Consider the following 54,101-nt stretch of genomic DNA (forward strand, 5'->3'; position numbering starts at 1 on the left):
CATTCCCATCGAGCGGATGGTGTGGATCGGGCGCATCGCCGTGCTGGTGCTGCCCCCGCTGGCGTACCTCGTGTCGTACCGCATCTGCCGCCGCCTGCAGCGGGCGGACCTCGACGTGCTCGCCCAGGGGGTGACGACCGGGATCATCGAACGCCGTCCAGAGGGGTACTACGTCGAAATCGTGCAACCGCTGTCGCCCGGGGACGGGGATCGTTCCCTGCACCATCCCCAGTACCGGGGCACCCCGGTGCCGCACTTGCCAGGGGATCTCGAGACCGAGCAGGAGGAACCGGCGAGCCGCCGGCGCTGATCGGCCGGTCGCCGGTGCAGCGGGCAGGTGATTGTGTGGTGTACGCCGACAATCCCCGTCCTGCGTATCGCAAGCCTCTCGTCAGGTAGGGCGCGGCCGCGCCGGGGGAAACTTGTTGCTGGAGCGCACCCCGAGACGCCGGGAGGACGGCCGATGGCGCGACGAACACGAGCGTGGGCGATCTTGGTGACGGTGGAAGCACCGATGCCCGGCCAGTCGCTCAACACGCTGGGTTCCAACACCGAGTTCCAGAACCTTTCCCTGCTCAACGTCTACGCGGCACGTGCGGCGGGCGACCACTACTACCTGCGCGCCATCGGTTTCACTCACGAGATCCTCGCAGGCACGATGTTCCCGCTCACGGTGACGTTCGAGCACGCGGGAAGCGTGACGGTGCCGGTGATGGTCCAGGGCAACCAGCCGGGCGGTACCCCCGCCACACTCGACTGCCTCGGTGAACAGTGATGGGTTCGAAGAACGTCACGCGACGCCGCCGCGGGCCAGTCCTGCTGGCCGCGGGGCTGATCGTGGTCATCGGCGTCGTCGGCGCGGTCCTCGCCGGGGCGCCGGGGATCGCGGCCGGAGGCGGCCTGGCCGCCTTGTGCGGGACGGTGATATTCCTCGTCGAGCTGTGCGGCACGCAGGGTTTCCGGCTGCGGATGGCGCGGTTGCCCCTGGGCGGAGGCTGGCGGCTGCCCGGCGGACGGTGACAACCTTGCGGTTGGCAACACTTGCTCCGTGCATCAAATCCTGCCTCGTCGTCATCGCTCTGTCGAACGCGTGGAAACGCCTCGCTTCCGGGTACTCGAAACCTGACCGCACAACGGGTGGAAGGAGCGGGGCATGGCGGACAAGAGGGCGGGCGAGGTCGCGAGTGGCCTGGCGGAGCAGGTGGGTGAGCTCGTGCGGGAGGAGGTGCGGATCGCGGCTCGGGAGCTGAAGCAGAAGGCCACACAGGCGGGAGGCGGAGCCACGCTCGTCGCCTTGGCGATGACCCTGGCGCTCTACGCCGGTGGTGCTGCCGTCGGCGGCGCAGTGCTGCTGCTGTCGAAGGTCATGCCCGCGTGGCTCGCCGCCCTGGCGACGAGCGCTCTGCTGGCCGGTGCCGCTGGGGTCGCCGGGGTGCTGGGCGCCGAGCAGGTACGGCGCACGTTGCCCCTGCTACCCGAGCGTGCCGCCGAAGACCTGGCCGCCGCGGCCGAAGCCGCCAGGACCGCGTAGGGATCGCGTTCGGTGAGGCCGCCGGAGAAGGGAGGATCGCAAGGCGTTCGTCAGACAGGTCGCGCCGGCCGACACCGGCCACCGCGCGCCGAGGCGCGGCGGTGAATCGCCGGCGTCCGGGCATCCGGTGCCCTCAGCTCACCACGTCGTGCCGGTGAGACGTGCGGGCTGGTGCCGAGGCAGGTAAGTACCTCGCGGACGGTTTCGCTGGGGCCGATGAAGCGGCGGCGCCACCTCGGCGAACACGATCCGGATCGCGATCGGACGGGACGGCAGCCGGTCCAGCGGGAGGTGGCGGCAGATGTCGCGCAGGATCAGCTTCGGCTTGAGCTCGTAGCACCCGTCGTCGCGGAACCTGAGGAACCCGGCCTCGCCCCGCCGCCTCAACCGTCCTGAAAGGACACTCGCGGACACGCCCGGCAAACCCTGGCTGAAGTCGGCTGAGCCACGGGGCAGTGCTGCTCGTACCGCACGGTCACCGCGGTGCCGAGGTGACCCGGCGGAGCCGGTGGTGGGCGAGCCGGTGCAGCATCTCGGCGAGTGCCTCCGGCACGATCTGGCCTTCGAGGTCGCGCCGCGCGGTCCGCACCGCGGCTTCGACGTCCTCCTTCGCCACGAATCCCGCGAACTCGCTCGCGAGCCGCTCGGTCACGGCCATCACGAAGTGCTCTCCACGGACGTTGTCGACCGGCATTGCCTGACGATCGTCACCCGGCGGTAGTAGTCACGGGTACCGGCGGTGATGGTGTGGTCGAAGAAGTCACCGTTTCGGGGCTCAGCCTGACCGCTGGTGTCGTGGGCGCCGGGGGAGACGTGGGGGTGAGATCCTCGGGTTCCTTTTCGGTGGTCACGCCACAGCCCACCAGAGTGAGCGCGCACCCGAGCGCGAGGATCGCGATCGATCGTCTCATTCGCGCGCCTCCGGCAGTTCGACCACGAAGCGTGCGCCCCCGCCCGGCCGGTCTTCCACCCATACCGTGCCTCCTTCCCGTTGCACGTGCTCGGCGACGATGGCGAGGCCGAGGCCGCTGCCGGTCTCGACGCCGCGGCGTCCCGCGTACCCGCCGCGGGCGAACCGTTCGAAAATCCGCTCCCGCAGTTCCTCGGGTACGCCAGGGCCGGCGTCGTCGATCTCCAGCCGGACGCGGTCGTCCCGGCAGCACACCGCCAGGCGAACCGGCCCGCCCGCGTAGCGTTCGGCGTTGTCGAGGAGGTTCGCCACCACTCGGTCGAGCCGCCGCCGGTCGGCCGACACCAGCAGCATGGGCTCACTCACCTCGACCGGCAGATCCGTGCCGTGGCGCGCGGCGATGACGTTGCGCACCAGGCCGGGCACGTCGACCAGCTCCTGGGACCGCCGATCGCCGTGCTGGTCGGCGCGGGAGATCTCGAGCAGGTCGAGCACCATGTGGTGGAACCGGCGCACCTCGGCGAGCAGCAGGTCCAGCGCCTGGCGGGCGACGGGAGGAAGGTCGCCGCCGCGCCGTTCGAGGACCTCCGCGGCGTTGACCATCGTCGTCAGCGGGGAGCGCAGTTCGTGGCTGACGTCGCCGGCGAACCGCGCGTCCTGGCGGACCCGCCGCTCCAGTGCTTCGGCGGTGGTGTTGAACGTGGTCGCCAGCGGGGCGAGGTCCGGATCGGACTGGGCGGGCAGGCGTGCGGACAGATCGCCGCCGGCGACCCGGGAGGCGGCTTCGGTGAGGGCGATCAACGGGCGCAGCGCGCGCCGGCTGGTCCACCAGCCCACCGCGGATGCCAGCGCGGCGCAGGTGAGGGTGCCGCCGATGAGCAGGCTGCTGAGGAACCGGAACGTGCGGTCGAGCTCGGTCAAGGGGAACAGTTCGATGTAGCAGCCGCGAGGGGTGACGATCGGCAGGGTCACCGCGAGCGTGGGGATGCCCCCGGCCAGGATGCGCTGCCGCGCCGGGCGGCCCTGCATGGCACGCTGCAGGAACTCGGGCGGTAGCGCGGACGGGTCGATGCGGCGGCCGCTGGTGATCCATCCCCGGGGCTGGTACAGCAGGATCGTGGAGTCGGGACCGGTGCTGAGGCCCGTGAGGAGGTCGTCGAGACTGCCGTAGTCGGTGCGGATCGCGTCGTTGACGAGCCGGACGTTGGCTTCGGCCTGGCGGGTCGCCCCTTCCACCCGCTGGGACAGCATGTAGCCGCTGGTCAGCTTCCACGTCGCGAACGCCAGCGCGCTGACCAGGACGAGCAGGCCGAGCCCGAACGCCGCGGCCACGCGCCACCGCAGGGAGATGCGGGCGAGGGCTGTCACGGTCCCGCCGCGATCTTGTAGCCCGCCCCGCGGACGGTCAGCACGAGTTCGGGGCGGTCGGGATCGGGTTCGATCTTGCGGCGCAGCCTGCGGATGTGCACGTCGAGCAGGCGGGTGTCGCCGAAGTAGTCGTAGCCCCAGATCCGGTGCAGCAGCTGCTCCCGCGTCACCACGTTCCCCTGCGCCGCCGCGAGCTCCACGAGCAGCCGGAACTCCGTCTGGGTGAGGTGCAGCGCGGTGCCGGCGCGGAGGACCTCGTTCTTCTGCGGCCGTATCTCCAGCTCGCCCACCTGCAGCGTCTCGCCGCGACCGGAACCGCGGCGGCGCAGCAGCGCGCGTACGCGGGCCGCGAGCTCCCGTGCGATCAGCGGTTTGGTGACGTAGTCGTCGGCACCGGCTTCGAGACCACCGATGACGTCTTCGGTGTCGGTGCGGGCGGTCACCACGATGATCGGCAGATCCCCCCGGACGCGCAACGTCCGGCACACGGCCAGACCGTCCATGCCCGGCAACATCAGGTCCAGCAGGACGACGTCCGCGGCCTCCGCTTCGAGGTGGGCCAGCGCCTCTTCACCCGACGCGACCCTGGTGAAGTCGAACCCCTCGTCGACCAGCGCCAGGCCGAGCGCCTGGCTGATCAGCTCGTCGTCCTCCACGAGCAGCACCCGGATCTCCATGGCCCAAGCCTAGGAGCGACGCGGGTTTCTCGTGTGCGGAAGCCGCGGCGAAGCCGGCGATCGCAAGGTGTTCGTCAGGTGATCGTCACCGGGGCGGGGAGACCATGGAGTATGTCTCTGCGTACGCACTTCTTGCCGGTCAGCGAGGTGTACGAGGCCGGGCAGGTGCCGTTTCCGGGCCCGGGGACGATCATCGCCGGATTCGACGGTTCGCCGGGCGCGGCACGGGCGCTGCGGTGGGCCGCCGCCGAGGCGGAACGCCGGAAGGCGGCTCTGCTGCTCGTGCACGTCTTCGACTGGCCGTGGTCGGGGTGGACGCCGTTCCCGGCTCCTGCCATCGCCTTCTCGACCGATGTCGGCCTGGTTCGCGAGAGCCTCGAACTCGAACTCGTCACGGCGGCGGTGGCGGCGCAGGACGCGCATCCCGGTGTCCGCATCGGCACGGCGGTCCTGGACGGTGCTCCCGGTCCCGTGCTGGCCGCGCTGGCGGAGAGACTCGAGGCGGCCATGGTCGTCCTCGGCGCTCCGACGAGCGGGATCGTTTCGCGGGTGCTCCGGGGGACGGTCGCGGACGCCGTCGTGAAGCAGTGCCCCAGGCCGGTGACGGTGGTGGGCGGCGGTGGCCGTCCTGTCCGCTGATGCGGCGTTTGCTCGTCCTCGGCGGTGGCCGGGACCGGCTCCGCCCCTCCCGCGGCGTTTCCTGCCCGGTGGTGTTACTGACGGATCTGCCGAGGTACCACCTCACGTGAGGGAACCTGCCGAAGGGAAAGCCCATGCTCGTGAGCGTTGTGCTGGCGGTGGCCGCGGCGGCGGCGAACGCGACGGCCTCCGTCCTGCAGCGCATGGCCGCCCGCCGCGAGCCGGAAGGCGGGCGGCTGTCGATCCGCATCCTCTGGGACCTGGCCCGTCAGCCGGCGTGGCTGGGCGGCATCACCTCGATACTGGTGGGCTTCGCGCTCCAGGTCGCGGCACTGGCGACCGGGCCGATCCTGCTGATCCAGCCGCTGCTCATCGTGGAGCTGGCGTTCACGCTGGTGCTGTCCGGCTTGGTGTTCAAGTCGCCCTTGCACGGGCGGGAATGGGTCGCCATCGGGGGGATGAGCGCGGGGGTGGCGCTGCTGCTGGTCGGCCTGGCGCCTTCGGGTGGCAGCCCGTACGCCGCTTCCGGTGCACGGTGGATGTGGGGGTGCGTGGGCACCGGTCTCTTGGTGGCGCTGCTGCTGGCCTCCGGACACCGGGCGCGCGCCGACGGGCGCGCCGCGCTGCTGGGGGTGGCCGTGGGCACCTGGTTCGGCTTCACCGCGGCACTGGTGTCGGGGCTGACTGCCGCGTTCGCCGTGGGGCAGGGGTTTCAGGCCTGGCAGACGTACGCGCTCGTCGTGGCGGGACCTGCCGGTTTTTTCCTGCTCCAGAACGCGTTGCGCGCCGGGCGGCTGGTGGCCTCACAGCCGGGCCTCACGCTGTCCAACCCGCTGGTCTCGGTGGCGTGGGGAATCGTGGTGTTCGGCGAAGAGGTCCGCAGCGGGGCCTGGGTCGTCGCCGACCTAGCCGGTGCCGTGCTCGTCGCCGCGTGCACCGTGCTGCTGGCCCGGTCGCCACTGCTGCAGGACTCCGGAGACGAGGGTTCGCGGCGGCGGCCGGAGACGTCGATGGCGAAGCGGTGATCGCCAGGCCGCGGTGTCGAGCCAGCCCGGTTGCTGCCAGTTGACGAGCTTGCCGTCGACGAGGATGGTCGGCGTGCCGAAGTTGCCGCCCTGCCACAGGAAACGGTCGCTTTCCGCCGTCTGCAGGTTGCGGTACCAGTCACTGCGCTCAACGGGCCGCCATCGCGGGATGCAGGGTCGCGAGGATGGCTTGGTGGGTGATCCAGCCGGTGAGGTTGCCGGTTTCCTTGTCCAGTACGGGCAAACCGGTGCCGGAGGCCTGGGTGAGGGCGTCGAGGGCGTCGGTGAGGTTCGACTCCTCCGTGACCAGGGGTGGCAGTTCCGCGAGGCTGCCCACCGTCTCGTCGCGTTCGTCGGTGAGGGATTCGGCGACAGCGCGCGCGGTGACACAGCCGCAGTACTGGCCGTCCTTCCCCACGACGGGGAGGATTCCGTGGCCCGACAGGGCCAGTGCGCGAGCGGCGGGCCGTAGCTCGGTGTCCGCGCTGAGTGGCTGTGGCAGTGGTTCGAGCACTTCGGTCACCGTCGTCCCGGCGAGCCGGCGCGTTTCGGGCTTCTTGTCGATGGTCACGCCGCGCCGGCGCAGCTTGAGGGTGTAGATCGTGTCCTCGCCGAGCAGCGCCTTGCTGGTGAGGGTGGCGACCACGATGGCGGTCATCAGGGGCAGGATGATCGTGTACTGCCCGGTGAGCTCGAACAGGATGATCACTGCGGTGATCGGCGCGCGGGCGGCGCCGGCGAAGGCCGCGCCCATGCCGATCAGCCCGTAGACGCCGGGGGAGGCGGTCATGCTCGGCAGCCACGCGTGCACGGCGATGCCGAAGGCCGTGCCGCCCATCGCGCCGACGAACAGCGAGGGCGCGAACACCCCGCCGGAGCCGCCGATGCCGATGGTGAGGCTCGTCGCGACGATCTTGCCGACGAGCAGGAGCAGCAGGAAACCGAAGACGTACTTGCCCTCGACCGCGTTCTGCAGCACGGGATAACCGACCCCGTACATCTCGGGCAGCAGCAGGAGCAGTCCACCCAGGACGATGCCGCCGACAGCGGGCCGCAGCCATTCCGGCCCTCGCCACAGCCAGTCGCAGGCGTCCTCGATCCAGTACAGGACCTTGGTGAACAGCACTCCGCAGGCGCCGACGACGACGCCGAGCACGACGAACAGCAGATACTCGATCGGGTTGCGCAGGGTGAACGGCGGCAGCGTGAGGAACGCGACGTCGCCGAACACGGCCCGGCCCACCACGCTCGCGGTGACGCTGGAGAGGACCACCGCGCCGAAGGACTCGACCGCGAAGTTGCGCAGGATGAGTTCCATCGCGAAGAACGGGCCCGCCATGGGCGCGTTGAACGTCGCCGCGATGCCGCCGGCGGCCCCGCAGGCGACCAGGACCCGCAGGCGCCCTTCCGGCAACCTGAACCAGCGGCCGAACGTCGAGCCCAGTGCCGAGCCGATCTGCACGATCGGCCCCTCCCGGCCGACCGAGCCGCCCGCGCCGATCGTCAGGGCCGAGGCGAGCGCCTTCACCACGGTGACCTGTGCGGGGATGCGTCCGCCGCGCTCGGCGACGGCATACATCACCTCCGGCACGCCGTGGCCGCGAGCTTCGGGCGCGAACTTGTGGACCAGCGGTCCGTAGATCAGTCCGGCGAGGACCGGCACGATCAGCAGGAACCAGGGGCCCAGGGAAGGGAACCAGGGGTGGGGATCGCCTCCGGCGGCGGAGTAGTCGGCGTGGCCCGAGAACAGGTGGGTGAACGTCGTGATGAGCCAGCGGAACACCACCGCGCCCAGCCCCGCACCAGCACCGATGGCCACCGCCAGCACCGCGAGGCCCGTCGAGCTCTCCCGCAGCCACACGCCGACCGGCTGGCGTGCCGGCACCGAGACGGGCCCTTGTTCTCCGCGTATCCTGAGCGACATGTTTGCAGTATGCAACACTTGTCTGGACTATACGTAGCGGGTGTGAGGTAAAACAGTGACCTGTCCGCCCGCCGTACCACCGCCGTTCAGTGGCGCTGGTGGCCGGCCAGTCGCAGTGCCAGCAGCGCGAGCAGGAAGACGACGATCAGGGCGAGGGGAATCAGCAGGTGGTTCATCGTTTCGCTCCACGTCGTCGTGGCCGGTTCGTCCGCTCTCCGGAGCATAACGCCGGTCGTCTCAGGCCAGGAGGAACTAGCGCGGCCACAGGGAGGGGGCCGCGACCAGGATGGTGATGGGCGGGAGCCGATTGTGGATGGTTTCACGTTCGTCGAGCGCCGGTCCCGGAGCGGGTGTGCCGACCGGACTTCCCGGCGTGACGACGAGGGGCCGCCCGGACCTCAGCCGGGTGCCGGAGGACCGCCGTGCTCGGGCGGTAGCCGTGGGAGCAGGTGTGCGGTGAGGTCGCGGATGGTGAGGCCGGTGCGGGTCGCCGGAACGAGCAGCGCCACCCGGCCAAGCGACCAGGTCGGCAGGCGGACCCGGCTGATCGAATCGAAGTACAGGTCCTCAGCGGTGCGTACGCGCTCCAGGAGGTCGGGCGCTTCCGGTATCCGCCAGCCGGTGTACATCAGGATCGTGGCCGGGTCGGCCGCGGGACGGCCGAGCGGCAACGTCGCGATGTGCAGTCCGAGGTGGTGGACGAAGTTCTCCTCCGGACCGAACACCAGTGTGCGCACGGTCGAGTGCAAACCGTCGGCGCCGATGACCAGGTCGAAGCGGCGCGGGGGGTGCGTGCCCGAAGGTGACCTCGACTCCGCCGGGATCCTGGTGCAGCGCGCGGATCGAGTCGCCGAACAGGAACTCGGCGCCTTCCCGTGCGGCATCACCGAGGATCGCGGCGAGATCGCCTCGGGGGAGTTCGACCTCGTCGCCACGAGGCCGGCCCAGCCGCAACGGGCCGATCCGGCGTCCGGAGGCGGTGACGAACGCGAAACCGGTCGGGTGAGTCGCGGCCTCGCGCAACCGCGGCAGGATCCCCATCCGGGCGGCGATCCGCGCGGCGCCACCCCGGACGTCGACAGGACTACCACTGGATCGCAGTTCTCCGGCGCGTTCGACGAGCGTGGGGTCGAACCCGTAACGCGCCAGTCCCGGCTGAGGCCCGGCGCGCTTCACAGCTGCGGCAGGCGCTGGGGCTTGCCGATGAGCGGGGCGAGCGGGTCGCCGTGGTCGCGGACCCGGTCGAGGACGGTGCGGACGGTCCAGCGGTCCGGGCGCAGGCCCGGGTCGTCGAGCTCGTCCCAGCTGATCGGGACCGAGACCGGTGCGCCCGCCGCTGGGCGCGGGCTGAACGGCGCGACCAGGGTCTTGTTGATGGCGTTCTGCGTGTAGTCGAGCCGGGCGCGCCCACCGCGTTCGTCCTTGTACCAGCGCCAGCTCACCAGGTCCGGCAGCACGCGGCCGACGACGCGGGAAAGCGTCTCGACCCACGTGCGGGTGTCGTCGAAGGTGTAGCCGGGACCGAGGGGCACCCAGATCTGGATGCCGCGCCTGCCGGTGACCTTGGGCATCCCCGCCAGATCCAGGTGGTCCAGGGCCGTGCGGTAGAGCCGGGCGAGGTCGAGCACGTCGTCGAACCCGGTGGCCGTTCCCGGGTCGATGTCGATGAGGGCCCAGGTGGGTTCGTGCACGTCGGGCAGCCGCGAGGTCCACGGGTGCAGCTCGATCCCGCCGAAGTTGGCCATCCACACCAGTGCGGGCAGGCTGTCGAGCACGGCGTAGCACTGGGTCTCCCCGGGATCGGCTTCCGTGTTGTGCCAGCGGGTGAACCAGTCCGGGGCGTGGGCGGGTACCTCCTTGTGCCAGAAGCCCGGCCGGTTCACCCCGTCGGGGTAGCGGTGCGCGTTGACCGGCCGCCCGGTGAGGTAGGGCAGCATGAGGGGGGCGATCCGGGCGAAGTAGCGGATGAGGTCGCGCTTGGTGACCGGCGGTTCGGTGTCCGTGCCGGGGAACAGCACCTTGTCCAGGTGGGTGAGTTTGAGCTTCCGGCCCGCGACGGTCCAGGTGCCGTCGCCGCTCAGTTCGTCGAGTGCGGTGAGTTCGTCGTCGGTCGGCCCCCGCACGGGCACCTCGGCTTGGTCGGCGGGCAGGCCGCTGCGCCACATCGCGTCGGGAGCCGACGCCACTTCGTCGTTCGTGCGGCCGGTTTTGACCGAGCGCGGCAGGTCTTCGGGGTTCCAGCCGGGCTGGGCGTGGTCGTCGTGCTTGTGGATCAGCAGCCACTGTTCCTTGTCCCGGCCGCGACTTCTCGTGCGGATCAGGGCGAACCGCCCGGCCAGCTTTTCGCCTCGCAGGTCGAAGTGCAGTTCGCCGTTCTCGATCGCCCGCGCCGGGTCGGCGCCGTCGGCGGGCTGCCAGGTGCCCCGGGTCCCAGACGATCACGTCGCCGCCGCCGTACTGGCCCCGCGGGATCACGCCCTCGAACTCGGCGTACCCCAGCGGATGGTCCTCCACGTGAACCGCGAGCTGCCGCGCCCCGGGATCCAGCGTCGGGCCCTTCGGCACCGCCCAGCTCGCCAGGACGCCGTCCACCTCGAGGCGGAAGTCGTAGTGCAACCGGCGGGCGCGGTGGCGCTGCACGACGAACCGGTGGCTCCGGCGTCCTGGACTCACCATCGAGGAGTACCCGAGGTGCGGGGCCGGTAATCCGATTTGCCCGCGATTCCCGTGTCCATTGAGGACACAGCGGCCGCGGCACTGCCGCACCGGTCGTCAGCGGTAGAGCACGCGGTGGGCCTGGCTGATCACCTGCCGGTAGAGCGCGCCACCGAGACCGGCGCGGGCGAGCGCGGCGCGAGCGGCGCCGGCGAGGAAGAGCCGGTCGATGGGGGTGTCGGCGCGGCCGAGTCCTGGTACGGGGCGGAAGATCAGCTGTTGGTGGGGTGCGGCGCTGCCGCCGTTGAGGGCGCCTTCGACGAGATTGTGGAGGTCCCGCGGTCCGTCCACGCGGCGTCCTCGCATGCGGCTGGTGAAGCTGGGGGCGTGGCGGTGGATGACGGCTTCCATCCGGTCGGCGAAGCGGCGTAGCTCGTCGGCGGACCAGTCGTGGTGGCGGGGCACGTGGGTGTAGGCCCAGGCCGATTCCGTGCCGGCGGGGGAGCGGGTGGGGTCGGCGGTGGTCATCTGCCCGGCGATGAGGAACGGGTGCCCGGGCACGGTGCCGCCGCCGAGGTCGGCGCTGTAGTGGCCGAGCCCGGCGACGTCGCGGTCGAGGTGCAGGGTCCCGGCCGACGCCGCTTCGGGGTTGCGCCACGGGATCGGGTCGGACAGTGCCCAGTCGACCTTGACCGTCGCGTGGTCCCAGTGGAAGCGGCGCACATCGCGCACGAACCGGGGAGGCAGGTGGTCCGGCCCGACCAGGTGCAGGTACAGCGCCGGTGCCGGAACGGCGGCCAGCACCGCCCGGCGCGCCCGGACGAGCCCGCCCTCGGTGTCGGCCACGCCGAGCACGCGCCCGTCGGCGACGACGACCCGGTCCACCTCGCGGCCGCACTCCACGCGTCCGCCGCAGTCGGCCAGGCGTCGCACGAGGGCGTCGGTGATCACTCCGGCGCCGCCTTCGGGCACGGGAAACCCGGTCTCCTGGCCGATCATGCACAGCAGACAGCCGAACACGGCACTGCCCGCGTGGCCGGGTCCGAGGTCGGCGTGGAAGGCGTTGCCCGCGAACAGGAGTTTCGCACCCTCGCCGGAAAACCGCTCGTTGCCGAGTGCCCGCGCTGGCATCACGCTCATGCGGGCGAAGTGCAGCAGTTCCGCGATACCCCGGTGCCGCAGGAGCTTCGCCCCGGCCCGGACGGGCGGGAAGGGGGTGAACAGGGCGTCGAGCAAGTCGTCGCGCAGGCGCGACCAGCCGTCGAACTCCGCGCGCCACGCGTCGTCGTCACCGGGTGCGAAGGCGGCCAGCGAGGCGGCGGTGCGGTCGAGGTCGCGGGAGAGCAGGGCGACGCGGTCGTCGGGCAGGACGTGGGCCAGCACCTCGGGGGCGTGGCGCCAGCGCAGGCCGTAGTGTTCGAGGCCGAGCCCGGCGATGATCGGCGAGACGGCGGCCATCGGGTAGCAGGCGCTGCACACGTCGGTGCGGAAGCCGGGTTCGACCAGTTCCTCACGTTGCGGATGGCGGTGCACTGTGGATCGTTGGCGAAGCCCACCACCGTTCGCCGGTCCGGAGGATTCGCGGGCCGAGCTCCCTCACGGCTCCGGAGGCCGGAGCCGGACACCGCCGCGGGCCACGTGCATGGTGAGTGTCGTCATGACGAACAGGCAGCAGAGGAACAGCAACAGAAAACTCCCCGTGACCACCCCTGCCGCCAGGAACAGCAGGCCCACCACGGCGCTCGCCGCTCTCACCCAGGGCCGGTTCATCCTTCTCGGCAACACCCCCGCGCCCAGCTCCCGCGACAGCGCCGGGGCCTCACGCCTGAGTTCGCTTTCCAGCAACGCCAGTCGCCATAGTACATCCGGCTCGAGCATGGGCTTCTTCTTCCCGCTCCACAGGGGACTTAACTGACGAACAGCTGACGAAAGGGCCCCGTCGGACGCCGGCGGGGATCCGGCTCGCCAGGCGGTAACGGGCGAGGCGGTGCAGCATTTCGGTGAGCGCGGCCGGAACGATCTGCCCGTCGAGGTCGCGGCAGGCCTCCCGAACGGTCGCGGCGACGTCCGCACGGCGGAGTACTCCGGCGAATTCGTCCGCGAGGTGATCGGTCACCTCCCGCACCGAGTCGTCGGCGCGCACCTTGTCCATCGCAGCTCCTCCTTGTACTGCCTGCCCAGAATTTGTGGCGAGGCGAGGCTTTCCGTGCCGGTCGCAACCGAGTCGTCAAACGGCGCCGCCGCTCGCGCCTGCCCACGCGAACGCGATCACGGCATCGGTGACGGCGAGGCGCCGCCACCGTTCGCTCACCAGTGCGGCCACCACTGCGCTCCCGCCGTGAGCGACGTCTGCCAGCCATGCCCGGCGGGCAAGCGAAGACCGGGGAAGCCGGAGGACGAGAGCCGACTGCGCGAGGTGCCGGGCCGCGAGCAGCGCGGCCACCTTCCGGGTGGCGGCGGAACCGGAATCCGAACGCGCGCATCCCGCGAGCGTCAGGCCCCAGGCGGCCCGGGCGAGTGCGACGTTGCGCTGGGTGAGGCGGGGAAGGTGCATGGCTGTGCTGTTTCCGCCCGCGGCGGACGCTAACCGGCGAGTGCCGGATCGCAAGATGTTCGCCAGGTAGGAACGGCCGGCGGCCGGGCGCCGAGGCGCCGCTACCGAACGAGTCGCTGGACACCCTCGGCTCGAACACCGAGTTCGGCACGCTGTCACTGCTCAACGTCTACGTCGAAAGACCAGCGTCAGGCCGTTACGAGGTGGGGCAGGACGCCAAGGTCGTCCCACCGCAAACAGTTGCGTGATGCAAATGTTTGATCATGCGGAAGCCGGGTAAGCGGGAGCCATGTCCGTTCGGTTGGAGGATTACGCCCTCATCGGTGACACCGAGACCGCGGCGTTGGTGAGCCGGTGGGGATCGATCGACTGGCTGTGCCTGCCCCGCTTCGACTCGGCGGCCTGCTTCGCGGCGCTGCTGGGGGACGAGAGCAACGGCCGGTGGAGCATCGCGCCGGTGGGGGAGGGCTGGAGTGCCCGCCGTGCCTACCGGGCCGACAGCCTGGTGCTGGAAACGGAGTTCTCCCGCGGCGGTGACGTGGTACGGGTGGTCGACTGCATGCCGGTGCGGCGTGAGCGTCCCGCGCTGGTACGGCGGGTGGAGGGGGTGAGCGGCCGCGTCCGGATGCGGTCGCAGCTGCGGCCCCGTTACGACTACGGCCGGATCGTTCCCTGGTTCCGAGGCCACGGCAGGCGGTTGGAGGCCGTGGCGGGGCCGGACCAGCTGACGGTGGACTCGGATCTGGAGCTGCGGGTGTCGCAGGACGACGCGGCGGTGGCCGAGTTCGAGCTCGGCGCCGGTGAGGCGGTGGACTTCGCGCTGTCGTGGCGGACCCCGCGTGAACCGGCCCCGCGTGAGCTGGACGTGGACCACCTGGTGCGTGACACCGACCAGTGGTGGCGCGACTGGGTGAGCCGGTGCCGTTACCGGGGTAACTACCGGGATGCGGTGGTGCGGTCGCTGATCACCCTCAAGGCGCTGACCTACGCGCCGACCGGTGGAATCGTGGCCGCGCCCACCACGTCGCTGCCGGAATGGCCGGGTGGGGTGCGCAACTGGGACTACCGGTACTGCTGGCTGCGGGACGCGACGTTCACGCTGCTCGCACTCCTGGACGCCGGTTACGAGCAGGAGGCCGTCGAGTGGCGCGAATGGTTGCTGCGTGCGGTGGCCGGGCGCCCGGAGCAGATGCAGATCATGTACGGCATCGACGGGCAGCGGCGGCTGCCGGAGCTGGAGCTGGGCTGGCTGCCCGGGTACGCCGGTTCGCGGCCGGTGCGCACGGGTAACGCGGCGGCGGGGCAGGTGCAGCTGGACGTCTACGGCGAGTTGATGGATGCCCTGCACCAGGCGCGGGCGCACGGTATCGCGCCGGACGAGGACGCGTGGCAGCTGCAGCGGCAGTTCATGGACTTCCTGGAGGGGCACTGGCGAGACCCGGACAACGGGATGTGGGAGATGCGCGGGCCGCGGCGCCAGTTCACCCATTCGAAAGTGATGGCGTGGGCGGCGGCGGACCGGGCGGTGCGGGCGGTGACCGACTTCGGTCTGGACGGGCCCGCGGACCGGTGGCGCCGGTTGCGGCAGGACGTCTTCGACGACGTGTGCGCGCACGGGTTCGACCCGGGCCGGAACACTTTCGTCCAGCACTACGGCGGATCTTCGCTGGACGCGGCACTGCTGGTCGTCCCCGACGTCGGCTTCCTGCCGGCGAGCGACGAACGCATGCGTGGCACGGTCGCCGCGGTGGAGAAGGAGCTGGCGACCGGGCCGCTGGTGCGGCGGTACTCGATGGACGAGCACACCGAGCAGGTGGACAACCTGCCGCACGGAGAGGGCGCCTTCGTCGCGTGCAGTTTCTGGCTCGCGGACAACTACATCCTGCAGGGCGAACGCGACAAGGGCCGGGCGCTGTTCGAGCGGTTGCTCGGCCTGTGCAACGACGTCGGGCTGCTGTCGGAGGAGTACGCGTTCGACGAGCGGCGCATGCTCGGCAACTTTCCCCAGGCCCTGTCCCACATTCCCCTGGTCAACACGGCGTTCACGCTGGCCAGTGCGCACGGCCCGGCGCAGCGGCGGGCGGCGACCGGCCGCCAGGGCACCGAGGAGGAGGCGTGATGCTTGCGTTGACCGTCATTCCGGGAAAGTCCGGGTCGCCGGCCGTGACCGACGTGCCCGACCCCCAGCCGGCTCCGGGGCACCTGCTGGCCGACGGGCGGGCGCCCGAGCGTGGGATCAAAGAGCTCGCTCACGGACAGGCATAAACGGTGGCGGAGCTAATCGGCTCCTGGAGCTCGCTGGGCTGGGTGTGCGCGAAGGCTGCCCTGCTGGCGTTGACCGCGCTCGCCGGGCTCCGGCTCGCGCCCCGCCGTGCGCTGGCCGAGATGCGCATCTTCGACTTCGTGGTGGCGGTGGCGGTGGGCTCGATCGTGGGCCGCACGGCCACCGCTTCCGGTACTTCGTTTCTGGTCGGACTGGTCGCGTTGGTGACCCTCCTCGCGGTGCACGTGGTGCTGGCGCGCCTGCGGTTTCTCCCGAGGGTGGCGCGTGCGCTCGACCACCCGGTGCGGGTACTGGTCCGCGACGGCGAGGTCGACCGCGAGCAGCTGCGCCGGTGCTTGCTCACCGAGGACGACCTGCGTGGCGCGCTGCGCCAGCGCGGCGTCACGTCACTGGCTGAAGTGCGTTTTGTCCTTTACGAGTCGCAGGGCGGCATCACGGTCGTGCGGGAGGGGGACGGCGGAGAGCTGCTCGGCGGCACGCCGGCAGATCGCAAGCTGTTCGACAGGTGACCGGACCGGGTGAGGGGGAATGCTGGAGGCGCAAGGGAAACCGAGACGGGAGGTGCCGAGTGGACTGCCACAGCCAGGTACTGCCGGGGCTGACCCTGAGCAGTCGGGAGGAGGGCGGCAGGCGGGTCGTGACGGTCGGCGGGGAACTCGACCTGTGCACGGCTCCGCAGCTGTCCCAGGCCCTCCAGGCCCAGCTCGACGAAGCGGCCCGCACGGTGGTGGTCGACCTCGGCGAGGTCTCGTTCCTCGGCGCGGCCGGACTCGCGGCACTGGCCCGCGCCCAAGCGGACGCCCAGCGCCGGGGCATCGGCTTCCGGGTGCTCGCCGAGGCGTCGCCGGTCCGGCGCTACCTCGCGCTGGCGGGGCTGAACGACACGTGAGCACTGTCCACAAGGGAATGACGGTGCCCGTCGGCAGCGAACCGGATCATCGGCCCGGGGCGATCCGGTAACCCGCGCCGCGGACGGTGAGCACGACCTCCGGCCGGTCCGGGTCGGGTTCGATCTTGCGGCGCAACCGCCGGACGTGCACGTCCAGCAGCCGGGTGTCGCCGAAGTAGTCGTAGCCCCAGATCCGGTGCAGGAGTTCCTCGCGGGTCACCACATCGCCCTGCGCGGTGGCGAGTGCGACGAGGAGCCGGAACTCGGTCCGGGTGAGGTGGACCGGGATGCCGGCACGGAGCACTTCGTTCTTCTGCGGGCGGATCTCCAGCTCGCCCGCGTGCAGCACGTCGCCTCGCCCGGGCCCGCGCCGGCGCAGCAGCGCCCTGATCCGGGCGGCGAGTTCCCGTGCGATCACGGGTTTGGTGACGTAGTCGTCGGCACCGGCCTCCAGCCCCGCGATCACATCCTCGCTGGCCGTGCGGGCGGTGACGACGATGATCGGCAGATCCCCCTGGGCACGCAGGGTTTCGCAGACAGCGAGCCCGTCCATCCCGGGCAGCATCAGATCGAGCAGCACGAGGTCGGTGGGAGCCGACCGCAGATGGCCGAGTGCGTCCTCGCCCGAAGCGACGCGGTGCACGTCGAAACCCTCGTCGCCCAGTGCCGGCACGAGCGCCTGGCCGATCAGGTCGTCGTCCTCCACGAGAAGAACGTGCACTGCCATGACCACCAACCTCTGGACGGCACGGGCGCGACCGCGAGCGGCCCCCGCCGGAGACCGCTCGCGGTTCCGGTGCGGCTACTGGCCGACCTTGATGCCGGGTTCGCCGCGTTCGAACTGGATCGTCTGCTGGGGCACCCGGCCGGGCACGTTCGGCTCGGCGCGCTTGCCCATCGGCAGCACGACCCGTTCGTAGGCCGCCTCCAGAACCATCGCCGTGGCCGTGTACCAGGCCAGCACCGCCGATGCCAGCAGGAAGTAGGCGGCGATCGTCTCCAGCGTGCCGTACCCGCCGATGAGTGCGATGGCGAACAGCGTCGAGCCCGCCGCCAGGGCCAGCAGGACCAGCATCACGGCGGCGTTTTCGGCCGCCGCGGCGAGCACACCGGTCCAGGTGACCGCCGCCAGCCCGATGAACCAGAAGCCGAAGGCGGTGGCGGCCGCGGGGCTTGCCGACGGACCGGGCAGCCCGCCCAGGCCCACGAACAGCTGGTAGATGCCGTAGGCGAGCCAGAACGCACCCCAGGTGCCGTGGATACCGGTGGCGAGCGCGTCCCGCGCCCGGTAGGACCACATTCCGGCGAGGAACTGGGCGATCCCACCGAAGGTGAACGCGAAGGGCGCGAGGATCAGCGGGGTGGTGGTGCTGTCGCCGTACCAGCCGGCCAGGTTCGCGGCCACCATGAAGGTGGACACCGCGAACCCGAACAGGCCCAGGATCGAGGGGGCGGCCACCGGTGTGAGGTTGATGTGGGTGTGTTCGCGCCAGAACGAGAACTCCGCTCCGTCCCCGCCACGGCGCTGACCGTCGGGGACGGTCACATTCCGGGTCATTGTCGTCCTCCGTTTCTACATCGCTTCCTTGATACCGCGTTCGATGAGCCAGGAGTTGACCGGCCAGGCGGTGCAGAAGCCGATGATCATGCCGATCTGCATGCCCAGCCAGTAGACCGGGTGATCGGGGTGCAGGTGGTGTGGTGCCGGGAAGAACACGAACGACATCAGGGCCATCCAGCCGAACAGGCCGACCTCGAAGGCGGTCAGTGAGAGGAAGTCCGCCTTCGCGGCCTGCACGAGTCCTTTCCGGACACCGAGTCCGCGCATCGGCGCGATCGCGAAGTACTGGAACACGATGCCGAGCGCGAGGGCGAGCAGATAGTCACCGATGTAGGCGGCGTAGACGGACTCTCCCGCGAGGGACAGGCCGAGCCCGAACACGGCGAACTCGGCGATGATGTCCCCCAGCGTGCAGCCCGCGCCACAGTGCGAGACGCCGGTGGCGGTGACGGCGTACCCGGGTTTCCCGGGCGCGTCGCCGTGCTCGTGCTGCCAGCGGTGGCTCTTCGGCCGTCCCCACTTGCGGTAGGCGGCGACGGCTGCCGGTAGCCCCGCCCGTAGATGTCGACCAGGATCCAAGCGGTGCACGCGAAGGCCACGCCGAGCGCGCACCAGGCGACGATCGTCAGCCACTGGGGTGGCATGTGGTCACTCCCCGCGGTCGGTGAGCGAATCCCGGATCCGGTCCGCCAGCCCCGCCGCCGGGCCCATCGTCTTCTGCACGCCCGGGGAGGAAGGCGTGCCCGGATGGGGCCGGGTGGGGGCCTTCTCCTTGGCCTCCATCATGCGGGTGCCCACCTCGTCGAGCTGCCGGGAGCTGACCGCGGCGCGGACCTCCGGCCACACCTCGTCCTGCTCGTACGCGATGTGCTTGCGGCCTTCGCGCAGCAGGCGCCGCACCATCTCGTCGAAGTCCGACTGGTCCGGCTCGGCCTTGTCCAGCGCGTCGAGCAGATACTTGGCGGCGGCTTCCTGGTCCACGGCCGTGGCCGCGAGCCGGTCGCCCTCGGGCACCTCGGCGCGCACGAGCGGCCAGAAGTACTGCTCCTCGATCGATTCGTGCCGGGACTCGGCGATCACGATCTCGGTGACGAGTTGTTTGCGGGCCCGCAGCAGCCCGGGGTCGGCGCCCTGCGCGGCCGTCGGCGCCGCTTCGAGGCGGTCGAGCATCGCGAGCACCTTCTCGTGGTCGGTCCGCAGCAGGTCTATCGCGTCCATCGTGCTCTCCTTCCGCTCACGTCCGGCCGTCACATACCCGTGGCGAAAACCCTTCACACCGCCGGAGCAGACATTTTGCCCTGGGCAAACATTGCAAAAGCGCAAGGTTTTTCGGGAGGTGGCCCGGGTATGCGGCCAGGGAGAGGCAGCGGAGACGAGGACGGGAGAGCGATGAAGGTCGCCGACTACGTGCTGGACCGGATCCGGCAGTGGGGTGTGCACCGCGTGTACGCCTACCCGGGGGACGGCATCAACGGAATGCTGGGTGGTTTCGAGCGGGCGAAGGGGGACCCGGAGTTCATCCAGCCGCGGCACGAGGAGATGGCCGCGTTCATGGCCTGCGCCCACGCCAAGTTCACCGGCGAGGTGGGCTGCTGCATGGCGACCTCGGGCCCGGGCGCGGTGCACCTGCTCAACGGGCTCTACGACGCGAAGCTCGACCACCAGCCGGTGGTGGCGATCGTGGGCCAGCAGAAGCGGATCTCCCAGGGCGCGCACTACCAGCAGGAGATCTTCCTGGAGCACCTGTTCGCCGACGTGTCGGAGTTCGTGCAGGTGTGCATGCATCCGGCACAGGTGCGGCACGTGATCGACCGGGCGTTCAAGACGGCACTGACCATGCGCGGGGTCGCGACGGTGATCATCCCGGAGGACATCCAGGAGGAGAAGGCGCAGCCGGCGCCGCCGAAGGAGCACGGCGCGGTGTTCTCCAGCGTCGGCTGGAGCAGGCCCCGGATGCTGCCCGACGAGAACGAGCTGCGGGTCGCCGCGGACGTGCTCAACCAGGGCCGGAAGGTGGCGATCCTGGTGGGGCAGGGCGCCGCCCACGCGGCCGACGAGGTCGTCGAGGCCGCGGAGAAGCTCGGCGCGGGGGTGGCGAAGGCGCTGCTGGGCCGCGAGGTGCTGCCCGACGACCTGCCGTTCGTCACCGGCCCCATCGGGCTGCTGGGTTCCAAGGCCAGCGACGAGATGATGACGAACTGCGACACCCTGTTCATGATCGGCACCAGCTTTCCCTACAGCGAGTGGCTGCCGGACGAGGGCACCGCGCGCGGGGTGGAGATCGACATCGACGGCCGGATGATCGGCATCCGCTACCCGATGGACGCCCACCTGGTCGGGGACGCCAAGGAGACCCTCAAGGCACTGCTTCCGCTGCTGGAACAGAAGACCGACCGGTCGTGGCGGGAGAAGATCGAGGAGAACGTGCGGACCTGGGACCGCATCCTCGCCGACCGGGCGGGCCAGCACTTCGGCGGCCTGGTCAACCCGCAGGCGGTCGCGCACGAGCTGTCGCCGAGGCTGCCGGACGGCTGCATCCTGACCGCGGACTCCGGTTCCGGCACGAACTGGTGGGCGCGGCACCTGAAGCTGCGCAAGGGGATGCGGGCGTCGCTGTCGGGCACGCTGGCGACGATGGGGCCTGGCACCCCCTACGCGATCGCGGCCAAGTTCGCCTACCCGGACCGGCCGGTCATCGCGTTCATCGGTGACGGCGCGTTCCAGATGAACGGCATGAACGAGATGATCACCGTCCGCCGCTACGCCGACCGGCTGGGCGGCCCGCCGCTGGTGTTCTGCGTGTTCAACAACCAGGACCTCAACCAGGTCACCTGGGAGCAGCGCGCGATGGGCGGGGAGCCGAAGTTCCCGGGCTCGCAGGACATCCCGGACGTGCCGTACGCCGAGTACGCGAAGCTGCTGGGGTTGCGTGGCGTCTACTGCGACGACGCGGACGGCGTGGGGGCGGCGTGGGACGAGGCACTCGCCGGGCAGGGCCCGTGCGTGCTGGAGTTCAAGACCGATCCCGACATCCCGCCGATCCCGCCGCACATCATGTACTCACAGGGCAAGAAGGCGGCCAAGGCGGAGCTGAAGGACCCGGACAAGGTGGGCATGGCCGTGCGCGGGTTCCGGCAGAAGCTCGTGGACTTCTACGAGCAGCTGCCCGGCCGCGACTCCTGACATGCGCATCGAGTCGATCGAGGTCCACGCCTTCACGCTGCCCACCGACGGGCCGGACGGCGTGGAGCAGGACGGCACACTGCACTGGGACTCCACGACGATGGTGCTCGTGCGGGCCCACGGCGAGGGGCGGTCGGGCATCGGCTACACCTACGCCGACGCCTCCACGGCGGCGTTCATCGAGTCGGAACTCGCCCCGATGGCACGGGGCGGCGACCTGATGTCCCCGGCGAAGCTCAACCACGCCATGTTCGCGGCGATCCGCAACGCCGGACGGCCCGGCGTCGGCGCCATGGCGGTGTCCGCTGTGGACATCGCCTTGTGGGACCTGAAAGCGCACGTGCTGGGGCTGCCGCTGACGGCGTTGCTGCCCGCCTGCCACGACGCCGTACCGGTTTACGGCAGCGGCGGTTTCACCAACTACCCGCACACCCGCCTGGCGGCTCAGCTGGGCGGCTGGGTGGCACAGGGTATTCCGCGGGTGAAGCTGAAGACCAGCCGGGATCCTGCGGCGGACCCGGCGCGCCTGCAGGTGGCACGCGAGGCGATCGGGCACGCCACCGAACTGTTCACCGACGCCAACGGCGCGCTGACTCCGAAGCAGGCCCGGTACTGGGCGCAGCGCTTCTCGGAGGAGTGGGGCGTGCGGTGGTTCGAGGAGCCGGTGACCTCCGCCGACCTGACGGGGTTGCGGGACGTCCGTGAGCACGGGCCGCCCGGGCTGGATGTCGCGGCCGGGGAGTACGCCTTCGTGCCCCGCGACTTCCTCAACCTGCTCCAGCCGCGTGCGGTGGACTGCCTGCAGGCCGACGTCACCCGGTGCGGCGGGATCACCGGCGTGCTGACGGCGTCGGGGCTCGCCACCGGGCACCAGATCGACCTGTCGGCCCACTGCGCGCCGGCCGTCTCGGCACACGCGTTCTGCGCGGTCGAGCGACTGCGGCACCTGGAGTACTTCCACGACCACGTGCGGTTCGAGTCCCTGGCCTTCGACGGAACGCTCAGCCCGGAAGACGGTGTGCTCCGGCCGGATCCGGCGCGCGCCGGCCTCGGCCTGACCGTCAAGTGGGCCGACCTGGAACCGTACCGCGTCCATTCCCCCGGAAAGGCGGTGTGATGAGCTCCCGAATCCGCGAGATCCCCACCAAGGCGGCCCCGGAGATCCCGGGCCGCCGCGGGGCCGCCAGAAGCTCGACGTCCGTGCACTGGAACGGGCGCTGGCCGAGGCGGTCCAGGGCGAGGTGCGGTTCGACCGCGGCTCGCTGGCGCTGTACGCCAACGACGCGTCGAACTTCCGGCAGGTGCCCATCGGCGTCGTGATCCCGAAGACCCTGGACGACGTGGTGGCCGCGCACCGCGTCTGCTCGTCCTTCCAGGCGCCCGTGCTCAGCAGGGGTGGCGGCACCAGCCTTTCCGGCGAGACGGTGAACTACGCCGTCGTCCTCGACCACTCGAAGTACCTCACCGGGATCGGCGAGGTCGACGTGGCCGCGAAGACCGTGCTCTGCGAGAACGGGGTGATCAACGAGGACCTCAACCGCGAGACCGGCAAGCACGGGCTGGTGTTCGGCCCGGACCCGTCCTCGCACTCACGCTGCACGATCGGCGGCAACGTGGGCAACAACTCCTGCGGCATCCATTCCGTCCAGGCCCAGCTCTACGGCCCAGGCCCCCGTACGTCCGACAACGTCGAAGCGCTGGAGGTCGTGACCTACGACGGTGAGCGGTTCTGGGTCGGGGTCGGCGAGGAGCAGCACCTCGGCGAGATCATCGCCGCCGGAGGCCGTAAAGGCGAGATCTACGCGAAGCTGCGCGACCTGCGCGACCGCTACGCCGACCGGATCCGGAACGGTTTTCCTTCCGTGACCGAGGTGCCGAGGCGGGTGTCCGGCTACAACCTGGACGAACTGCTGCCGGAGAAGGGGTTCAACGTCGCCCGGGCGCTGGTGGGCACCGAGGGCACGTGTGTCACGGTCCTGCGGGCCGAACTCAAGCTGACCCCGGCGATGCTGCACCGGACCACCGTCGTGGTCGGCTACGACGAACTGCCCCACGCCGCCGACGAGACGGGCGAGATCGTCGAGAAGTGGCGGCCCATCGGGCTGGAGGTGCTGGACCGGCAGCTGATCGACGACCAGCAGGAGCTGGCCATCAACACCGGTGATCTGGACCAGCTTCCGCACCGGGACGGGCAGGCCTGGCTGCTGGTCCAGTTCGGCGCCGACACCCCCGGCGATTCCGAGCGGCAGGCGCGGAAGTTCGTGGACTGGCTGATCCACCGGAAGCGCTACGGGCAGGACCGGGTGCTGATCTCCCGCAGTGTCGAGGAGGGCGGCAGCAGCGAGCACCTGTGGACCATCCGGGAGAGCGGCCTCGGCGCGACCGCGTTCACCAGGGGACGCGACCACTGGCCGGGCTGGGAGGACTCCGCCGTGCCGCCGTCGCGTACCGGCGACTACGTGCGCGCGCTCCGCGGGCTCATGGATTCCCACGGGCTCAACGGCGCCATGTACGGGCACCTGGCACAGGGCTGCATCCACTCCCGCATCGACTTCGACCTCCGCACCCGCGAGGGAGTGCTGGCCTACCGCAGGTTCATGGAGGACGCCGCCGACCTGGTGACCTCCTACGGCGGCTCGCTGTCCGGCGAGCACGGCGACGGCCAGCAGCGCGCCGAGCTGCTGGACAAGCAGTACGGCGCGGAGCTGGTCCAGGCCATGCGGGAGTTCAAGCTGATCTGGGACCCCGGCGCCAGAATGAACCCCGGCAAGGTGGTGGACGCCTACCGCCTCGACGAGAACCTCAAGCTGGGGCCCGGCTACAACCCGCCCCGGCCGGAAACCGCGTTCGCCTACCAGAAGGACGGCGGGGACTTCGCCCACGCGACGCTGCGCTGCGTCGGTGTCGGGAAATGCCGGGTGCCGCACGCGGAGCAGACGATGTGCCCCAGCTTCCAGGTGACCCGCGAGGAGAAGCACACCACCCGCGGCCGTGCCCGCCTGCTGTTCGAGATGCTGCAGGGCGAGGTCATCACCGACGGCTGGCAGTCCCGGGAGGTGGCCGACGCGCTCGACCTCTGCCTGGCCTGCAAGGGCTGCACGAACGACTGCCCGGTCAACGTGGACATGCCCACCTACAAGGCCGAGTTTCGGCACCACCACTACCGCTCGTGGCGCCGCTGGCGCTCCCGGCACGCCTACGCCTTCGGGTTCATCGACCAGGCCGCGCGGCTGGCGGTGCGCGTGCCCGAGCTCGTCAACGCGGTCACCCAGACCCCCGGCCTGGCGCGGCTGGCGAAACTCGCCGCGGGCATCGACCGCAAGCGGCCCCTGCCGGAGTTCGCACCGATGACCCTGCAGGAGTGGTTCACCCGCCGCGGCGGCACGAAGAACCCGCACGGCAGGCCGGTGGTGCTGTTTCCCGACACGTTCAACAACCACCTGCACACCGACGTGGGGGTGGCGTGCGTGGAGGCGATCGAGGCGGCGGGCTGGCGCGTCATCATGCCGGAGGGGCACCTGTGCTGCGGGCGGCCGTTGTACGACTACGGGTTCCTGACGGCCGCCGAGCGTTATCTGCGGCGTGTCCTGGACGGGCTGCGGGAGTACGTGCGGGAAGACATCCCGGTCGTGGGAATGGAACCGAGCTGCCTGGCCGTGTTCAAGGACGAGCTGCCGAAGATGCTGCCGCACGACGACGACGCCCGCCGCCTGGTGAAGAACGCCTACCACTTCGCGGAGTTCTTCACCGCCTTCGACGTGCCCCCGCCACGCGTCACCGGCCGTGCCCTGCTGTGGGGGCACTGCCACCACCGGGCGACCGGCGGTCTCGACCCGGAGCAGCACCTGCTCGAACGGGCCGGCCTCGAGGTCGAGAAACTGACGGGCGGCTGCTGCGGGCTCGCCGGTTCCTGGGGCTTCGAAAGCGGTAAGTACGACATCTCCCTGGGCTGTGGCGAACAGGCCCTGCTGCCCGCCGTCCGGAACGCGGACGAGGACACGCTGATCGTGGCCAACGGATTTTCCTGCAAGACGCAGATCGCCGACGCCGGCACCGGACGCACGGCCCTGCACACCGGCCAGGTGCTGGCGGGCCGCGGCGGCCCGAAACCGGCGCCACCACTACGGCGCAGGATCGCGCGCACCGTGCTGCCGGTCACGGCCGCCGCGCTCGCCGGTGCCGCCGGTCTGCGCGCGCTCCGCCGCTGACGCGGCTGGGCGGCGAACGTCAGGTGAGACGGCGTTCCCGGTACGTCAGCACCGCACTTGAAGCCCCGAGCAGTACCAGTGCGGTGCCGACCGCGATCTCGTTGACAGTGGCGCGGGGTGCGCTGCCCGCGTAGCCCAGCACGAACGGTGAGGCCACGAGCCAGGCGCCCAGTGCCGCGTTCACGACGCTCAGCCACGGCAAATCCCGTGGTGCGATCATCCGCACCAACGCCAGCGTGGCCACCACCAGCGCGACATCGACATCGTTGATGTCGGCCGCGCCGTTCAGCGTGGCGAAGTGGTAGTGCAGCGCGAACGGCGCGAAACCGAGCCACACCGCGGCCAGGAACACCAGCGAGCTGGGCAGGCTGGGCGTGACGTGCCCGTCCGCCGGTCCGCCCACCCACAGGTGCCGGGCGACCGGAAAGGTCGCGCGTGGTTCCCCTGCCCGATCCGTCACCATGACCGCCTCCTCGCTTTCGAGAGCGTCTCCCAGTATTATTGCGCAGAGCAACAGTTGGTGTGGCCTAGGAATCGGATCGGGTCCGGCCGTGGAGACGGCCCAGCATGGCGTTGTAGGCCCGCAACGCCTCTTCGTCGTCGTCGAGGTCGACACCGCCGTCCAGGTCGCCGCCGACCGCCGACCGCCGGGCCGCCTCCAGCCAGGGGCCGAGGTCGTCGCCTCCCTTCGGGGAGTTCACCCAGCGGGTGATGACCACGATCGCGAGCGCGGCCATGAGCAGGTCACCGCCGACCCACATGATCGCTCCGCCCCAGTGCAGGTCCTCGACGAGGGTGGGACCCCAGTCACGGTGCGCCATGCCGAAGCCGGGAAACGGCTCGTACGGTGTCATCAGGAGCGTGACGCCGACGATGGTGTCCACCACCATCGCGGCCAGGAGCAGCGCGAGCCGCATGAGGTAGGGCGGCGGCCGCCGCGCGGTGCCGTCACCGAAGACGGGCAGCAGCAGGAGGAATCCGGCGACCAGGTACAGGAATTCCTCCAGGCCGTGCAGCCACGGGTGTTCGAGCGCCTGCTGCTGGAACGGCGTGAGGTGCGTGCCGACGACCACCGCCGTGTAGGCGGCGAACCCGGTCACCGGGTGTGTGACGGCCCGCAGCACGCGGCCCCGGGCGGGGCCCAGTGCCAACGGGCGGCCGAGCACCAGGAACGCCGGGGCCACCATGATCAGCAGCAGGTGCTGCAGCATGTGTATCGAGAACAGCGTGTCGGCGTAGGCGTTGACACCGCCGCCGACCGCGAGGGTGGTGACCGCCAGGCCCGCGAGGAACCACGCCGTGCGCGAGGCGGGCCAGCGCCGGCGGGAGGCGGCGGCGAGATAGGCGGCCGCCGCCAGGGCGAGCAGGACCGCCGCGGGAACCGGCATCGCCCAGGCGGTGACGATGCTGTGCCAGGTGAAGGGAGTCATCCTCACCAGTATTGCACTAAGCAATTATTGCGGTATGCGGAAACACGGTGACGAGGACGGCCTACGTCCCCGGTAGGCGACGAGCACTCGCAGCCGGGTTTCGGGCAGCCGGAACCAGCGGCCGAACGCCGACCCGGGCGCCGGGCCGATCTGCACCATCGGCCCCTCGCGGCCGGCCGCCGCCCACCGCAATCAGGTCGCGGCCCCGGTGTACTGCGTATCCTCGGCGACACCATTGCCGTGCGCAACACTTGTGGGTGCTATCCGTAGTGGGTGTGAGGTAAAAAGGAACCATGCCCACCCGCCGTGCCGCCGCGCCCGCGGCCACCAATGACGTCGACGCGGTCACCGACGCCGTGCTCACCGCCTCCCGGCTGCTCGTGGCGGTGTCCGCCCGCTCGATCGCGGCGGTCGACGAGTCCATCACGATCCCCCAGTTCCGCCTGCTCGTGGTGCTGCACACCCGGGGCCCGCTCAAGCTGTCGGCGCTCGCCGAGTCGCTCGGCGTCAACCCCTCCACCGCCACCCGGATGGTGGACCGGCTCGTCGCGGCCGAGCTGGTCAGCCGCCAGGCCAACCCGGCGTCCCGCCGCGAGCTCGTCGTGTCCCTGACCGGTACCGGCGAAGCCGTGGTGCGCGAGGTCACGCAACGGCGCCGCAAGGAGATCGCCCGGATCGTCAGCCGGATGGCCGTCACCACCCGGCGCGGCCTGGTCCGGGCACTCAACGCCTTCGCCGAGGCCGGTGACGAACCCGACGTCGCCGACCAGGGCGACGCGCTCTGGCTCTAGACGTCACCCGCCGCCGGGGCGGTTCGTTCGGCCGGAGGTGGGAACGTCGCGGGAATGGACAGTCAGCAGACCCGCAGGCGCGACGACGCCTTGATCGACCCGCGGAAGCACCGCGGAACCGGGCGGATCCGCCCCGGGGTCATCGAGTTCCTCCGCGTGCCGCTGGGAATCATGGTGTTGTTCGCGCTGGCCGGCGTCGGTGCTGGCCCGGTGGCTGGTCGGCGGTGAACGAGACCGGTCGGCGCGGGCGGATCAGCCGGACGATCTTCCCGTCGTCTACGTCGACGGTGCGGTCCAGCGGGTGCTCGACGCGCTCGCCGCCGTCGTCATCGTCACCGCGGAGTCGCGGAGGGCGCAGTCGTGTGCGGAAGCGCTCGCGGAGCTGGAGGGCGTGCTGTCGCGCCACGGACGGGAGACCGAGCGGGTCGCCTTGGTGCGCAGGGAACTCAGGGAAGCCACCCGCCGCCTGTTGCCGAAGTCCTCGGACGATCCGGCAGCCGCCCGGCCCGGCCGGTGAACGGACGGATTTCGCAAGGGATCCGTCAGGTGGAGAACGGCCAGGCCGGGTAGCCGGATCCGGAGCGGGAAGGAGGCCGGTGATGACACGTCTGGCGAAAGCGGGCCGGTGGTTGCTGCCGCTGCTGGTGACCACCTCGTTGGTGGCTTGTACCGGGGACACCGGGCAGCGGGCCGGGGTGACGACCGCACCGGCGAGCACTCCGCCGGTCGTCGCCGCACCGGTCGCCGGTTTCGCCGACCTGGTGGAGAAGGTGTCGCCCAGCGTGGTGACCGTCCGCACCAGCGAAGGGCTCGGGAGCGGAGTGGTGCTGCGGGACGACGTCGTGGTGACCAACGAGCACGTCGTCGGCAACGCCCGGGACGTCACGCTCGTGTTCGCCAGCGGTGCGCAGTCGCCGGGACAGGTGCTCGCGACCGACCGGATCAGCGACGTCGCGGTGGTCCGCAGTGACCGGAAGAACCTGCCGGTGCCGGCGTTCCGGCAGGACCTGCCCCGGCAGGGCGAGGCGGCGGTCGCGATCGGCAGCCCGCTCGGTTTCGAGAACTCGGTGACCGCCGGCGTGATCTCCGGGTTGCACCGCGACATCCCCGGATCCGCCGCGCAGAGCCGCTCACTGGTCGATCTCATCCAGACCGACGCGTCCATCTCGCCCGGCAACTCCGGTGGTGCGCTGCTCGACGCCCAGGGGCGGGTGGTCGGGCTCAACGAGGCCTACATCCCGCCGACGACGGGCGCGGTGGATCTCGGTTTCGCGATCCCGGCGGCCACGGTGCTCGACGTCGCGAACCAGCTCCTCGCGAACGGCACGGCCGTGCATCCCTACCTGGGCGTCTCCGTGGGCCGGCTGACCCCGGAGATCCAGCGGCAGCTGGGCGTCGACGCCGACGCCGGGGCACTGGTGCTGGGTGTCGACCAGGGAGGACCGGCGGACCAGGCCGGAATACGGGCCGGGGACGTGATCGTCGCACTGGGCAGCACGAAGGTCGCCTCCGTCGAAGACCTCCTCGGGGCGCTGCGTGAGACGAAACCCGGGCAGAAGGTCACGGTGTCGGTCGTCCGGGGCGAACAGCGGACGCAGCTCGAACCGACGATCGGGCAGCAGGGCGGATGACACGAGAAGAACAGCGGGCCGGGGCCGACGGCCCGGCGGTGACGACCGGGGCACTGAGCGCCGCGCCCGCTGTCCGCCCCGACGGGGACGAAGGCGGCAACACGGCCCTACCTGAGCCACCCGTGGCGCCGGGCGAAGCGGCGAAGGCGCTCCGGACGAGCGCCGGTGGGGAACTGGCGGAGCCGGATCTGGCCGAGGTGACCGAACGCGATCTCCCCAGCCTCGCGGCGGCGGAATTCGAGGTGGCGCTGCCGGATCGGCACCAGCGCCCGCCGGGCGACGGTTGACCTTTTCCGCTCTGCCGGTGGTGGTCACTTCCCGCGGCCACCACCGGCAGCGGTGGTCAGCGGCCGGCGGTCGGGGCGGCCGTTCCCCGGGGTTCGGCCTGCGGGCTGGGTTTGCGGCCGGGCTCGAACCGGACCCCGGTGAACGCCACTTCCACCGGCTCGGCGAAGCGCTTTCCGTTCACCGGGTCGTGGCGCAGGAAGTCTGGCGCGCTGATGTGCACCTGCACCGTGTAGGTGCCGGGCCCGGGCATGGCGAAGTTGCAGCCGTAGTGGTGCAGGAACGGGTGCCACAGGAACGGCAGCGCGGCGGTGAAGATCTCCTCGCCGCCCCTGCTCACAGTGACTGTCACGTCGAGACCGGGCACGAACCGGCCGTCCGCCAGATCGGCGACCGCGATTTCGAGGTGGCCGTTGGCGTCCTCGGCCGCCTCGTGCCAGACGAGCTGCCCGTCCTCCCAGCCGTGCATGCCCTCGGCGTTCTCCTGAACCAGTGCGACCAGGTATTCGCCGGCCGCCTTCAGCACTGCGCCGGACTCCTGTTCCATGGCCTTGAGTGCGCGGAAGTAGGCGTCGCCCTCGCCTCGGGCGACGGCGAGCTGGCCGGGTTCGGCCTCGTTGCTGGCCTCCATCGGGGGACGGTGGTGTGGACTGCTCATGCGGAAGTCTCGCTTTCGGTGGTTCGTCGGTTTCAGCGCCGCCTGGTGAGCGCGGCCAGGCCGGCGGTGGCGGCGAATGCCGCGCCCCCGGCCACCAGCCCGTGGTGCTGCGAGGCCCACAGCTGGAAGCTGCGCGACTTCGCCTTCTTGTCGAACCGGCCGTGCGCCCCGTGGTCGTGACCGGGTGCGTCGTCGGCGGGTTCCCACAGGTTCGCCGGGCGCTGGGCGTTTCGCCGCTGGGCGGTCTGCTGGGACTTGAACCCGGTCATCGCCAGGTAGCGGTCGAGCAGGCCGGGGGCGAACTTGTTCGCCAGCAGGGTGCCTGCCGTGGAGCCGCCGACCCAGTACTCGCGGCGCCGTGGATGGTCCGCCGCGTAGGCGACGGCTTTCGCCGCGACCTCCGGCTGGTAGATCGGCGGCACCGGCTGGGCCTTGTGCGGCAGGCGGGAGAGGACCCAGTCGAACTGCGGCGTGTTCACGCCGGGCATCTGCACCATCGTCACTTGCACCTTCGAGTGGTCGTGCAGCAGTTCACAGCGCAGCGATTCGTGGAAGCCCTGGATGGCGTGCTTCGCGCCGCAGTACGCGCTCTGCAACGGGATGCCGCGGTAGGCGAGGGCGGACCCGACCTGCACGATCGTGCCCCGATCGCGAGGCAGCATACGGTCGAGCGCGGCCCTGGTCCCGTGGACGTACCCGAGGTAGGTCACCTCGGTGACCCGGCGGTACTCCTCGGGCTTGATGTCGGTGAACCGGGCGAACACGCTGGTGAAGGCGTCGTTCACCCACACGTCGATCGGGCCGAGCTCCTCTTCCACCTGGCTCGCGGCGCGGTCGGCGGCGTCGTAGTCGGCCATGTCGACGGAGATCGGCAGTGCGCTGCCTCCGGCGGCCTGGATCTCGTCGGCGGCGCCCTTGAGGCCCTCCTCGCCGCGCGCCAGCAGTGCCACCCGGTCACCGCGTTCGCCGAACTCGCGTGCGGCGGCCCGGCCGATCCCGCCGCTCGCCCCGGTCACGACCACTACCCGCCCGTCGGTCACGACTGCTCTCCTCTCCGTGAACGTTGCCCTGTGCAAAATCGGCTACCCCCAGCCCAGGGGGTTAAGCCGCGGTGGCGGTCGACGCGGAAATCGCAAGGTGTTCGTCAGGTGCGGCGGCCGGACAGGTGCGATTCGCGGGTAGCCGGGTACCGCGAGAGACGAAGGGAGGAGCCATGACGCAGGAAAAAGGCAATCAGACGCCGAACACCCCGGATTTCGACGAGTCCGAACTGGACTCGATGAAGGTCGACGAGCTCCGGGAGAAGGCGCGGGACCTGGGCGTGGACGGCGCTGCGGACCTGCACAAGGGCGAGCTGGTGAAGGCGGTCGCGAAGGCGGCAGGCCGGAAGAGCCGCCGCGACGGAAACGGTGGCCGTGACAAGGGTGATGGTGGTGCGCGAGGCTCGGCGGAGTCGAAGTCGGTCAAGTACGCGCAGGAGATCACCTCGACCGACGACGACCCGGAACGCCCGGGCCGGAGCCTGGTGACCACCGACCACGACGTGATCCGCGAGTGGGCGGAGAAGCGCGACGCGAAGCCGGCGACGGTGCCCGGCACCGAGCACGGTGACCACCTCGGCGTGCTGCGCTTCGATTTTCCCGGGTACGGCGGCCAGGACCTGCGCCACGTCGAGTGGGACGAATGGTTCGGCACGTTCGACGCGCGCGGGCTGAACTTCATCTACCAGGAGGAGCGCACCGACGGCTCGCAGAGCAACTTCTTCCGGCTGGAAAACCCCGACCGCGAAGACGCGTGACCGATCTGACCACTGTGGACCGTGGCAGGTCCACAGTGGTCAGATCGTCCGAGGAGCTTCAGGTGCACGGCTCGATTCGGTGTCCGCCGTGGTGAACGCCAGGTTCAGCGCGGATCGATCGTAAGGTGGCCGCCAGGTAGAGGCGGGTTCGCGCGGGGAAGCCAGCCAGTGCCGGCACGGGCCGCCCGGAACGGCGGTGGTGTTCCGTGGATGCCCCCTTCCTGCCGCTCCGAGATCCGGGTGGCGCCCGTGCCGGTCCACCTCGGTCCGTGTGGGTGTGAGGTCAGGGAATGAAGTCGATCGAGTGGGCCAGTTCCTCCCGGCGTTTGCGCAGGATTATGCGAGGACGCTCGATCGACGCCACATCGCTCCACTCGGCGACGAGCGAGCGCCTGGCCAGCCACCGGAACAACCCGGGCAGTGGCCACGGCCCGGCCATTGTGCCCCGGACGTAGCCCAGCCGGTCGCCGATCGCCTGCTTGCCGCATTCGAGACCGATCAGGTCGAACCTGGGCGGGTCGCCGTCCCGCCGCGGCGGGATCCGGCGGAACACGAGATCGTGCACGTGCCCGACTTCGCGGCCGTCGCGGTCGAAGACCCGGCAGCCCACCAGCTCCGCGCCGCGCATCAACGGCTCCCGGGGAGGTGCTCGACGATGGTGTGGCGCGTCCAGTCCCGCATCCGCTGGTTGGGCAGTTCGGCCGCGGTGGCGCGCACGCGCACCTCGTGCCGGTCGAAGCGGGTCACGAGGTCGAGCGGGATGCGGTGGGGCTCCGGGCTGTCGCGCGGGCGCAGCCGCCTGCCGATGGCCGTCCACCAGGTGCCGAGGCGGTCGCCGATCCGCGGGCCCAGCGCGACGGGGCCGCACAGGAGCGCGGTGACCGTGGGGTTTCCCCCGTCCTGCGGGGTGGTGAGCTCGATGTCGTCGACCTTGCCGGCCTCGGTGCCGTCCCGGTCGAAGATCTGCCGGTCCCACAGCAGGTCGTTGGCGGTGACGATGGTTTCTTCGGACATCGGATCCTCCTTCACTGTCCGGCCTTGGTCGCGAACAGCAGCGGCAGGGTGGCGACCGAGACGACGACCATGATCACGAAGGCCGTGACGGCGAGGCCGTTCTGCCACCGTTTGTTGACGTAGGAGCCCATGTACTCGCGGTCGTTGGCGACGACCAGGAGCGGCAGGTAGGTCAGCGGGATCGCCGCGCCGCCCAGCACGACCGACACGAGGGTGACGGTGACCGGGTCGATGGTGGTGAGGATGAACCCGGTCGCGGCGATCACCGACACCAGGCACACGACGTGGAACCGCGGCGCGTGCACGGGCCGGTGGCGCTTGCCCCACGACCAGCCGAGGTACTGGGCGACGCTGTACCCGGTCGACAGCGAGCATTCGGCCGCGGCGGCGAAGGTGCAGGCGAAGAATCCGACGAGGACGAGAACGAGGCCGACGGTCCCCAGTGCCTGCGCGATGGGCAGCGCCACCTGCCCGAGGTGCTTGACGTCGACCGAGTCCGGCCGGAACACGGGCACCATCGCGGCCATGATGGTCAGGCTGAGCACGCCCCCGAGCGGGAAACCGACGAGAGCGTTGACCCGTGCCTCCTTGAGGTTCTCGACCGACCAGCGTTCCTCCCGGCCCCCCGAGGTGAAGAAGATGACCTGGTAGGGCGTGAGACAGGCACCGATCAGCGAGACCGCGTAGAACAGCCAGGTCGGCGAAGCTTCACCCGCCGGCACGTGTGGATGGATGACGTCGTGCCACAGCTGCCCCCAGCCGGCGGGCAGGAGCACGATCGCCGCGGCGAACACGAGCAGGGTGAGCCCGAGCAACCCGAAGATCCGCTCCAGGTGCTGGAACGGCAGCTTCCACACCGCGAGCCAGACCGCGAATCCGGCCACGGGAACCCAGATGAGGTAGTGCACCCCGGTGGCCAGCTTCAGCACCAGCGCGATGCCGCCCAGTTCCGCCGCGAGGGTCAGCAGGGTGAGCACCGTGTTGGCGACCAGGTTGACCATGGCGAACCGGACGCCGAGCCGCTCGCGCACGACGTCGAACAGGCCGCGGTGCGCGACGGCCGACACGCGTGCGGCCATCTCGGCGTAGAGCACCATCATGGCGGTGCCGAGCACGACCGCCCAGGCGAGTGTCATGCCGAACCGGGCGCCCGTGATGCCGCCGGTCACGAGGTTGCCGATGTCGACGAAACCTCCGATGGCCGTCATCACGCCGAGCGTCAGGGCGAGCACCTTCTTCACGAGCCCACCTCGGAGAGCCGGTCGAAGGCGGCGAGCGGACCGGCGAGTGCGTCGGCAGCGGTGCGCTGTGCCCGGTCGTCATCCCGCCGGACGGCGATCCTGAGGTCGGTGAGCAGGCGGACGGCTTGCTCGACGGGCTGATCGACCTGTTCGCGCAGCCGGTCGGACGCCGTGTCCGGGGGCTGGCGGCTGCTGATCGTGGTCCGTACCGAATCGGCGTCCTGTTCGGCGTCGCTCACCACCGCGTCAGTGACGGTGTGCAGCATGCGTCCGTCGAGGTCGAGCCTGGCGGCGTGCTGCGCGGTGACGATGATGCCGGTCATGGCCTTGGCCGTCTGGGCGACCTTCGCCCGGTACTGGCCGGAGGTGACGGTGGGACCGGCACAGGACGACGCGACGAAGGCGAGCACGGCCAGCGTCGCGGCAGACGCCTGCGCTCGCCTCACCGGTCGCCGTTCCTCGGCTCGCCGTCCGGATCGCGCTGGACTTGCTCCAGCGCGTCGCGCGGTCCGCCGCGCACGACGAAGAACCCGAGCAGCGCCAGCAGTCCGAAGTAGATCCCCCAGGCGATCAGCAGGTCCAGTCCCGCAGTCTGCAACATTTCGTGTCCCTCCGGCACGCGGGCTTACCCTTTTGGCGGAAGGAAAACGCACGCACTGACGATGCGCCGTTTTCGTAAGGTTTTCGCAAGACAGGGCGCACCCGGCGTATCCGTGGCCGTTGTGGACACCACTTTTCCGTTTCGCCGCTGGTACGGCCGGGAACCTCGCAGTGCGCCCGTACGCCAGAGAGGTTGCGTGTGGACATGGTTGAACCAGCCGGCCCGGCCGATCCCACGGAGAACAGCCCACGCGAAGTGGTCGTGGGGCTGCTCGCCGACCCGGACCTGCCGGCCACGCTGGCCCGAGAGCTGGCAAGGACACTGCCCGCCGAACTGCGGGCGGCCGTCGGCCCGGAAGTGCGGTGGTCGGTGGAGCGGGTCCGTGATCCGTTCGAGGCCATGTTCCCCGACTCGCAGCGGCTCGTGGACAAGGCCCGGCAGCGGGTGCGGGACACGAACTGGGATCTTGCCGTCTGCCTCACCGATCTGCCGCTGCTCGACGACGGGGGAGTGACCGCGGTCAAGATCAGCCGGGCCGACCGGGTGGCGCTCGTTTCGCTGCCGTCCCTCGGTGGCGTGCTGCTGCACCGGCGCCTGCGCGACGTCGTGGTGCCGCTCGTCGCGGTCCTGGATCCGGCCGTCTCCGCTGACCCGGCCGGACAGTTGCGCCGGGTGGGCCTCGAACCCGTGCCACCCGGCGACCACGAGATCCAGGGGTTTCGCCGGGCCGGGCCGGGTTTCGTCCGGCTGCTCGCCGGAATGATCCGGGCGAACCGCCCGTGGCAGCTGGTGATCGGACTGTCCACCGCGCTCGCGAGCGCCGTCGCCGGGTCGGCGTTCGGCATCCTCTATTCCTCGATCTGGCTCCTGGCGACGTCGCTGGGCCCGCTGCGGTTGAGCGCTGTCATCGTGGCCGCCATCGGGGCACTCGCGGTGTGGCTCATCGTGAACCACAGCCTGTGGGAGCACCGGGAGCGCAGCCACGCCCGCAGCGAGCGGGAGCGCCGGTTGCGCAATGCCGGCACGGTGTTCACGGTCGGAGCGGGTGCGATCGTGTTCTTCCTGGCGCTGTGCCTGCTCACGGGAATCGCGGTCGCTCTGGTGGTACCGCCCGCGTACCTGGCCGGCAGTGTGGGACATCCCGCGGGCCCACTCGACTACGTGAAGGTGACGCTCATGGCGAGCGTGCTCGGCACGGTGGCGGGGGCTGTCGGGTCAGGGCTCGAGGATGACACGACGGTCCGGCAGGCGACCTACGGCTACCGCGAGCAGGCACGGCATCGGCTCGTGGAACGCGAGTCGGATTGACCCGGCGGGAAGTCTCAGGCTCGCTCCGCCTGTGCGCGGGCCCGCGGGTCCTGGTTGTGGCCTGACTCGGCGCCGTGGGAGAAGGTGCTGGACTCGGTGCCGTGCTGTGGTTTGTCCTGCCCGCGCAGCCTGGGCAAGGCGCGGCGCAGGTCCTGCAGGAGCAGGTCGGCGAGGTTGTGGGTGAACCCGAGGGTGAAGGCGAAGACGGGCAGCTGGCGGCCGTCGGTGATCAGCTTGAAGGCGCCGAGCGCGGAGACGCGGTAGGCGGTCTCGTGGTCGAGCTCGCCCTCGGGCAGCCGGTCACGCGGGATGCGGACCGGCTCCCGGGTGAACACGGGGTTGACGCCGATCTCCTCGCGTCCGGTGCGCTCGGGGTCGCCGGGGTGGGTCAGCGGCATGGCGGTGCTCCTTGTCAGCGATCGGTCATTGCCCGGACTGGGACGCCTTGGCGTGGGCACCGAGGTCGTCGAGGGTGAGCTGGTGGCGCGGCGGCCGGTCGAGGATCACGCGCCGCGTGAGGGTGAGCTGCCCGTCGACGTGCAGCAGCTCACCGGAACGCAGGTTCTGCCAGCCGGGGTTCTCGTCCATCTTCTCGCTCGCGACGACCACCGCGGGATGGTCGGCGAGCGCCCCGGACCGGGCTCGGATCCGCCCTTCGGGGCTGGCGTGTTCGAGGTGACGATCTCCGTGCTCGCCTCCTGCGGCGCGTTGCAGCACGAACAGGTTGTGGGTGTCGGGGTAGCGCAGGGCCCACAGGTCCGTGGACGTGGTGAGGATCAGGTTGATCGCGAAGACCGGGAGGTGCTCGGCGACCCAGCGGGCGGCGCCGGTGATCCCGGCCGCGACGTCGCCGTCGTGCCGGTCGATGTAGTGGGTGATCAGCGCGAAGAACCGTTCGGAATCCGTGTCACCCCGCACCAGGTCCCGGTACTCACCGAGCGCGTCGTCCAGCTTGTCCAGGTCTCCGATCACTCCGTTGTGCGCGAAGATGCGGCCGCGCTGGGTGAAGGGGTGGGTGTTGCGCGCGTCGAGGCCACCGGTCGAGGCGTAACGGACGTGGGCGACGAACGTCGCCGACTCCCGGTCCTTCGCCTCCTCGGCGAACTGGCGGTCCTGGTAAGCGGCCAGGGGCTGCTTCTCGACCTGGGGGGTGCCGTCCGGGTGGAAGGTGCCCAGTCCCGTGCCGTCCGGCTCACGGCGGCTCTGCAAGGCGAGGCTGTCCGGCGCCTCCAGCAACCAGAACGTCGCTCGCACGCGCTCGGGACTCGCGGACATTCCGAACAACCGGCACATCGCCGACCTCCTGTACTCGCGTGGATTCGTCACCAGCTACCACCACCCGGACAGGCCGAAACCGAGCCGTGCGGCACCTGGGGCGGAAGCGATGAATCGTAAGGCGAGCGACAGGTTGAAGGGGTGGTGGTGGAGGAAGTCTGCCGACGCCACGTGAGCGGACCGGGGCTCGCCCATCTGTCCGATCAGGACGGCGGCGTCGACCGAAGAGCCCGATTCGTAGGGGAGTCCCGATGACGAGCAACACCGCAACCGCCGAGCCGGCGCCGATCCGGAAACAGGCGCCGCGGCGCACGCCCCGTGGCGCGGTCCTGCTCGGCCTGGCCCGCACCACCGATCCCAAGCAGCTGGGGATCATGTACCTCACCACGGCGTTCGCCTTCTTCATGGCCGGCGGTGCCATGGCGTTGCTGATGCGCACGGAGCTCGCCCACCCCGGTCTGCAGTTCCTGTCGAACGAGCAGTACAACCAGCTGTTCACCATGCACGGCACGATCATGCTGCTGCTCTACGCCACGCCCACCGTCTTCGGTTTCGCGAACTACATCCTGCCGCTCCAGATCGGGGCGCCCGACGTCGCCTTCCCCCGCCTGAACGCGTTCTCGTACTGGCTGTTCCTGTTCGGCGGGCTGATCGTGCTCGCCGGGTTCCTCACCCCGGGAGGAGCCGCGGACTTCGGCTGGACCGCCTACCTACCCCTGTCGGACGCCACGCATTCGCCGGGGGTGGGCGGGAACCTGTGGGCGGCGGGCCTGATCGTGTCGGGCCTCGGCACGATCCTGGGCGCGGTCAACATGGTCACGACCATTCTGTGCCTGCGCTGCCCGGGCATGACGATGTGGCGGATGCCGATCTTCACCTGGAACATCCTGTTCACCGGCATCCTGGTGCTGCTCGCGTTCCCCATCCTGACCGCCGCGTTGTTCGGCCTGCTGGCCGGCCGTCTCATCGGTGCGCACGTCTTCGACGCCGCGCACGGCGGGGCCATCCTGTGGCAGCACCTGTTCTGGTTCTTCGGCCATCCCGAGGTCTACATCGTCGCGTTGCCGTTCTTCGGGATCGTCACCGAGATCATCCCGGTCTTCTCGCGCAAGCCCTTGTTCGGCTACAAGCTGATGGTCTGGGCGACGGTGATCCTGACGTCCCTGTCGTTCGCGGTCTGGGCGCACCACATGTTCGCCACCGGCGCCGTGCTGCTGCCGTTCTTCTCGTTCATGACGTTCCTCATCGCGATTCCGACCGGGATCAAGTTCTTCAACTGGATCGGCACGATGTGGCACGGGCACCTGACCTTCGAAAATCCCATGCTGTGGTCGGTCGGGTTCCTGGTGACGTTCCTGCTCGGTGGCCTGACCGGGATCATCCTGGCCGCACCGCCGTTGGACTTCCACATCCACGACACCTACTTCGTGGTCGCGCACTTCCACTACGTGCTGTTCGGCACCATCGTGTTCGCCACCTTCGCCGGGATCTACTTCTGGTTCCCGAAGATGACGGGCCGGATGCTCGACGAGCGCCTCGGCAAGTTCCACTTCTGGACCACCTTCATCGGCTTCCACCTGACGTTCCTGGTGCAGCACTGGCTCGGCGCCATGGGCATGCCACGCAGGTACGCCGACTACCTGCCCACCGACGGGTTCACCACCCTGCACCTGGTGTCGACGATCGGTTCCTACGTGCTGGGCTTCTCGATGCTGCCCTTCATCTACAACGTCGTGAAGAGCTACCGGTTCGGCGAGCTGGTGGAAGTGGATGATCCGTGGGGCTTCGGGAACTCGCTGGAGTGGGTCACGACCTGCCCGCCGCCGCGGCACAACTTCGTGGACCTGCCCCGGATCCGCTCGGAGCGCCCGGCGTTCGAGTTCCACTATCCGCAGTTCGTCGAGAAGTTTCGGGAAGAGTCGCACCGGACACCCACCCAGCACCGGAAGCCGCGGGCGGCGCCGTCGGAGCTCGCCGCGTCGGGCACCGTGCCGGAGCACAAGAAGATGCACCACGACCCGAAGGACAAGTGAGCCTCCCGGGAGGCTGGAGGGAGACGACCATGAGCATGCGGAGTTTCATCCGCGAATTTCCGACCGTCCACCTGGTGATCGGCGTCATCGGCAACGTCATCTTCTTCGTCGGCAGCGTGCTGTTCCTGTGGTCGTGGGCCGAACAGCTCGCGATCTGGTTGTTCATCATCGGTTCGTTCGGGATGATGCTGGGCGCGATTGGCCAGGCGATCTACATCCACGAACGGAACCGCCTCAACGGCCCGCCGGGACAGCGCCCGGCGCACGACCCCGTGCACGGGTGAAACGCGCCGGACTCCCCGGCCTGCCGCCCACCAGCTTCAGGGGACCGTAAGGGTGATCAGCCCTGGGGCGCCGTGTGACCACGGAAACCGCCGGGTATGAGAGCGGGAACACGAGACCGGAAAGGAAGACCTGATGAGCGCCAAGACGAAGCAGGATGCGGCGGCGGGGAGGACCGGGGACACGTCCGGAGAAGGAAGGCGGATCAACCTGCCGTTGCTCGGCGAGGTGAAGGTACCCCCGCCGAGGCAGCTGGCCTACCTCGGCAGCATCGCGACGCTGACCGCGCTGGAAGTGATCGAGTGGCCGATCGGCCTCGCGCTGGCGGCCGGGCACATCCTCGTGTCCGACAGCCGCAACAGGGTGGCCAAGGGGGTCGGGGAGGCGCTCGAGGAGGCGTGACCGGAAGGGCGCCGCCCTCAGTGCTGTTCGCCCGTGGCCTGCTCCTCGGCCTGCTGGGGATCGAGGCCGCGTCGCCGTTCGGCCGGCGCGGTCCGCAACTGCTCGGCGGTCAGGTCAGCCGCGTACCCCACCTGGTCGTCATCCGCTCACCCGGCTCGAGCCGCACGAGATCCTTCCTGCTCTGGAACGCGTTGGGCGGGCACGTCATCGGTTCCACGCCGAGACCGGTGCGCCGGCGGGCGGGAGCGAGCGAGTCGCCGGTGAACAGCTCCACGTAGGGGCACGTTTCGTCGACCCACAGCTCGCTCGTCGCGCCGTCGTTGCCCCGCAGCCGCACCCAGGCCCGCCCGTCGCCGTCCCTGGCCAGCCCGGTGAACGGGTAGTCGATCTCCAGTTCACCGATCCGCCGCCCGGACGAGAAGTCATAGGGGGTGCCGGCCACGGTTTCGGTCCCGGTGGGCAGCTGGCGCTCCGGGTCGGTGACCAGGCGGGTGCCGGCCGAGAAGCTCAGCACGGCATCGTCGATGCGGCCCGGGCCGGGGGAGAGGTAGGGGTGGTGCCCGTAACCGTAGGGGGCGGCGGCGTCGCCGGCGTTCACCGCCGTGGTCGTGACGGTCAGGCCCTGATCGGAGAGCTCGTACCGGATCGCCACGTCCAGGCAGAACGGATACCCGGGCCGCGGGTGCAGGCGGGTGCTCATGGTGACCGCGTCGCCGCGCAGGTCGCCCGCCTCCCACGGCCGCCAGCGGAGCAGCCCGTGGATCGCATTGCCTTTCGCCGGTTCCGTCAGCGGCAGCTGGTGTTCGGCCCCCTCGAAGCGGTACCGGCCGTCGCCGAGCCGGTTCGGCCACGGTATCAACGGTGTGCCGTGAGCACCGTCGGCCACGGCGCTGAGCGCGTACGGTTCCAGCACCGGCCGGTCACGCACGGAGTACTCGCGGATGCCGCCGCCGACTTCGACGACCACCGCGTGGTGCGGCCCGGAAGAGATTTCGTACTGCTGACCGGAGGGGGCGAGGGGCATGCCGTTCCTTTCCGTGCTTTGCGTTTGCTCTCCGCACACGTTCCCCGGAACCGGCCCGCGCAATCTGGCGGCCGTCTTGCGAAGCGCGAACAACGTACAAACCGAGGGGGACGTTCAGGGCGGTTGGTGATCCGGTCAGGCTGCCGTCGTGCCGGGCTGCAGGGCGGGGCCGAGCAGGAGCCCGCCGTCCGCGACGAATTCCGAGCCTGTGACGAACGAGGCGTCGGCCGAGGTGAGGTAAGGAGGAGTGTGGTGATGTCGGCCGGGATTCCCGTTCGGGGGCTCGGGGGAGTAGAAGTCGGCGATGGGCGGCTGGCCGGCGAGGCCAGATACGGCGCGGCGAACACCACCAACTGAAGCAGCCGTGCGGCAGCGCCTGAAGGTTGACCGGCGGGCCGGCAACGTTGCTCCGACCGAACCGGCATCGCGACGAACGCTGAGCAAAGGGGCTGGTCGAGAGACGTGCGTGGGCTGGTGAGCCTTCGCCGCCTCGCCTGCCGGTCTAACCGGCGTCGCGGACGAGCAGCGCGATTTGTACCCGGTTGGTCAGTCCGAGTTTGGTGAGTGAGCGGCTGATGTGGGCCTTGACGGTGGTTTCGGTCATGCCGAGTTCCCGGGCGATCTCGGCGTTGGCCAGACCCCGGGCCACCGCGCGGGCGACCTGCCGTTCGCGCTCGGTGAGAGCGGCCAGGCGTTTCCCGGCGGCGCGGGTGTCCGGGGAGTGCTGGTCGGCGAAGGTGTCGACGATTCGCTTGGTGACGGTAGGCGAGAGCACCGCGCTGCCGTCGTCCGTCGTCCGGACGGCGGCGATCAGGTCCCGCGGTGCGGTGTCCTTCAACAGGAATCCCGCGGCCCTGGCACGCAGGGCGCCGTAGATGTGTTCATCACGATCGAAGGTGGTCAGCATGACGACCTTGGGCGGGTTCGGGGACCGGTTGATCTCCTGGAGTGCGGTGACGCCGTCCATGCCGGGCATCTGCACGTCCATGAGCACGACGTGCGGCCGATGACGGGCGACGGCGGCCACGGCCTCGGCCCCGTTTCCCGCCTCGGCGACCACCTCGATGTCGTCCGCCGCTTCCAGGATCATGCGGAGTCCGGTCCGCACGAGGGCCTCGTCGTCGACGATGAGCACTCGGATCATGCCGGAATCTCCGCGGACACCAGAAAACCGCCATCCGGTTCCGGACCAGCGGTGAAACGGCCGCCCTGTGTCTCGACGCGCTGTCTGAGGCCGTTCAGTCCGAGTCCGCTGCCCGGCATGGCCGGCGCGCAGTCGCGCGGCACGGTGTTCTCGACGGTGATCTGCAGTGTCGAGGGCAGGTACCGCAGTACGACGTGCGTGGTGGCGGTGCGGGCATGTTTGTGCACGTTGGTCAGGGCCTCCTGCACGATCCGGTAGGCGGTCTGGCCCACCGTGGCGGGCACCTCGCGCAGTGTGCCCTCGTCGCACCGGTCCACCGCAACGCCGACCGATCTGGACTGCTCGATCAGCCAGTCGAGATCGGCCAGTGTCAGGCGTGGCTGGGACGCGTCCTGCTCTCCCTGCTCCAGCACGCCGAGGACGGCCCTGAGCTGGGTGAGCGCTTCCTTGCCGGTGATGCGGATGAGCTCCGCCTCGGCCGCGGTCTTTTCGTCGTCCGCGTTGATCTCCAGCGCCCCCGCGCGCAGGACCATCAGCGAGACCCGGTGGGCCACCACGTCGTGCATGTCCCGCGCGATCCGCGCCCGCTCGTGCGCACGGGCCTGCTCAGCACGCGCGGCCTGCTCCAGCACCAGCCGTTCGGCACGCTCGCGCAACCCGGCGACCACCTGTGCCCGCGTAGCCACCCACAACCCGACGATCAACGGAAACCACACGAACAGCGGTGCCCCACCGAGCGAGGAGACGACCTCGACGCCGGGCCGGGGAAGCACGGCCAGCAGGCTCGCGGCCACCGTGTACACGATCAGCTGCCGAGGCCGCCGGTACGCGGTCGCCGCGACACAGGACGTCACCGCCAGCAGGAACCCGGGTGACCGGACCACCGCATCGGCCGCCGCGACCACGAACAGCGGCCAGTGGCGCCGCGGCACCCAGCGCGCTGCCGCGGCGGCCACCAGCCCGACCACCACGCCCTGGACGTACACCGGCACCGTGGCAAGCGCGAAGTAGGCAGGTGATCTCGTGACCGGCAGGAAAGCGGCGCAGAACGCCGCAGCCGGAAGCCACCACGCCCTCAGCCGGTCACGCATCCCCTGGCTCCTCACCCTGATGAGCCTAAGCTTTTCACCAGCTCAGCAGGCGCAGGGAACGAATGTCACCGTTGGGACCCGGCCCGGCGCGCAATTCGGCGACACGGTCCCGTAGCACCCGGACGCCCAACGGCACGAGCACCAGGCACAGGGCACCGTACTCGAACAGGTCGGCGAGGTGAGCAGCCTTGAGCACGCCTCCCCACAGCGTCCCCGCCCACAGAAGCAGCAGGCACCGCCCGAGGCCGAACGTTCCCGACCGGAACGCTCCGATCGCCAGCAGCAGTGTCCCGAGGTACTGGCAGGCGTGCGCCGTGACGGCGACTCGCCAGGGTCCGTAGGAGATGCCCTGGTAGTTGGCCTGTACGAAGTCGCTCGCTCGGTCGAATCCCTGCGACGCCGCCAGGTGGAAGGCGGTCTGATCGACCCCGGCGAAATACAGCCGCGCGAACAGGCTCAGGACGACGAGCGTGCCACCCCAGCAAGCGAGCAGCGGAACCCGCGCCGCGACGACATGGGCGAGCGTGGCGAAGGCCGGCCACAACAGAAGTGCCCCGGCAGCGAAGCACGCGTACCCGGCCGTGACCAGCGCGGGGTTCGCCAGGTAGGCCGCCAGCTGCGACGGAGCGGCAAACGGCTGCCTGGCGAACTCCGCCAACTGCCCGGCCGTGAAGGCTCCCGAATGCAGCGCCAGGTACCGCAGAAACAGTCCCGCCCACCACACGAGGGGACCGAGCACGAGCGCCGCACCCCCGATGACCCGGCCGGGGAACCAGGCATCGCGATCGACCAGAGCGGGCGTCCGCCACCGGCGGCCGGACCCGGCCGGCGTAGGCCCCGAGTGCATTCGTTTCATGGCCAACACGGTGGATCACGGGCGCCCCCGCCACATCGTCCGATGGACACACCACCTGTCTCTTTGGTAGGAGCCCTCGTGAGTGATGACCTCGGACCTGGTGAGTCCACGCAAGCGTGACGAGAAGCCGGCGCAGCTGTCGCCGGAGCAGGCCGCTGCGGCGGCGATGGTGGCCGAGGCTCAGGACGGCTCCCCGCTCGACGGCGAGCGCGATGGCGGAGAACCCCGAACCGCCGGACCATGATGTCCGTCCGGCGACGATGCTTCGCCGAAGCGGAGCGAGGGGCCGCTACTTCAGCAGTTCCTCGGTCCGGTCCCACAGTGCGCGCGCGAGGTCGGCGTCCTCGATCTGGCGATTCGTGCGACTGGGCTTGCGCCGCAGGTAGAGGCCCCCGGACTCCCAGTCCGAACCGGGCCGGCCCTGGACGAGCCACACCAGGGTCTTCGCACCCTTGTCCGGGCCGGGCAGCAGGGCTCGCAGTGCCGGAGTGGTGTAGAGGATCCGCATCGGCCGGCTGCTGGAGCCGGTGGCGAAGTTCGTCGCGACGCCGCCGGGATCGAACGCGGCGGCGGAGACACCCTGCGCGTGGTACCGGCGGTGCAGCTCCTTGGTGAACAGGACGATCTCGAGCTTGGTGGAGTTGTAGACCCGGACCGGCGCGAAGTCGTGGTCGTGGTTCAGGTCGTCGAGTTCGAGCTTCGCGGCCAGTCGTGCGCTGATGCTCGCCGTCTGCAGCACCGCGGCGCCGGAGGCGATCAGCTTGTCGCGCAACAGCTGGGTGAGCAGGAACGGCGCCAGGTAGTTGACCTGGAACGTTTTCTCGAAACCGTCGGCAGTCTCGGTGCGCGGGCCGAAGAGGCCACCGGCGTTGTTGGCGAGCACGTCGATGCGGGAGAAGGCCGCGTTCAGGTCCTCGGCGAGCTTGCGCACCTCGTCGAGCCGGGTGAAGTCGGCGACGAACGACTCGACCCCGAGTTCACCCGCGACGGCGGCCGTCTTCTCCGGCGAGCGACCGACGACGACCACCCGATGCCCCTCCCGGTGCAGCCGCCGCGCGGCCGCGGCACCGATGCCGTCGCTCGCACCCGTGATGACGACGGTCTTTCCCTCACTCATGCACTGCCTCCCCAGCTGGTACCGCCAGGGTAGGGCCCGGACCGGCGAGGCCGTCGATCAACTGCCCTTCCGGGCTGAGATGTTGTGTCACGCCGTTCGGTTGGTGTCTATGTCGCGCTTCCCGTCGCCGCGCGAGGGATGGACCAACCGTGTGCCCCAGGCGCTACGATTGTCGGCATTGCACTCGCGTGCGGACCGACAGTGCCTCGAACGAAGCATCGGAATGCCGGACTGCTGGGGAGATCGGGGTGGACCGGGAGGAGATCCGGCGGCACAACGTCCGCGCGCTCCTTCGCGGTGTCCATCTCAGCGGCGGGATTTCTCGCGCGGATCTGGCTAAGCAGCTGGGCCTGAACCGGAGCACCATCATGGCGTTGACAGCCGAGCTGGCCGGCGCCGGTCTGGTCCGTGAGGAGCTGCCGAAGGACAGTCGTCAGCAGGGCCGCCCGTCGCTGATGGTGCTCCCCGAGTCCGAACGAATCTACGTACTGGCCTTCGACGTCGCGGTCGATCAGCTCGTCGCTGCGCGCATCGGGCTGGGTGGGGTGGTGCTCGAGCGCGTGGTGGCTGCTCGGACGCGCGCCGGACCCGATCTCGACTACGTGGTGGATGTACTGGCCCGTCTCGGCAGGCAGCTGCACAGATCGGCACCGTCGACGGCGATCTGCGTGGGAGTCGGCGCGTCCTACTGCGGGATGATCGAGCCCGGTGACGGGACGGTGCGTTTCGGTCCTGATCTGGGCTGGGTCGATCAGGACTTCGGAGCCGAGCTGTCCCGGAACCTGGGCCTGGGACTGCCGGTGCTGGTCGGCAACGAAGCACACCTGGGTGCGATCGCCGAGCAGCACCGCGGAGCGGGGACCGGGGTCCGGAACCTCATCTACCTGCACGGCGACGTCGGCGTGGGAGGGGGAATCATCGCCGGCGGCAAGCTGCTGGACGGCGATACGGGCTACGGGTGCGAACTGGGACACATCGTCGTCAACCCCGGCGACGGACGTCCGTGCGGATGCGGTTCCCGGGGTTGCCTTGAGGCGGAGGCCGGCGAGCGGGCGCTGCTCGACGCCGCCCGTCGACCCGCGGACGCGTTCGGCCGCGAAGCCGTGCGAGCCGTGGTGCGCGATGCCGGCCGAGGCGATCCGGTGGCGCGGGACGCGCTTCGGCGGGTCGGTGACTGGCTGGGGATCGGAGTGGCCAACCTGATCAACCTCTTCAACCCCGGCGTGGTGATCTTCGGCGGGATGCTGCGGGACATGTACCCGGGTGTGGCGCCGTATGTGCGCACCCGGATCGCCGTCAACGTCCTTCCCGTCGCCAGAGAACGGGTGCGGCTGGAAGTCTCGGCGCTCGGGGACGACGCCACGCTGGTCGGCGCCGGCGAGCTCGGGTTCTCCCAGCTGCTGCACGACCCACTGGCCGAGTACGAGAACATCGCCGAGCACAGCCGAGAGCGGATCGGCGAGAGGTGAACGCCTTCGGTGGCCGGCCGGTGACGAGCGATCTCGTGCCGGCTCTTCGCCGGTTCAGGCGTCACACAGCGCCGCGGTCAGCAGCGTGAGCGCCGCCCGCGACGACGAGCCGGCCTCGGCGGTGACGACCACGAGTGTCTGGTCGACGGCGTGCGCCAGCGACAGGGTCTGCTGGTGCACGGTCAGGTCGCCGACGAGCGGGTGCCGCATGGGGTATTCGGTGGCGGTGCAGGTGAGCACCCTGTGATCTGCCCACAGCGTCGCGAATTCGGCACTGTGGGTGGCCAGCTCGCCGATCAAGGTGCTCAGCTCGGTGTCCTCGGGATGACGGCCCGCCGTCACCCGCAGGTTGCCGACGACCGCTCGCGCCTTCGGCGGCCACTGGGGGTAGAGCTCGCGGGTGTGAGCGTCGAGGAAGACCAGGCGCGCCATGTTCGGCCGGTCGGCGGGCCTGCCGGGGGCCTCGATGTCGAGGTGCCCGGCGAAGAACGCGTGACCGGCCCGGTTCCACGCCAGTACGTCGGTGCGCCGGCCCAGCACGATCGCCGGCATCTCGCCCAGTCCGGCCAGCAGTTGCTCGGTCACCGGGTCGACCCGCTCGGCCGGCGGGCGTTTCACGGCGCGGCGACGTGCGGGCCGGGCGAGGACCCGGAGGTGCTCGAGCTCGGCGTCGTCGAGCAGCAGCGCGCGGGCGATGCTGTCGATCACCTCGTCGGAGGCGTTCACCGACTGGCCTTGCTCCAGCCGGATGTAGTAGGACGCACTCACGCCGGCCAGACCGGCGACCTCCTCGCGGCGCAGACCGGGCACCCGCCGCCGTTCGCCGCGGGTGGGTAGCCCCACGTCGTCCGGGTGCAGCCGCGCCCGGCACGCCTGCAGGTATTCGGCCAGCGGTCCTTGATCGCCCATGAGCCCAGTATGCGGATGTTTCGGCGGGTCAGCCTGTCCCTGCCGGGATCAGGCTGACCCGCTTGCCTTCCCCGGCAGGCCGGTCTTCAGGCGCCGAAGACCTGCACGCTTTCCGTCCCCCCGGTGTACGGCGACCAGCCCGGGTCGCCGTGACCGGCGAAGTCCACCCAGGCCCGGTGCACCTCGCGGGCGAGGCCCTCCGGCGCCGCTCCACGACCCAGCAGGCCCGTGTCGCCGTGCAGCCACGGCTCGTCGGCGAGGTCGAACACGAACGGGAGTTCGACCGTGTGGGTGGCACCGAGCTGCCCGTCCAACGCGGTCGACCGGTGAGCGAAGGAGTACGCGAAGGTGCGGCCGGGGGCCAGCTCGGCGTGAGCTTCGCGCATCCTCGCCGAGCCCCTCCCGAACAACGCGTCACCCAAGAGAGCCGAGCGCAACTGCCCGGGGCCGGCATCCGGGTGCACCGCACGCAGGGCCGCGAGGGCCGCTCGGGGGGAGGACACGGTCGCCGTGGCGACGGCCAGGACGTCGGTGTCGGTGGAAGTGCCGAACTTCCCCTGCGGCACCAGGTAGAGGTGTCCTTCCTCGGTGTTGGTGCCGATGAGCAGGTCGACGTCCCCGGCGGGGCCTTCGGTGAGCGCGTCGGCCGGCTGCACCGGCAGCACCAGGCTGAACGGGCTCAGGCCGGCCAGCGGGTCGGTGGCGGTCTCGGTCTTCAGGTCCACTCCCGACAGCGCGGGCAGGATGTCCAGGAAGCGGGAGTCCGGGATGCCGGCGAACGCCTCCGCGGTCGGCTCGGTACCCAGCGCCGTGGCCGCCGCTGCGGTGATCCGGCGCGCCTGCTGCGGCGTGAACGCCCCGGTGCCGCTGCCGCTCTGCATGATCGCGCGCCGGAACAGGCCCTTCGCGGCCGGAGCTGCCAGCAGCCCGGCGACCAGGGTGGCGCCGGCGGACTGACCGAACACCGTCACGTTGCCGGGGTCGCCGCCGAACACCGCGATGGTGTCGCGCACCCACCGGAGCGCGGCGAGGACGTCCAGCAGGCCGCGGTTGTCCGGTGCGCCGGCCAAGGTGAGGAACCCTGGTATGCCCAGGCGATAATTGATCGTCACCAGGACCACGCCGTCGCGCGCGAAGGCACGGCCGTCGTAGAGCGCCGCGGCGGTGGATCCGGTCACGAACCCCCCGCCGTGGACGAACACCATGACGGGACGCCGCCGGTCGTCCGTTCCGGGGGTGTACACGTCGAGGGTCAGGTATTCCTCGCCGCGGATCCAGCCCGGACCGAAGTAGGGGCTCATGTCGAGTCGGCCGAAGTTCCGCGCCGGTTGCGGTGCCGAGGGGGACGGGCGGGTGCCGTCGCGGACGCCCGGCCAGCCCGGGTGCGCCCGGGTTTCGGCGAAGCGGCCGCCTCCGGTCGGAGTGGTCGCGTACGGGATGGCGCGGTAGCGTTCGCCGGTCCCCTCACGGGATCCGCGCACCGCGCCGGCCGGGGTCCGGACGACCGGTTCGTGTTGCTGGGACAACGACCTGTTTCCTTTCGAGTACGCGTTCACGAGATGCGGGAGAAACCGGCCCAATCGCTGATGGCGAACCGCGTGCCGCGGCGTTCGACCTGTACGCCGCCGGGCCCGGGCAGGTGGGCCGGGAACACGAGTGCCCCGGTCGTCGCGGCGAGCCCGAACAGCCGCTGGCGCGTCGCGCGTGCCTCAGCGGGGTCCTCGCAGAAGCAGGAGTTGTTGTCGGGCTCCACGATCTGGTGCGGCGTGTGCACGAGGTCGCCGACGAACAGCGCGCGGTCGCTGCCGGATTCCAGGTGCAGGACCGACGAGCCCGGCGTGTGGCCCGGGGCCAGCTCAAGCTTCAGGTTGCCGTCGATTCGGTGAACGCCGTCCCACAGCTGGACCAGCCCGGCGTCACGCACCGGCGTCACGCTGTCTTCGAAGACGTTCTGGTTCCCCCGCCCGAACACGCTCGGGTTGTTGTTCGCGGGATTCCAGAAGTCGAAGTCCCGTTGCGGGATGAGGTAGGTCGCGTTGGGGAAGGTGGGCACCCACGACCGGCCGTCGAGGCGGGTGTTCCAGCCGACGTGGTCGGTGTGCAGGTGCGTGTTGACCACGAGGTCGACGTCCTGCGGCCGGGCCCCCGCCGCGGCGAGGTTGTCGAGGAAGTCGGTGTCGCGGTGGGACCAGAACGGAGCGTAGGGCCGCTCCTTGTGGTTGCCGGCGCCGGTGTCGACGAGGATGGTCCGGCCCCCGCTGCGCAGCAACCAGGTCTGGAGCGCGACGCGGACTTCGTTCGTGCCGGGGTTCCAGAAGTCCGGCGCCAGCCAGTCCCGGTGCTGTTCCCAGGACTGCGGGGTGCTCCCGGGGAAGAATTCGGCGGGAGTCATTTCGACCGAGCCGTAAAACTCCTTGATACGCGTGACGCTCACGTCGCCCAAGATGATTTCTTCGGGTGCAGACTTCACGAGACGTCCTTCGATTCGTTCGGTTTTCCGACGTTTTCCAGCGTGCGCGAGCAGCGAGCGGCGAGCCAGATCCTGCTTGTCGTACCCACCGCACTGGCTGGCATCCGACACGGCACCGGCGTGGGCGAGCATGGACAGGGTGATGTGGGCATACCAGGCTCGCCAGGACCTGACTTGGTAGTGGTCGAGTCCGGCTTCGCTCTCGGCCTGGCGTCCCCTCTGTGGGTCGCGCTTCCGCGGGGAGATCGTTCGGGTATACTGATCATGCGGCCGGCTCAGTTCTGCCTCTGGCCGCGTCTTGTTGTCAACGACCACGCGCCGCGGCCGTCCAGGTCCGCGCCGGGCAGGACAACCCCTACTTATGGAGATTCAGGGCGCCCCGGCGTTCACAACTACTTATGAGCACACCTACTTTCACCACCCTTGGCCTGCCCGAGTCCCTCGTCGACGCGCTGGCCGCGCAGGGGGTCACCAGCCCGTTCCCGATCCAGGCCGCCACGCTGCCGCATTCGCTCGCGGGCCGGGACGTCCTCGGCCGTGGCCGCACGGGTTCCGGCAAGACCTACGGTTTCGTGCTGCCCCTGCTGGCCCGGCTCGCCGCCGGTCCGGCACGGCGCCGTTCCGGCCGGCCACGTGCGCTGATCCTCGCGCCGACCCGCGAGCTGGTCACCCAGATCGAGAGCTCGATCCTGCCGTTGGCCAAGCCGCTCGGCCTCAAGGTCACCACGATCTTCGGCGGGGTGAGCCCCAACCCCCAGCTCAACCGGCTGCGTGACGGCGTCGACATCGTCGTCGCCTGCCCAGGACGGTTGGCCGACCACATGCGTTCGGGTGCGGCGAACCTCGACGCCGTCGAGATCACCGTGCTCGACGAGGCCGATCACATGGCCGACCTCGGCTTCCTGCCCGAGGTCCGGCGCATCATGGCGGCCACTCCCGAACGTGGTCAGCGCCTGTTGTTCTCCGCCACCCTCGACGCGGGGGTCGACGTGCTGGTCAAGCGCTTCATGAACAACCCGGTCACGCACAGCGTGGACTCGGCGCGGTCGCCGGTGTCGACCATGACGCACCACGTGTTGCACCTGGAGGAGATCCACCGGCTGCCGGTGCTGGTCGACCTCACCGCGGCGCCGGGCCGCACCCTCGTGTTCACCCGGACGAAGCACCGTGCCAAGCAGTTGACGCGCAAGCTCGTCGCCTCCGGTGTCCCGGCTGTCGAACTGCACGGCAACCTCGGGCAGACGGCGCGGACGCGCAATCTGGAGGCGTTCTCGTCCGGGGCGGCGAAGACGCTGGTGGCGACGGACATCGCGGCCCGCGGTATCCACGTCGACGACATCGCGCTCGTCATCCACGCCGACCCGCCGGTCGAGCACAAGGCGTACCTGCACCGGTCCGGGCGCACGGCGCGGGCGGGGGCGTCCGGCACCGTGGTCACGCTGATGACCGACGAGCAGGTCGCCGACGTCCGTGACCTGACCCGCAAGGCCGGGATCAAGCCGACCACGACGCAGCTCGGCCCTGGCCATCCGCTGCTGTCCGCGCTGGCGCCGGGCGAGCGGTCGTTCACCCCGTCCTCGCCGCGCCCGAGTGCGGACACGCGGCCGAGGAAGGTCACCGCGAACGGCGAAGGCGCACGTGACCAGGACCGCCGTTCCGGCCGGGGCAACGGCGGCCGTGGCCAGGGTGCGCCCGGTGGCGCGCGGCGTGGTGCGGCGGACCGCCGGTCGCGTCAGTCCCAGAGCGACGAGAACCGCGGTGGTGGCGCGTCCGCCGGTCAGGGTCGTCGCTCGGCCGGCGCCACCGGACGTCGCAAGGGTGGTTCCGGGAAGTCCCTCGAGTCTCGGGGCGGCCAGGTCCATCGCGGTGCCGCCGACTCCCAGCCGCGCCGCTCGGGCGCCGCGAAGTCCGAGTCCGGCCCCAAATCCTCCGGTGGAGCTCCCGCCCGCCGCGGCGGTGCCGCCGCCTTCTCGGCGGGCACCCGCGCCGGTGCCCGCCGCTCCCGCTGACCGCACAGCTCTGGCAGCGCTTCCTCGACGGCACCGCGTCGATCGCCAGTGGACGAAATCAGGATCGCGTGAGGACGTTCCGCGGGCGGCACCCGGTAGCAGTGGCGGGCATCCGCTGGGTGCCCGCCACATCAGGGGATCGGCCGTCCGGGCCTCCCGGACCCGGCGATTATGGATCGTCAGCCTCAGCTGACTGAACCCGAGCAGCTGGCGAGCGGTTCCGCCGTGCCCGCAACCGCCGCGCGGTCCAGATCGCCCTCGACATGCGCGACATCGACGACGCGATCGCCGCTGTCGACGCCGGAGCCGACTTCATCGAGGTCGGAGACCCACTCATCAAGGATCAAAGCTGCCGTGCCCGAGGCCAGCGTCGTCGCGGAGACGATGTCCGCGGACTGGGGACGAGACCAGGTCGTGCTCGCCGCCCAGGCCGGCGCCGATATCGTCCTGCTCAACCGGACCCGGCCAGCGGCTCGGCGTTCCCATCCTGCTCGACGCCACCACCACGGCGAACCACCAGATACGGCTCCGCCGCGGTGAAGTTTCGGCGCAGGTGGTCGGCGTGGACATCGAGCGCGGCGTTGACCAGATGCGTGTCGTCGAAGGTGCCGGCCAAGTCGGGTCCGGGACTGCTTCGGGCTCACGCACCGACCATGAGGACTTCGTAGGTCGGGCTGGTCGGCGGATAGCCGCTGAAGATGTGAGAGTTGACGACGGCGAGCTGGTTGCCGACCTTGGCCGCCGAGACCGGCTGATCGAACAGGTCATCTTTGATCGTGCCGGCCGCAACGCCGTGGCTCAGGTCGCCGTCCAAACACCAACGGCTGATCGTGTCGTCGAGCTGTACCGCCCAGAGCCGCCGGCCTTCCAGCACGAGGCTGGCCACACTGGGCGCGTTGACTCCCGCGATTTCCTTGCTGGCTCCCGTGATCGGGTTGATCGTGTACACCTTGCCGGGTGTCGTGGCGGCTACGAGCAAGGTGTCCCCGGACGGCGTGGAGATAATGTCGTTCATGAAGAAGTCGCCGGGGGAGCCGCCGGCCCCTGGGCCGCTCAGCTGAAGTGTGCGCGGTGAGCCGAGCACGCCGAACACAGTGGGCACGAAGAACAGCTGCGGGTGGTACGAGTCAGTGAACCAGGCGCCGTACGGGGTCACCGCCACGTCGTTGATGTACGACGTCTGTGGGTCGCCGAAGGTGTAGTCCGCGACCTTCGCCTTGGTGCGGGTGTTGTAGACGTACGCCTTGCCTCCGTTCCCGCCCGCGACGAACAGCAGGTCGTGGCGCTGGTCCAGGTCCAGGCCCGCGGCCCCGGTACCGGGCGGTGCTTCGATGAATCGCTCCGCGGTGCCTCGCCTGACGTTCTCGCGGAAGATCGTGCCGGCGATCAGGTCGCCGGTGTAGAACGTGCCGTCGCCGGCGTCCGTGATGCCTTCGGCGGAGGTGGCGCCGGGGAGCACGATCACCTTGGTCGCCGCGGCTGCCGGTCCTGCCAGACCCAGCAGGAGCGACAACACCACCAGTGGTACGGCCAGGATCTTGCGCATAGAAAATCCCTCCAGTCGCCCCAGTCCCCGCGAGCCATCCTGCCCCACCGGTCAATACCGCTGCAAGGGACGTTTTCCTGGCCCTCGCGCACGCCCCCTGGGGAGCCGGCGTGTCCATTGTTGCCCCCACCACGGAGGGAGTCATCCTGCTGGCCGGTAGTCGGGCTGGTTCTGCTGGCGGCGCAGTTCGAGGTTTTCGCCGTGAGCTGCTGCACGAGTTCCCGGCAGTTTGGTGATCTGCTTTCTGGCCTGGGCGAGGCCTTGTTTGTAGAGGTCGGCGATGTCAGAGACAAAGGATCGGATGTGTCC

General features: G+C 70.3%; 61 protein-coding genes and 2 pseudogenes. 25 read left to right on the top strand and 38 right to left on the bottom strand.

Going from position 1 to position 54,101, the window contains the following annotated elements; all coding sequences use genetic code 11:
• From FHX82_RS25235 to FHX82_RS25250, 4 genes and pseudogenes are all read left to right on the top strand, one after another.
• A pseudogene (locus FHX82_RS25235) lies at positions 1-310 on the top strand (cytochrome bc1 complex cytochrome b subunit); the annotation flags it as partial.
• Positions 311-502: 192 nt separating this feature from the next.
• Positions 503-775, top strand: coding sequence for a copper chaperone PCu(A)C (locus tag FHX82_RS25240; RefSeq protein WP_145933603.1), 273 nt, complete (start codon positions 503-505; stop codon positions 773-775).
• Positions 775-1,020, top strand: coding sequence for a hypothetical protein (locus tag FHX82_RS25245; RefSeq protein ID WP_145933602.1), 246 nt, complete (start codon positions 775-777; stop codon positions 1,018-1,020). The genes FHX82_RS25240 and FHX82_RS25245 overlap by 1 nt, the downstream gene beginning before the upstream one ends.
• 133 nt (positions 1,021-1,153) lie before the next feature.
• On the top strand, positions 1,154-1,531 hold the full coding sequence (locus FHX82_RS25250; protein WP_145933601.1) for a phage holin family protein: 378 nt from the start codon (positions 1,154-1,156) through the stop codon (positions 1,529-1,531).
• Between the two features lie 138 nt (positions 1,532-1,669).
• On the opposite strand, the gene FHX82_RS25255 is transcribed toward FHX82_RS25250, so the two are convergent.
• The 4 genes from FHX82_RS25255 to FHX82_RS25270 all read right to left on the bottom strand — a co-directional run bounded on the left by FHX82_RS25255 (position 1,670) and on the right by FHX82_RS25270 (position 4,486).
• A complete protein-coding gene (locus tag FHX82_RS25255; RefSeq protein ID WP_145933600.1) occupies positions 1,670-1,945 on the bottom strand; it encodes a hypothetical protein in 276 nt (91 codons plus the stop codon).
• Between the two features lie 61 nt (positions 1,946-2,006).
• Positions 2,007-2,225, bottom strand: coding sequence for a hypothetical protein (locus FHX82_RS25260; RefSeq protein WP_145933599.1), 219 nt, complete (start codon positions 2,223-2,225; stop codon positions 2,007-2,009).
• Between the two features lie 213 nt (positions 2,226-2,438).
• Entirely contained in the window at positions 2,439-3,809 is a 1,371-nt protein-coding gene (locus FHX82_RS25265) for a HAMP domain-containing sensor histidine kinase (RefSeq protein WP_145933598.1), read from the bottom strand.
• Complete coding sequence (locus FHX82_RS25270) at positions 3,806-4,486, bottom strand: response regulator (protein WP_145933597.1); 681 nt, start codon at positions 4,484-4,486, stop codon at positions 3,806-3,808. Before FHX82_RS25270 ends, FHX82_RS25265 begins: the two co-directional genes overlap by 4 nt.
• Positions 4,487-4,597: 111 nt before the next feature.
• Between FHX82_RS25270 and FHX82_RS25275 the strand changes: the two genes are divergently transcribed.
• Both FHX82_RS25275 and FHX82_RS25280 read left to right on the top strand, forming a co-directional pair.
• Positions 4,598-5,125: a universal stress protein gene (locus FHX82_RS25275; RefSeq protein WP_145933596.1), complete on the top strand. Its 528-nt coding sequence runs from the start codon at positions 4,598-4,600 to the stop codon at positions 5,123-5,125.
• Positions 5,126-5,259: 134 nt separating this feature from the next.
• Entirely contained in the window at positions 5,260-6,150 is an 891-nt protein-coding gene (locus FHX82_RS25280; protein WP_145933595.1) for a DMT family transporter, read from the top strand.
• A gap of 148 nt (positions 6,151-6,298) precedes the next feature.
• On the opposite strand, the gene FHX82_RS25285 is transcribed toward FHX82_RS25280, so the two are convergent.
• The 8 genes and pseudogenes from FHX82_RS25285 to FHX82_RS25315 all read right to left on the bottom strand — a co-directional run bounded on the left by FHX82_RS25285 (position 6,299) and on the right by FHX82_RS25315 (position 13,283).
• Complete coding sequence (locus tag FHX82_RS25285) at positions 6,299-8,074, bottom strand: chloride channel protein (RefSeq protein WP_145933594.1); 1,776 nt, start codon at positions 8,072-8,074, stop codon at positions 6,299-6,301.
• A 398-nt stretch (positions 8,075-8,472) separates the two neighbouring features.
• Positions 8,473-8,811, bottom strand: a complete 339-nt coding sequence (locus tag FHX82_RS37215) for a hypothetical protein (protein WP_229880227.1) — start codon at positions 8,809-8,811, stop codon at positions 8,473-8,475.
• 435 nt (positions 8,812-9,246) lie between these two features.
• Entirely contained in the window at positions 9,247-10,260 is a 1,014-nt protein-coding gene (locus FHX82_RS25295) for a DNA polymerase domain-containing protein (RefSeq protein ID WP_261377130.1), read from the bottom strand.
• A gap of 280 nt (positions 10,261-10,540) precedes the next feature.
• Positions 10,541-10,750: pseudogene (locus FHX82_RS38075) on the bottom strand (DNA polymerase ligase N-terminal domain-containing protein); the annotation flags it as partial.
• A gap of 96 nt (positions 10,751-10,846) precedes the next feature.
• A complete protein-coding gene (locus FHX82_RS25300) occupies positions 10,847-12,262 on the bottom strand; it encodes a phytoene desaturase family protein (protein WP_145933593.1) in 1,416 nt (471 codons plus the stop codon).
• 63 nt (positions 12,263-12,325) lie between these two features.
• The gene (locus tag FHX82_RS25305) at positions 12,326-12,607 is read right to left on the bottom strand and encodes a DUF3040 domain-containing protein (RefSeq protein WP_145933592.1); all 282 of its coding nucleotides are present in this window, start codon (positions 12,605-12,607) and stop codon (positions 12,326-12,328) included.
• Positions 12,549-12,881: a hypothetical protein gene (locus FHX82_RS37220; RefSeq protein ID WP_229880395.1), complete on the bottom strand. Its 333-nt coding sequence runs from the start codon at positions 12,879-12,881 to the stop codon at positions 12,549-12,551. The genes FHX82_RS25305 and FHX82_RS37220 overlap by 59 nt, the downstream gene beginning before the upstream one ends.
• 75 nt (positions 12,882-12,956) lie before the next feature.
• Positions 12,957-13,283, bottom strand: a complete 327-nt coding sequence (locus FHX82_RS25315; RefSeq protein WP_145933591.1) for a hypothetical protein — start codon at positions 13,281-13,283, stop codon at positions 12,957-12,959.
• A 289-nt stretch (positions 13,284-13,572) separates the two neighbouring features.
• Between FHX82_RS25315 and FHX82_RS25320 the strand changes: the two genes are divergently transcribed.
• The 3 genes from FHX82_RS25320 to FHX82_RS25330 all read left to right on the top strand — a co-directional run bounded on the left by FHX82_RS25320 (position 13,573) and on the right by FHX82_RS25330 (position 16,456).
• Entirely contained in the window at positions 13,573-15,402 is a 1,830-nt protein-coding gene (locus FHX82_RS25320; RefSeq protein ID WP_145933590.1) for a glycoside hydrolase family 15 protein, read from the top strand.
• Positions 15,403-15,551: 149 nt separating this feature from the next.
• The gene (locus FHX82_RS25325) at positions 15,552-16,076 is read left to right on the top strand and encodes a DUF421 domain-containing protein (protein ID WP_221216553.1); all 525 of its coding nucleotides are present in this window, start codon (positions 15,552-15,554) and stop codon (positions 16,074-16,076) included.
• Between the two features lie 59 nt (positions 16,077-16,135).
• Positions 16,136-16,456: an STAS domain-containing protein gene (locus FHX82_RS25330; protein WP_183176828.1), complete on the top strand. Its 321-nt coding sequence runs from the start codon at positions 16,136-16,138 to the stop codon at positions 16,454-16,456.
• Between the two features lie 46 nt (positions 16,457-16,502).
• Here FHX82_RS25330 and FHX82_RS25335 read toward each other — a convergent pair whose 3' ends face one another.
• From FHX82_RS25335 to FHX82_RS25350, 4 genes are all read right to left on the bottom strand, one after another.
• Positions 16,503-17,183, bottom strand: coding sequence for a response regulator (locus FHX82_RS25335; protein ID WP_145933588.1), 681 nt, complete (start codon positions 17,181-17,183; stop codon positions 16,503-16,505).
• A 75-nt stretch (positions 17,184-17,258) separates the two neighbouring features.
• Positions 17,259-18,014: an acetate uptake transporter family protein gene (locus FHX82_RS25340; RefSeq protein WP_145933587.1), complete on the bottom strand. Its 756-nt coding sequence runs from the start codon at positions 18,012-18,014 to the stop codon at positions 17,259-17,261.
• Positions 18,015-18,029: 15 nt separating this feature from the next.
• Positions 18,030-18,596, bottom strand: a complete 567-nt coding sequence (locus FHX82_RS25345) for a DUF4396 domain-containing protein (protein ID WP_229880228.1) — start codon at positions 18,594-18,596, stop codon at positions 18,030-18,032.
• A gap of 69 nt (positions 18,597-18,665) precedes the next feature.
• A complete protein-coding gene (locus tag FHX82_RS25350) occupies positions 18,666-19,235 on the bottom strand; it encodes a hemerythrin domain-containing protein (RefSeq protein ID WP_145933586.1) in 570 nt (189 codons plus the stop codon).
• 171 nt (positions 19,236-19,406) lie between these two features.
• On the opposite strand from FHX82_RS25350, the gene FHX82_RS25355 reads away from it, so the two are divergent.
• The 3 genes from FHX82_RS25355 (at position 19,407) to FHX82_RS25365 (ending at position 25,408) form a co-directional block, all read left to right on the top strand.
• Positions 19,407-21,200, top strand: coding sequence for a thiamine pyrophosphate-requiring protein (locus FHX82_RS25355; RefSeq protein WP_145933585.1), 1,794 nt, complete (start codon positions 19,407-19,409; stop codon positions 21,198-21,200).
• Between the two features lies 1 nt (position 21,201).
• Complete coding sequence (locus FHX82_RS25360; RefSeq protein WP_145933584.1) at positions 21,202-22,317, top strand: enolase C-terminal domain-like protein; 1,116 nt, start codon at positions 21,202-21,204, stop codon at positions 22,315-22,317.
• Positions 22,318-22,441: 124 nt separating this feature from the next.
• A complete protein-coding gene (locus FHX82_RS25365) occupies positions 22,442-25,408 on the top strand; it encodes an FAD-binding and (Fe-S)-binding domain-containing protein (RefSeq protein ID WP_229880229.1) in 2,967 nt (988 codons plus the stop codon).
• A gap of 19 nt (positions 25,409-25,427) precedes the next feature.
• Here the strand turns inward: FHX82_RS25365 and FHX82_RS25370 are convergent, their stop codons facing one another.
• Together FHX82_RS25370 and FHX82_RS25375 are read right to left on the bottom strand one after the other, a co-directional pair.
• The gene (locus tag FHX82_RS25370) at positions 25,428-25,871 is read right to left on the bottom strand and encodes an SPW repeat domain-containing protein (protein ID WP_145933582.1); all 444 of its coding nucleotides are present in this window, start codon (positions 25,869-25,871) and stop codon (positions 25,428-25,430) included.
• Positions 25,872-25,935: 64 nt separating this feature from the next.
• Positions 25,936-26,838 (bottom strand): cytochrome c oxidase assembly protein, encoded by a 903-nt coding sequence (locus tag FHX82_RS25375; RefSeq protein WP_145933581.1) that lies wholly within the window; start codon positions 26,836-26,838, stop codon positions 25,936-25,938.
• Between the two features lie 293 nt (positions 26,839-27,131).
• Between FHX82_RS25375 and FHX82_RS25385 the strand changes: the two genes are divergently transcribed.
• The 5 genes from FHX82_RS25385 (at position 27,132) to FHX82_RS25405 (ending at position 29,547) form a co-directional block, all read left to right on the top strand.
• Positions 27,132-27,629 carry a MarR family transcriptional regulator gene (locus FHX82_RS25385; RefSeq protein WP_145933580.1) on the top strand — a complete coding sequence of 166 codons (498 nt, stop codon included), beginning with the start codon at positions 27,132-27,134 and terminating at the stop codon, positions 27,627-27,629.
• Positions 27,630-27,683: 54 nt separating this feature from the next.
• A complete protein-coding gene (locus FHX82_RS25390; protein ID WP_183176830.1) occupies positions 27,684-27,857 on the top strand; it encodes a hypothetical protein in 174 nt (57 codons plus the stop codon).
• On the top strand, positions 27,829-28,146 hold the full coding sequence (locus FHX82_RS25395) for a hypothetical protein (protein WP_145933579.1): 318 nt from the start codon (positions 27,829-27,831) through the stop codon (positions 28,144-28,146). The genes FHX82_RS25390 and FHX82_RS25395 overlap by 29 nt, the downstream gene beginning before the upstream one ends.
• Before the next feature lie 82 nt (positions 28,147-28,228).
• On the top strand, positions 28,229-29,260 hold the full coding sequence (locus FHX82_RS25400; protein WP_145933578.1) for a S1C family serine protease: 1,032 nt from the start codon (positions 28,229-28,231) through the stop codon (positions 29,258-29,260).
• The gene (locus FHX82_RS25405) at positions 29,257-29,547 is read left to right on the top strand and encodes a hypothetical protein (protein ID WP_145933577.1); all 291 of its coding nucleotides are present in this window, start codon (positions 29,257-29,259) and stop codon (positions 29,545-29,547) included. The genes FHX82_RS25400 and FHX82_RS25405 overlap by 4 nt, the downstream gene beginning before the upstream one ends.
• A 56-nt stretch (positions 29,548-29,603) precedes the next feature.
• Here FHX82_RS25405 and FHX82_RS25410 read toward each other — a convergent pair whose 3' ends face one another.
• Positions 29,604-30,176 (bottom strand): iron transporter, encoded by a 573-nt coding sequence (locus tag FHX82_RS25410; protein WP_183176831.1) that lies wholly within the window; start codon positions 30,174-30,176, stop codon positions 29,604-29,606.
• A gap of 59 nt (positions 30,177-30,235) precedes the next feature.
• The gene (locus FHX82_RS25415) at positions 30,236-31,243 is read right to left on the bottom strand and encodes an SDR family oxidoreductase (RefSeq protein ID WP_145933575.1); all 1,008 of its coding nucleotides are present in this window, start codon (positions 31,241-31,243) and stop codon (positions 30,236-30,238) included.
• Positions 31,244-31,416: 173 nt separating this feature from the next.
• Between FHX82_RS25415 and FHX82_RS25420 the strand changes: the two genes are divergently transcribed.
• Positions 31,417-32,001, top strand: a complete 585-nt coding sequence (locus tag FHX82_RS25420) for a Rho termination factor N-terminal domain-containing protein (protein ID WP_145933574.1) — start codon at positions 31,417-31,419, stop codon at positions 31,999-32,001.
• A gap of 283 nt (positions 32,002-32,284) precedes the next feature.
• Here FHX82_RS25420 and FHX82_RS25425 read toward each other — a convergent pair whose 3' ends face one another.
• Genes FHX82_RS25425 through FHX82_RS25445 form a run of 5 tightly spaced genes read right to left on the bottom strand, consistent with a single transcriptional unit; the run spans position 32,285 to position 34,857 of the window.
• On the bottom strand, positions 32,285-32,629 hold the full coding sequence (locus FHX82_RS25425; RefSeq protein WP_145933573.1) for a PRC-barrel domain-containing protein: 345 nt from the start codon (positions 32,627-32,629) through the stop codon (positions 32,285-32,287).
• Positions 32,629-33,015 carry a hypothetical protein gene (locus tag FHX82_RS25430; protein ID WP_145933572.1) on the bottom strand — a complete coding sequence of 129 codons (387 nt, stop codon included), beginning with the start codon at positions 33,013-33,015 and terminating at the stop codon, positions 32,629-32,631. The genes FHX82_RS25425 and FHX82_RS25430 overlap by 1 nt, the downstream gene beginning before the upstream one ends.
• An 11-nt stretch (positions 33,016-33,026) precedes the next feature.
• On the bottom strand, positions 33,027-34,256 hold the full coding sequence (locus FHX82_RS25435; protein WP_145933571.1) for an NRAMP family divalent metal transporter: 1,230 nt from the start codon (positions 34,254-34,256) through the stop codon (positions 33,027-33,029).
• Positions 34,253-34,702 carry a hypothetical protein gene (locus tag FHX82_RS25440; RefSeq protein ID WP_145933570.1) on the bottom strand — a complete coding sequence of 150 codons (450 nt, stop codon included), beginning with the start codon at positions 34,700-34,702 and terminating at the stop codon, positions 34,253-34,255. The genes FHX82_RS25435 and FHX82_RS25440 overlap by 4 nt, the downstream gene beginning before the upstream one ends.
• Positions 34,699-34,857 (bottom strand): hypothetical protein, encoded by a 159-nt coding sequence (locus FHX82_RS25445; protein WP_183176832.1) that lies wholly within the window; start codon positions 34,855-34,857, stop codon positions 34,699-34,701. The genes FHX82_RS25440 and FHX82_RS25445 overlap by 4 nt, the downstream gene beginning before the upstream one ends.
• 204 nt (positions 34,858-35,061) lie before the next feature.
• Here FHX82_RS25445 and FHX82_RS25450 point away from each other — a divergent pair, with 204 nt between their 5' ends.
• Positions 35,062-36,165 (top strand): hypothetical protein, encoded by a 1,104-nt coding sequence (locus FHX82_RS25450; RefSeq protein ID WP_145933569.1) that lies wholly within the window; start codon positions 35,062-35,064, stop codon positions 36,163-36,165.
• A gap of 14 nt (positions 36,166-36,179) precedes the next feature.
• On the opposite strand, the gene FHX82_RS25455 is transcribed toward FHX82_RS25450, so the two are convergent.
• Positions 36,180-36,563 (bottom strand): hypothetical protein, encoded by a 384-nt coding sequence (locus FHX82_RS25455; RefSeq protein WP_145933568.1) that lies wholly within the window; start codon positions 36,561-36,563, stop codon positions 36,180-36,182.
• A gap of 25 nt (positions 36,564-36,588) precedes the next feature.
• Positions 36,589-37,458: a class II glutamine amidotransferase gene (locus tag FHX82_RS25460; protein ID WP_145933567.1), complete on the bottom strand. Its 870-nt coding sequence runs from the start codon at positions 37,456-37,458 to the stop codon at positions 36,589-36,591.
• 233 nt (positions 37,459-37,691) lie between these two features.
• On the opposite strand from FHX82_RS25460, the gene ctaD reads away from it, so the two are divergent.
• The 3 genes from ctaD to FHX82_RS25475 all read left to right on the top strand — a co-directional run bounded on the left by ctaD (position 37,692) and on the right by FHX82_RS25475 (position 40,157).
• Complete coding sequence (ctaD, locus tag FHX82_RS25465) at positions 37,692-39,473, top strand: aa3-type cytochrome oxidase subunit I (RefSeq protein WP_183176833.1); 1,782 nt, start codon at positions 37,692-37,694, stop codon at positions 39,471-39,473.
• A 29-nt stretch (positions 39,474-39,502) separates the two neighbouring features.
• The gene (locus tag FHX82_RS25470; protein ID WP_145938054.1) at positions 39,503-39,757 is read left to right on the top strand and encodes a YrhK family protein; all 255 of its coding nucleotides are present in this window, start codon (positions 39,503-39,505) and stop codon (positions 39,755-39,757) included.
• Between the two features lie 133 nt (positions 39,758-39,890).
• Entirely contained in the window at positions 39,891-40,157 is a 267-nt protein-coding gene (locus FHX82_RS25475; RefSeq protein WP_145938055.1) for a hypothetical protein, read from the top strand.
• Positions 40,158-40,266: 109 nt separating this feature from the next.
• On the opposite strand, the gene FHX82_RS25480 is transcribed toward FHX82_RS25475, so the two are convergent.
• The 4 genes from FHX82_RS25480 to FHX82_RS25495 form a co-directional block, all read right to left on the bottom strand.
• Positions 40,267-41,181 (bottom strand): aldose 1-epimerase family protein, encoded by a 915-nt coding sequence (locus tag FHX82_RS25480; protein ID WP_145938056.1) that lies wholly within the window; start codon positions 41,179-41,181, stop codon positions 40,267-40,269.
• A gap of 502 nt (positions 41,182-41,683) precedes the next feature.
• Positions 41,684-42,325 (bottom strand): response regulator, encoded by a 642-nt coding sequence (locus FHX82_RS25485; RefSeq protein ID WP_145938057.1) that lies wholly within the window; start codon positions 42,323-42,325, stop codon positions 41,684-41,686.
• Positions 42,322-43,416, bottom strand: a complete 1,095-nt coding sequence (locus FHX82_RS25490) for a sensor histidine kinase (RefSeq protein WP_145938058.1) — start codon at positions 43,414-43,416, stop codon at positions 42,322-42,324. Before FHX82_RS25490 ends, FHX82_RS25485 begins: the two co-directional genes overlap by 4 nt.
• 34 nt (positions 43,417-43,450) lie before the next feature.
• Positions 43,451-44,272 (bottom strand): hypothetical protein, encoded by an 822-nt coding sequence (locus FHX82_RS25495; protein ID WP_229880231.1) that lies wholly within the window; start codon positions 44,270-44,272, stop codon positions 43,451-43,453.
• Positions 44,273-44,357: 85 nt separating this feature from the next.
• Between FHX82_RS25495 and FHX82_RS25500 the strand changes: the two genes are divergently transcribed.
• Positions 44,358-44,516: a hypothetical protein gene (locus tag FHX82_RS25500; protein WP_183176834.1), complete on the top strand. Its 159-nt coding sequence runs from the start codon at positions 44,358-44,360 to the stop codon at positions 44,514-44,516.
• Between the two features lie 45 nt (positions 44,517-44,561).
• Here the strand turns inward: FHX82_RS25500 and FHX82_RS25505 are convergent, their stop codons facing one another.
• Entirely contained in the window at positions 44,562-45,389 is an 828-nt protein-coding gene (locus tag FHX82_RS25505) for an SDR family NAD(P)-dependent oxidoreductase (protein ID WP_145938059.1), read from the bottom strand.
• A gap of 248 nt (positions 45,390-45,637) precedes the next feature.
• On the opposite strand from FHX82_RS25505, the gene FHX82_RS25510 reads away from it, so the two are divergent.
• Positions 45,638-46,858, top strand: a complete 1,221-nt coding sequence (locus tag FHX82_RS25510) for an ROK family transcriptional regulator (protein WP_145938060.1) — start codon at positions 45,638-45,640, stop codon at positions 46,856-46,858.
• Between the two features lie 54 nt (positions 46,859-46,912).
• Here FHX82_RS25510 and FHX82_RS25515 read toward each other — a convergent pair whose 3' ends face one another.
• From FHX82_RS25515 to FHX82_RS25525, 3 genes are all read right to left on the bottom strand, one after another.
• Complete coding sequence (locus FHX82_RS25515; RefSeq protein WP_145938061.1) at positions 46,913-47,767, bottom strand: helix-turn-helix domain-containing protein; 855 nt, start codon at positions 47,765-47,767, stop codon at positions 46,913-46,915.
• Between the two features lie 86 nt (positions 47,768-47,853).
• Positions 47,854-49,293: a carboxylesterase/lipase family protein gene (locus FHX82_RS25520; protein WP_145938062.1), complete on the bottom strand. Its 1,440-nt coding sequence runs from the start codon at positions 49,291-49,293 to the stop codon at positions 47,854-47,856.
• Positions 49,294-49,319: 26 nt separating this feature from the next.
• Entirely contained in the window at positions 49,320-50,237 is a 918-nt protein-coding gene (locus FHX82_RS25525; RefSeq protein ID WP_145938080.1) for an MBL fold metallo-hydrolase, read from the bottom strand.
• A 398-nt stretch (positions 50,238-50,635) separates the two neighbouring features.
• On the opposite strand from FHX82_RS25525, the gene FHX82_RS25530 reads away from it, so the two are divergent.
• A complete protein-coding gene (locus FHX82_RS25530) occupies positions 50,636-52,246 on the top strand; it encodes a DEAD/DEAH box helicase (RefSeq protein ID WP_145938063.1) in 1,611 nt (536 codons plus the stop codon).
• Positions 52,247-52,431: 185 nt separating this feature from the next.
• Here the strand turns inward: FHX82_RS25530 and FHX82_RS25535 are convergent, their stop codons facing one another.
• The 3 genes from FHX82_RS25535 to FHX82_RS25545 are packed head-to-tail and all read right to left on the bottom strand — an operon-like array spanning position 52,432 to position 53,840.
• Positions 52,432-52,701: a hypothetical protein gene (locus FHX82_RS25535; protein WP_183176835.1), complete on the bottom strand. Its 270-nt coding sequence runs from the start codon at positions 52,699-52,701 to the stop codon at positions 52,432-52,434.
• Positions 52,698-52,862: a hypothetical protein gene (locus FHX82_RS25540; protein ID WP_183176836.1), complete on the bottom strand. Its 165-nt coding sequence runs from the start codon at positions 52,860-52,862 to the stop codon at positions 52,698-52,700. Before FHX82_RS25540 ends, FHX82_RS25535 begins: the two co-directional genes overlap by 4 nt.
• A gap of 24 nt (positions 52,863-52,886) precedes the next feature.
• A complete protein-coding gene (locus tag FHX82_RS25545; protein WP_221216555.1) occupies positions 52,887-53,840 on the bottom strand; it encodes an SMP-30/gluconolactonase/LRE family protein in 954 nt (317 codons plus the stop codon).
• Between the last annotated feature and the right edge of the window lie 261 nt (positions 53,841-54,101).

This window comes from Amycolatopsis bartoniae (genome assembly GCF_014191255.1).
In the GTDB taxonomy this organism is placed as follows: Bacteria; Actinomycetota; Actinomycetes; order Mycobacteriales; family Pseudonocardiaceae; genus Amycolatopsis_E; species Amycolatopsis_E bartoniae.

Excerpts from the sequence above, each read along its gene's own strand:
- FHX82_RS25245 (WP_145933602.1), top strand. The coding sequence starts at position 775 with ATGGGTTCGAAGAACGTCACGCGACGCCGCCGCGGGCCAGTCCTGCTG.
- FHX82_RS25250 (WP_145933601.1), top strand. The coding sequence starts at position 1,154 with ATGGCGGACAAGAGGGCGGGCGAGGTCGCGAGTGGCCTGGCGGAGCAG.
- FHX82_RS25260 (WP_145933599.1), bottom strand. The coding sequence starts at position 2,225 with ATGCCGGTCGACAACGTCCGTGGAGAGCACTTCGTGATGGCCGTGACC.
- FHX82_RS25270 (WP_145933597.1), bottom strand. The coding sequence starts at position 4,486 with ATGGAGATCCGGGTGCTGCTCGTGGAGGACGACGAGCTGATCAGCCAG.
- FHX82_RS25275 (WP_145933596.1), top strand. The coding sequence starts at position 4,598 with ATGTCTCTGCGTACGCACTTCTTGCCGGTCAGCGAGGTGTACGAGGCC.
- FHX82_RS25280 (WP_145933595.1), top strand. The coding sequence starts at position 5,260 with ATGCTCGTGAGCGTTGTGCTGGCGGTGGCCGCGGCGGCGGCGAACGCG.
- FHX82_RS25285 (WP_145933594.1), bottom strand. The coding sequence starts at position 8,074 with ATGTCGCTCAGGATACGCGGAGAACAAGGGCCCGTCTCGGTGCCGGCA.
- FHX82_RS25305 (WP_145933592.1), bottom strand. The coding sequence starts at position 12,607 with ATGCTCGAGCCGGATGTACTATGGCGACTGGCGTTGCTGGAAAGCGAA.
- FHX82_RS37220 (WP_229880395.1), bottom strand. The coding sequence starts at position 12,881 with ATGGACAAGGTGCGCGCCGACGACTCGGTGCGGGAGGTGACCGATCAC.
- FHX82_RS25315 (WP_145933591.1), bottom strand. The coding sequence starts at position 13,283 with ATGCACCTTCCCCGCCTCACCCAGCGCAACGTCGCACTCGCCCGGGCC.
- FHX82_RS25320 (WP_145933590.1), top strand. The coding sequence starts at position 13,573 with ATGTCCGTTCGGTTGGAGGATTACGCCCTCATCGGTGACACCGAGACC.
- FHX82_RS25335 (WP_145933588.1), bottom strand. The coding sequence starts at position 17,183 with ATGGCAGTGCACGTTCTTCTCGTGGAGGACGACGACCTGATCGGCCAG.
- FHX82_RS25340 (WP_145933587.1), bottom strand. The coding sequence starts at position 18,014 with ATGACCCGGAATGTGACCGTCCCCGACGGTCAGCGCCGTGGCGGGGAC.
- FHX82_RS25350 (WP_145933586.1), bottom strand. The coding sequence starts at position 19,235 with ATGGACGCGATAGACCTGCTGCGGACCGACCACGAGAAGGTGCTCGCG.
- FHX82_RS25355 (WP_145933585.1), top strand. The coding sequence starts at position 19,407 with ATGAAGGTCGCCGACTACGTGCTGGACCGGATCCGGCAGTGGGGTGTG.
- FHX82_RS25360 (WP_145933584.1), top strand. The coding sequence starts at position 21,202 with ATGCGCATCGAGTCGATCGAGGTCCACGCCTTCACGCTGCCCACCGAC.
- FHX82_RS25370 (WP_145933582.1), bottom strand. The coding sequence starts at position 25,871 with ATGGTGACGGATCGGGCAGGGGAACCACGCGCGACCTTTCCGGTCGCC.
- FHX82_RS25375 (WP_145933581.1), bottom strand. The coding sequence starts at position 26,838 with ATGACTCCCTTCACCTGGCACAGCATCGTCACCGCCTGGGCGATGCCG.
- FHX82_RS25385 (WP_145933580.1), top strand. The coding sequence starts at position 27,132 with ATGCCCACCCGCCGTGCCGCCGCGCCCGCGGCCACCAATGACGTCGAC.
- FHX82_RS25390 (WP_183176830.1), top strand. The coding sequence starts at position 27,684 with ATGGACAGTCAGCAGACCCGCAGGCGCGACGACGCCTTGATCGACCCG.
- FHX82_RS25400 (WP_145933578.1), top strand. The coding sequence starts at position 28,229 with ATGACACGTCTGGCGAAAGCGGGCCGGTGGTTGCTGCCGCTGCTGGTG.
- FHX82_RS25405 (WP_145933577.1), top strand. The coding sequence starts at position 29,257 with ATGACACGAGAAGAACAGCGGGCCGGGGCCGACGGCCCGGCGGTGACG.
- FHX82_RS25410 (WP_183176831.1), bottom strand. The coding sequence starts at position 30,176 with ATGGAGGCCAGCAACGAGGCCGAACCCGGCCAGCTCGCCGTCGCCCGA.
- FHX82_RS25420 (WP_145933574.1), top strand. The coding sequence starts at position 31,417 with ATGACGCAGGAAAAAGGCAATCAGACGCCGAACACCCCGGATTTCGAC.
- FHX82_RS25425 (WP_145933573.1), bottom strand. The coding sequence starts at position 32,629 with ATGCGCGGCGCGGAGCTGGTGGGCTGCCGGGTCTTCGACCGCGACGGC.
- FHX82_RS25430 (WP_145933572.1), bottom strand. The coding sequence starts at position 33,015 with ATGTCCGAAGAAACCATCGTCACCGCCAACGACCTGCTGTGGGACCGG.
- FHX82_RS25445 (WP_183176832.1), bottom strand. The coding sequence starts at position 34,857 with ATGTTGCAGACTGCGGGACTGGACCTGCTGATCGCCTGGGGGATCTAC.
- FHX82_RS25450 (WP_145933569.1), top strand. The coding sequence starts at position 35,062 with ATGGTTGAACCAGCCGGCCCGGCCGATCCCACGGAGAACAGCCCACGC.
- FHX82_RS25455 (WP_145933568.1), bottom strand. The coding sequence starts at position 36,563 with ATGCCGCTGACCCACCCCGGCGACCCCGAGCGCACCGGACGCGAGGAG.
- FHX82_RS25460 (WP_145933567.1), bottom strand. The coding sequence starts at position 37,458 with ATGTGCCGGTTGTTCGGAATGTCCGCGAGTCCCGAGCGCGTGCGAGCG.
- ctaD (WP_183176833.1), top strand. The coding sequence starts at position 37,692 with ATGACGAGCAACACCGCAACCGCCGAGCCGGCGCCGATCCGGAAACAG.
- FHX82_RS25470 (WP_145938054.1), top strand. The coding sequence starts at position 39,503 with ATGAGCATGCGGAGTTTCATCCGCGAATTTCCGACCGTCCACCTGGTG.
- FHX82_RS25475 (WP_145938055.1), top strand. The coding sequence starts at position 39,891 with ATGAGCGCCAAGACGAAGCAGGATGCGGCGGCGGGGAGGACCGGGGAC.
- FHX82_RS25480 (WP_145938056.1), bottom strand. The coding sequence starts at position 41,181 with ATGCCCCTCGCCCCCTCCGGTCAGCAGTACGAAATCTCTTCCGGGCCG.
- FHX82_RS25485 (WP_145938057.1), bottom strand. The coding sequence starts at position 42,325 with ATGATCCGAGTGCTCATCGTCGACGACGAGGCCCTCGTGCGGACCGGA.
- FHX82_RS25490 (WP_145938058.1), bottom strand. The coding sequence starts at position 43,416 with ATGCGTGACCGGCTGAGGGCGTGGTGGCTTCCGGCTGCGGCGTTCTGC.
- FHX82_RS25495 (WP_229880231.1), bottom strand. The coding sequence starts at position 44,272 with ATGAAACGAATGCACTCGGGGCCTACGCCGGCCGGGTCCGGCCGCCGG.
- FHX82_RS25500 (WP_183176834.1), top strand. The coding sequence starts at position 44,358 with ATGACCTCGGACCTGGTGAGTCCACGCAAGCGTGACGAGAAGCCGGCG.
- FHX82_RS25505 (WP_145938059.1), bottom strand. The coding sequence starts at position 45,389 with ATGAGTGAGGGAAAGACCGTCGTCATCACGGGTGCGAGCGACGGCATC.
- FHX82_RS25515 (WP_145938061.1), bottom strand. The coding sequence starts at position 47,767 with ATGGGCGATCAAGGACCGCTGGCCGAATACCTGCAGGCGTGCCGGGCG.
- FHX82_RS25530 (WP_145938063.1), top strand. The coding sequence starts at position 50,636 with ATGAGCACACCTACTTTCACCACCCTTGGCCTGCCCGAGTCCCTCGTC.